This window comes from Baaleninema simplex PCC 7105 (assembly GCF_000332355.1).
In the GTDB taxonomy this organism is placed as follows: Bacteria; Cyanobacteriota; Cyanobacteriia; order Cyanobacteriales; family Geitlerinemataceae; genus Baaleninema; species Baaleninema simplex.
Window position 1 is genome coordinate 3799721 of the sequence record NZ_KB235958.1, and the last position, 57671, is coordinate 3857391.

At 52.0% G+C, this 57671-nt stretch carries 55 protein-coding genes and 1 riboswitch (1 of these 56 cut by a window edge); of the genes, 25 read left to right on the plus strand and 30 right to left on the minus strand.

What is annotated here, in order from left to right:
- The 3 genes from GEI7105_RS37620 to GEI7105_RS31450 all read right to left on the minus strand — a co-directional run.
- The coding region (locus GEI7105_RS37620) for an IS1634 family transposase (RefSeq protein ID WP_144053953.1) at positions 1–555 on the minus strand (555 nt) is incomplete at its 3' end.
- A complete protein-coding gene (locus tag GEI7105_RS31445) occupies positions 539–811 on the minus strand; it encodes a hypothetical protein (RefSeq protein WP_017662068.1) in 273 nt (90 codons plus the stop codon). The genes GEI7105_RS37620 and GEI7105_RS31445, both read right to left, overlap by 17 nt.
- A 2-nt stretch (positions 812–813) precedes the next feature.
- Positions 814–1437: an IS1634 family transposase gene (locus tag GEI7105_RS31450; RefSeq protein ID WP_017662069.1), complete on the minus strand. Its 624-nt coding sequence runs from the start codon at positions 1435–1437 to the stop codon at positions 814–816.
- Positions 1438–1688: 251 nt separating this feature from the next.
- Here GEI7105_RS31450 and GEI7105_RS40040 point away from each other — a divergent pair, with 251 nt between their 5' ends.
- The 4 genes from GEI7105_RS40040 to GEI7105_RS0119300 all read left to right on the plus strand — a co-directional run bounded on the left by GEI7105_RS40040 (position 1689) and on the right by GEI7105_RS0119300 (position 5098).
- Positions 1689–2039 (plus strand): precorrin-6A/cobalt-precorrin-6A reductase, encoded by a 351-nt coding sequence (locus GEI7105_RS40040; protein ID WP_245555435.1) that lies wholly within the window; start codon positions 1689–1691, stop codon positions 2037–2039.
- 442 nt (positions 2040–2481) lie between these two features.
- The gene (locus tag GEI7105_RS0119290) at positions 2482–3390 is read left to right on the plus strand and encodes a helix-turn-helix transcriptional regulator (RefSeq protein WP_017662071.1); all 909 of its coding nucleotides are present in this window, start codon (positions 2482–2484) and stop codon (positions 3388–3390) included.
- 90 nt (positions 3391–3480) lie between these two features.
- The gene (locus GEI7105_RS0119295; protein ID WP_026097789.1) at positions 3481–4197 is read left to right on the plus strand and encodes a dienelactone hydrolase family protein; all 717 of its coding nucleotides are present in this window, start codon (positions 3481–3483) and stop codon (positions 4195–4197) included.
- 172 nt (positions 4198–4369) lie between these two features.
- Positions 4370–5098: a cobalt-precorrin-6A reductase gene (locus tag GEI7105_RS0119300; protein WP_017662073.1), complete on the plus strand. Its 729-nt coding sequence runs from the start codon at positions 4370–4372 to the stop codon at positions 5096–5098.
- Positions 5099–5353: 255 nt separating this feature from the next.
- Here the strand turns inward: GEI7105_RS0119300 and GEI7105_RS0119305 are convergent, their stop codons facing one another.
- Positions 5354–6754: a mCpol domain-containing protein gene (locus GEI7105_RS0119305; protein ID WP_017662074.1), complete on the minus strand. Its 1401-nt coding sequence runs from the start codon at positions 6752–6754 to the stop codon at positions 5354–5356.
- Between the two features lie 220 nt (positions 6755–6974).
- Between GEI7105_RS0119305 and GEI7105_RS38645 the strand changes: the two genes are divergently transcribed.
- Positions 6975–7121 carry a cobalt-precorrin-5B (C(1))-methyltransferase gene (locus GEI7105_RS38645; RefSeq protein ID WP_017662075.1) on the plus strand — a complete coding sequence of 49 codons (147 nt, stop codon included), beginning with the start codon at positions 6975–6977 and terminating at the stop codon, positions 7119–7121.
- Positions 7122–7332: 211 nt separating this feature from the next.
- On the opposite strand, the gene GEI7105_RS0119315 is transcribed toward GEI7105_RS38645, so the two are convergent.
- Positions 7333–7788 carry a hypothetical protein gene (locus GEI7105_RS0119315; protein WP_026097790.1) on the minus strand — a complete coding sequence of 152 codons (456 nt, stop codon included), beginning with the start codon at positions 7786–7788 and terminating at the stop codon, positions 7333–7335.
- Positions 7788–9095 (minus strand): AAA family ATPase, encoded by a 1308-nt coding sequence (locus GEI7105_RS0119320; protein ID WP_017662077.1) that lies wholly within the window; start codon positions 9093–9095, stop codon positions 7788–7790. Before GEI7105_RS0119320 ends, GEI7105_RS0119315 begins: the two co-directional genes overlap by 1 nt.
- Positions 9096–9514: 419 nt before the next feature.
- Between GEI7105_RS0119320 and cbiD the strand changes: the two genes are divergently transcribed.
- Positions 9515–10672: a cobalt-precorrin-5B (C(1))-methyltransferase CbiD gene (gene cbiD, locus GEI7105_RS0119325; protein WP_026097791.1), complete on the plus strand. Its 1158-nt coding sequence runs from the start codon at positions 9515–9517 to the stop codon at positions 10670–10672.
- A gap of 40 nt (positions 10673–10712) precedes the next feature.
- Here the strand turns inward: cbiD and GEI7105_RS0119330 are convergent, their stop codons facing one another.
- From GEI7105_RS0119330 to cbiB, 3 genes are read right to left on the minus strand one after another with little or no spacing between them, the layout of a single operon-like run.
- Positions 10713–11312 carry a precorrin-8X methylmutase gene (locus GEI7105_RS0119330; protein ID WP_017662079.1) on the minus strand — a complete coding sequence of 200 codons (600 nt, stop codon included), beginning with the start codon at positions 11310–11312 and terminating at the stop codon, positions 10713–10715.
- Between the two features lie 15 nt (positions 11313–11327).
- The gene (gene cobD / locus GEI7105_RS31455; RefSeq protein WP_017662080.1) at positions 11328–12449 is read right to left on the minus strand and encodes a threonine-phosphate decarboxylase CobD; all 1122 of its coding nucleotides are present in this window, start codon (positions 12447–12449) and stop codon (positions 11328–11330) included.
- A 21-nt stretch (positions 12450–12470) separates the two neighbouring features.
- Complete coding sequence (gene cbiB / locus GEI7105_RS0119340; RefSeq protein WP_051044162.1) at positions 12471–13472, minus strand: adenosylcobinamide-phosphate synthase CbiB; 1002 nt, start codon at positions 13470–13472, stop codon at positions 12471–12473.
- Positions 13473–13526: 54 nt separating this feature from the next.
- On the opposite strand from cbiB, the gene GEI7105_RS0119345 reads away from it, so the two are divergent.
- The 7 genes from GEI7105_RS0119345 (at position 13527) to ctpC (ending at position 25157) form a co-directional block, all read left to right on the plus strand.
- Positions 13527–15017 carry a cobyric acid synthase gene (locus tag GEI7105_RS0119345; RefSeq protein WP_017662082.1) on the plus strand — a complete coding sequence of 497 codons (1491 nt, stop codon included), beginning with the start codon at positions 13527–13529 and terminating at the stop codon, positions 15015–15017.
- A 7-nt stretch (positions 15018–15024) separates the two neighbouring features.
- Positions 15025–15182: riboswitch (cobalamin riboswitch) on the plus strand.
- 160 nt (positions 15183–15342) lie between these two features.
- Entirely contained in the window at positions 15343–16434 is a 1092-nt protein-coding gene (gene cobW, locus GEI7105_RS0119350; protein WP_017662083.1) for a cobalamin biosynthesis protein CobW, read from the plus strand.
- A gap of 153 nt (positions 16435–16587) precedes the next feature.
- On the plus strand, positions 16588–20463 hold the full coding sequence (gene cobN / locus GEI7105_RS0119355) for a cobaltochelatase subunit CobN (protein ID WP_017662084.1): 3876 nt from the start codon (positions 16588–16590) through the stop codon (positions 20461–20463).
- Positions 20464–20471: 8 nt separating this feature from the next.
- Positions 20472–21098, plus strand: coding sequence for a cob(I)yrinic acid a,c-diamide adenosyltransferase (locus GEI7105_RS0119360; RefSeq protein ID WP_017662085.1), 627 nt, complete (start codon positions 20472–20474; stop codon positions 21096–21098).
- Positions 21099–21255: 157 nt separating this feature from the next.
- Positions 21256–21810, plus strand: coding sequence for a Coq4 family protein (locus GEI7105_RS31460; protein ID WP_017662086.1), 555 nt, complete (start codon positions 21256–21258; stop codon positions 21808–21810).
- 594 nt (positions 21811–22404) lie between these two features.
- Positions 22405–23625: a (E)-4-hydroxy-3-methylbut-2-enyl-diphosphate synthase gene (ispG, locus tag GEI7105_RS0119370; protein ID WP_017662087.1), complete on the plus strand. Its 1221-nt coding sequence runs from the start codon at positions 22405–22407 to the stop codon at positions 23623–23625.
- A 260-nt stretch (positions 23626–23885) separates the two neighbouring features.
- Positions 23886–25157 (plus strand): carboxyl-terminal processing protease CtpC, encoded by a 1272-nt coding sequence (ctpC, locus tag GEI7105_RS0119380; RefSeq protein ID WP_342662846.1) that lies wholly within the window; start codon positions 23886–23888, stop codon positions 25155–25157.
- Between the two features lies 1 nt (position 25158).
- On the opposite strand, the gene GEI7105_RS0119385 is transcribed toward ctpC, so the two are convergent.
- The 4 genes from GEI7105_RS0119385 to GEI7105_RS0119400 form a co-directional block, all read right to left on the minus strand.
- The gene (locus tag GEI7105_RS0119385; protein ID WP_017662090.1) at positions 25159–26214 is read right to left on the minus strand and encodes a hypothetical protein; all 1056 of its coding nucleotides are present in this window, start codon (positions 26212–26214) and stop codon (positions 25159–25161) included.
- 201 nt (positions 26215–26415) lie between these two features.
- Positions 26416–26607, minus strand: a complete 192-nt coding sequence (locus GEI7105_RS0119390) for an NAD(P)H dehydrogenase subunit NdhS (RefSeq protein ID WP_026097792.1) — start codon at positions 26605–26607, stop codon at positions 26416–26418.
- A gap of 272 nt (positions 26608–26879) precedes the next feature.
- Positions 26880–28130 carry a rod shape-determining protein RodA gene (gene rodA / locus GEI7105_RS0119395; protein ID WP_017662092.1) on the minus strand — a complete coding sequence of 417 codons (1251 nt, stop codon included), beginning with the start codon at positions 28128–28130 and terminating at the stop codon, positions 26880–26882.
- A gap of 43 nt (positions 28131–28173) precedes the next feature.
- Positions 28174–29262, minus strand: coding sequence for an Mrp/NBP35 family ATP-binding protein (locus GEI7105_RS0119400; protein WP_017662093.1), 1089 nt, complete (start codon positions 29260–29262; stop codon positions 28174–28176).
- Between the two features lie 247 nt (positions 29263–29509).
- Here GEI7105_RS0119400 and hemF point away from each other — a divergent pair, with 247 nt between their 5' ends.
- From hemF to psb29, 3 genes are all read left to right on the plus strand, one after another.
- Positions 29510–30541: an oxygen-dependent coproporphyrinogen oxidase gene (gene hemF, locus GEI7105_RS0119410; protein ID WP_026097794.1), complete on the plus strand. Its 1032-nt coding sequence runs from the start codon at positions 29510–29512 to the stop codon at positions 30539–30541.
- A 391-nt stretch (positions 30542–30932) separates the two neighbouring features.
- Positions 30933–31301 (plus strand): STAS domain-containing protein, encoded by a 369-nt coding sequence (locus tag GEI7105_RS0119420; RefSeq protein WP_017662097.1) that lies wholly within the window; start codon positions 30933–30935, stop codon positions 31299–31301.
- Between the two features lie 210 nt (positions 31302–31511).
- The gene (gene psb29, locus GEI7105_RS0119425) at positions 31512–32228 is read left to right on the plus strand and encodes a photosystem II biogenesis protein Psp29 (protein WP_026097795.1); all 717 of its coding nucleotides are present in this window, start codon (positions 31512–31514) and stop codon (positions 32226–32228) included.
- Positions 32229–32371: 143 nt separating this feature from the next.
- Here the strand turns inward: psb29 and uppS are convergent, their stop codons facing one another.
- The 4 genes from uppS to lysA all read right to left on the minus strand — a co-directional run bounded on the left by uppS (position 32372) and on the right by lysA (position 37050).
- On the minus strand, positions 32372–33130 hold the full coding sequence (uppS, locus tag GEI7105_RS0119430; RefSeq protein WP_017662099.1) for an undecaprenyl pyrophosphate synthase: 759 nt from the start codon (positions 33128–33130) through the stop codon (positions 32372–32374).
- Positions 33131–33253: 123 nt separating this feature from the next.
- Positions 33254–34378, minus strand: coding sequence for an RNA-guided endonuclease InsQ/TnpB family protein (locus GEI7105_RS0119435; RefSeq protein ID WP_017662100.1), 1125 nt, complete (start codon positions 34376–34378; stop codon positions 33254–33256).
- Between the two features lie 186 nt (positions 34379–34564).
- Positions 34565–35509, minus strand: a complete 945-nt coding sequence (gene cdaA, locus GEI7105_RS0119440) for a diadenylate cyclase CdaA (RefSeq protein WP_017662101.1) — start codon at positions 35507–35509, stop codon at positions 34565–34567.
- Positions 35510–35637: 128 nt separating this feature from the next.
- Positions 35638–37050, minus strand: coding sequence for a diaminopimelate decarboxylase (gene lysA / locus GEI7105_RS0119445; RefSeq protein ID WP_017662102.1), 1413 nt, complete (start codon positions 37048–37050; stop codon positions 35638–35640).
- A gap of 207 nt (positions 37051–37257) precedes the next feature.
- Here lysA and rimI point away from each other — a divergent pair, with 207 nt between their 5' ends.
- From rimI to GEI7105_RS0119460, 3 genes are all read left to right on the plus strand, one after another.
- Positions 37258–37806 (plus strand): ribosomal protein S18-alanine N-acetyltransferase, encoded by a 549-nt coding sequence (gene rimI, locus GEI7105_RS0119450; RefSeq protein WP_017662103.1) that lies wholly within the window; start codon positions 37258–37260, stop codon positions 37804–37806.
- A 499-nt stretch (positions 37807–38305) separates the two neighbouring features.
- The gene (locus GEI7105_RS0119455) at positions 38306–40774 is read left to right on the plus strand and encodes an ATP-dependent Clp protease ATP-binding subunit (protein WP_026097796.1); all 2469 of its coding nucleotides are present in this window, start codon (positions 38306–38308) and stop codon (positions 40772–40774) included.
- Positions 40775–41071: 297 nt separating this feature from the next.
- Positions 41072–41452 (plus strand): GxxExxY protein, encoded by a 381-nt coding sequence (locus GEI7105_RS0119460; RefSeq protein WP_017662105.1) that lies wholly within the window; start codon positions 41072–41074, stop codon positions 41450–41452.
- Positions 41453–41618: 166 nt separating this feature from the next.
- Here GEI7105_RS0119460 and GEI7105_RS0119465 read toward each other — a convergent pair whose 3' ends face one another.
- A complete protein-coding gene (locus GEI7105_RS0119465; protein ID WP_017662106.1) occupies positions 41619–44171 on the minus strand; it encodes an HD family phosphohydrolase in 2553 nt (850 codons plus the stop codon).
- Positions 44172–44216: 45 nt separating this feature from the next.
- Positions 44217–44420, minus strand: a complete 204-nt coding sequence (locus tag GEI7105_RS0119470; RefSeq protein WP_017662107.1) for a hypothetical protein — start codon at positions 44418–44420, stop codon at positions 44217–44219.
- Here GEI7105_RS0119470 and GEI7105_RS0119475 point away from each other — a divergent pair.
- Complete coding sequence (locus tag GEI7105_RS0119475) at positions 44419–44613, plus strand: hypothetical protein (protein ID WP_017662108.1); 195 nt, start codon at positions 44419–44421, stop codon at positions 44611–44613. The two genes, GEI7105_RS0119470 and GEI7105_RS0119475, sit on opposite strands and share 2 nt — an antisense overlap.
- On the opposite strand, the gene GEI7105_RS0119480 is transcribed toward GEI7105_RS0119475, so the two are convergent.
- Positions 44610–46556: a sensor histidine kinase gene (locus GEI7105_RS0119480; protein ID WP_245555436.1), complete on the minus strand. Its 1947-nt coding sequence runs from the start codon at positions 46554–46556 to the stop codon at positions 44610–44612. The two genes, GEI7105_RS0119475 and GEI7105_RS0119480, sit on opposite strands and share 4 nt — an antisense overlap.
- Between GEI7105_RS0119480 and GEI7105_RS39100 the strand changes: the two genes are divergently transcribed.
- Positions 46543–46824: a hypothetical protein gene (locus GEI7105_RS39100; RefSeq protein ID WP_192816703.1), complete on the plus strand. Its 282-nt coding sequence runs from the start codon at positions 46543–46545 to the stop codon at positions 46822–46824. The two genes, GEI7105_RS0119480 and GEI7105_RS39100, sit on opposite strands and share 14 nt — an antisense overlap.
- A 132-nt stretch (positions 46825–46956) precedes the next feature.
- Here the strand turns inward: GEI7105_RS39100 and GEI7105_RS0119490 are convergent, their stop codons facing one another.
- The 7 genes from GEI7105_RS0119490 to GEI7105_RS0119520 all read right to left on the minus strand — a co-directional run bounded on the left by GEI7105_RS0119490 (position 46957) and on the right by GEI7105_RS0119520 (position 53994).
- The gene (locus GEI7105_RS0119490) at positions 46957–47367 is read right to left on the minus strand and encodes a hypothetical protein (RefSeq protein ID WP_017662111.1); all 411 of its coding nucleotides are present in this window, start codon (positions 47365–47367) and stop codon (positions 46957–46959) included.
- A 54-nt stretch (positions 47368–47421) separates the two neighbouring features.
- Positions 47422–48393 (minus strand): protein translocase subunit SecF, encoded by a 972-nt coding sequence (secF, locus tag GEI7105_RS0119495; RefSeq protein WP_026097797.1) that lies wholly within the window; start codon positions 48391–48393, stop codon positions 47422–47424.
- Between the two features lie 152 nt (positions 48394–48545).
- The gene (secD, locus tag GEI7105_RS0119500; protein ID WP_017662113.1) at positions 48546–49952 is read right to left on the minus strand and encodes a protein translocase subunit SecD; all 1407 of its coding nucleotides are present in this window, start codon (positions 49950–49952) and stop codon (positions 48546–48548) included.
- Between the two features lie 50 nt (positions 49953–50002).
- On the minus strand, positions 50003–50986 hold the full coding sequence (locus tag GEI7105_RS0119505) for an alpha-ketoacid dehydrogenase subunit beta (protein WP_017662114.1): 984 nt from the start codon (positions 50984–50986) through the stop codon (positions 50003–50005).
- A gap of 164 nt (positions 50987–51150) precedes the next feature.
- Entirely contained in the window at positions 51151–51909 is a 759-nt protein-coding gene (locus tag GEI7105_RS0119510) for a TIGR03943 family putative permease subunit (RefSeq protein ID WP_017662115.1), read from the minus strand.
- A gap of 57 nt (positions 51910–51966) precedes the next feature.
- On the minus strand, positions 51967–53034 hold the full coding sequence (locus GEI7105_RS0119515; protein ID WP_017662116.1) for a bifunctional riboflavin kinase/FAD synthetase: 1068 nt from the start codon (positions 53032–53034) through the stop codon (positions 51967–51969).
- Positions 53035–53091: 57 nt separating this feature from the next.
- Positions 53092–53994 carry an MBL fold metallo-hydrolase gene (locus tag GEI7105_RS0119520; protein WP_026097798.1) on the minus strand — a complete coding sequence of 301 codons (903 nt, stop codon included), beginning with the start codon at positions 53992–53994 and terminating at the stop codon, positions 53092–53094.
- Between the two features lie 2 nt (positions 53995–53996).
- Between GEI7105_RS0119520 and GEI7105_RS0119525 the strand changes: the two genes are divergently transcribed.
- The gene (locus GEI7105_RS0119525) at positions 53997–54203 is read left to right on the plus strand and encodes a hypothetical protein (RefSeq protein ID WP_017662118.1); all 207 of its coding nucleotides are present in this window, start codon (positions 53997–53999) and stop codon (positions 54201–54203) included.
- Between the two features lie 382 nt (positions 54204–54585).
- Here GEI7105_RS0119525 and GEI7105_RS0119535 read toward each other — a convergent pair whose 3' ends face one another.
- On the minus strand, positions 54586–54972 hold the full coding sequence (locus GEI7105_RS0119535) for an AbrB/MazE/SpoVT family DNA-binding domain-containing protein (RefSeq protein ID WP_017662120.1): 387 nt from the start codon (positions 54970–54972) through the stop codon (positions 54586–54588).
- 326 nt (positions 54973–55298) lie between these two features.
- Here GEI7105_RS0119535 and GEI7105_RS0119540 point away from each other — a divergent pair, with 326 nt between their 5' ends.
- The gene (locus GEI7105_RS0119540) at positions 55299–55742 is read left to right on the plus strand and encodes an Rrf2 family transcriptional regulator (RefSeq protein ID WP_017662121.1); all 444 of its coding nucleotides are present in this window, start codon (positions 55299–55301) and stop codon (positions 55740–55742) included.
- Between the two features lie 28 nt (positions 55743–55770).
- Positions 55771–56325, plus strand: a complete 555-nt coding sequence (gene pyrR, locus GEI7105_RS0119545; protein ID WP_017662122.1) for a bifunctional pyr operon transcriptional regulator/uracil phosphoribosyltransferase PyrR — start codon at positions 55771–55773, stop codon at positions 56323–56325.
- Between the two features lie 123 nt (positions 56326–56448).
- On the opposite strand, the gene GEI7105_RS38650 is transcribed toward pyrR, so the two are convergent.
- Positions 56449–56589, minus strand: coding sequence for a hypothetical protein (locus GEI7105_RS38650; RefSeq protein WP_158413233.1), 141 nt, complete (start codon positions 56587–56589; stop codon positions 56449–56451).
- A 104-nt stretch (positions 56590–56693) separates the two neighbouring features.
- On the opposite strand from GEI7105_RS38650, the gene lspA reads away from it, so the two are divergent.
- Positions 56694–57170, plus strand: coding sequence for a signal peptidase II (gene lspA / locus GEI7105_RS0119550; RefSeq protein ID WP_017662123.1), 477 nt, complete (start codon positions 56694–56696; stop codon positions 57168–57170).
- Positions 57171–57245: 75 nt separating this feature from the next.
- Here the strand turns inward: lspA and rpaB are convergent, their stop codons facing one another.
- Positions 57246–57671 carry the 3' portion of a response regulator transcription factor RpaB gene (gene rpaB / locus GEI7105_RS0119555; protein WP_026097799.1) on the minus strand. 312 nt of this gene lie beyond the right edge of the window, so only the last 426 of its 738 coding nucleotides appear in the window; its start codon lies off the right edge, out of view; the stop codon is at positions 57246–57248.

The following is a 57671-nucleotide window of genomic DNA, read 5'->3' on the forward strand; positions in this document are numbered from 1 at the left end:
CATGAATCCCTTGAAACATTGAAATATCCATCGGAGAGTTGGTCGATCGGTTAGACGACCTAACTGATTTTTGACGCCAGTTTTTAGCCGCTTCAAAGTTTTCCGAATTTGTCGTTGTCCCAGAGTGTAAACCAATAAGCATAAGCCCATAATGAATCCCAAAGCTTCAATCCGGTGAGGAGATTTAAGAAAAACGCTATCCGTTAAAAATAGCGGGTCTTTCAGAAAGCCAAAACCTCGTTCGACTGACTGTTGCTCTTTGTAGTTCGAGAGCATTGAATCAGCGGTTAATTCTTCTGAGTTTAAAACATTCGTCGCCAAGATAAATCGTCCGGCACTTCGTTTTTTTATCTCGACTGAAGCTTCATCAATTGTGACGTTCGCTTTGACTTGATAGACCCCAGAATTTTCCGTAATTTCTAAATCGGTAATTTGGTGATACTTCGACTTTCTTAAAAGGCGAAATGCTGCTTTTTCGGCATCAGCGGCACAAGCAAATTCTCGAACACTTAACTCTCGGAGTTTCTTTTGGGCGGACTCACCATCTTTCTGGATTTTTCTCTAATTTTTTTAAATCTGATTCTTTCCTTTTTTGACTTTCGACTAATAACCATCTTTGCTCAACATCGGCATAGTTTTGTTGAGATTCTTGAAAACGATAACCCGTAAGTTGACTCGCTTTTAACTCGCTTTCCTCTACCGATTCTACTAAATTCTTCGCTGCTTTTACCGTCACGGGAACTCGACTCAACCATTTAACTTCCTTGGCAATTTGTAGATTTTCCTGGGTGTAAAAAGCACTATCAGCCACCGTTAAACTTTCAAACTGAAATTGTTTTTAAACTCAACCATCGATCGACCAAATTGCTTTGAGTCTGAGTCGTTTCCCGAACCCATCTTCATCCAAAGTGGCACATCGCCATCTCCAGTGCAGATTAAATTCATCAGAAATTGCTTTAAATCCGGGCGATGGTCTCTTGAATATCCGTAAGTAATTTCAATCGTTCCCGATTCCCCGGAGTTAGGGTAGTCTCCATGAACGTGAAACGAACTTGAGTCGAGATGGTTGGAATTTACCGTTAATTCATACTTTTTTACCGTGGCTAAGGCAATGGCCACAAAAATTCGATTGAGTCCAAATCGATAAATTTTATCGAGAACCCTGCCCAGTCGATCGTCATTTAAATACTCGGCTTTAATTCCTTCTCCCAGTAGGTTTTCTACCGCCTTACTTTCAAAGAAATTCTTAAAAATATAAAGAGGGGATGACACTAATCCCATGCCATTTAAAATCATGGCTTTAACGACGAGACCCGCGCTAACTTTTTCCGTCTTTTTTTCTCCGAGTAAGTCGTTGACGATTTCGACAATTCCGATTTCGTCAATGATTCCCGCCACTAACCCCAAGTGGTCTAAATTTTTGACCTCTACCGACATAGTCTCTTCCTTTTTCTGATGGCTACATTTTTTGATGATGACAGAGTCTCTTCCTTTTTCTGATGGCTACATTTTTTGATGATGACAGAAAAGCTTGCCGGAAGTCATTCTGCATATCCTACTATTTTTGTCAAGTCAGTTGGCTCTTGAATGTTATTTTCAAGTCAAGGGGTCAGTTGGCTGAGTCGAAATACCTAATTCCTTTCCGATTCAATTTATACTACTTATACACTACATTTGAAGTGCGGAATGTGGGTTCTAATGCAATCCACTTCACTGTTATCGTTCCACTGGGATTTATGATTTGGCTGATTGGCGGAACGAGCGAAAGTCGATCGATCGCCTTGCAGCTCAGTCAGCAGGGGTGCAGTTGGGTGGCAACGGTGGTGACTCCCTCTGCGGTGCGTCTCTATCAGGGGTTGCCGGGACAGATTCATTTTGGGCGGTTGGATGGGATGGCTGCCACGACTCGAGAAACGGGATTCGATCGCACGGTACTTTACGTGATTAGTCCGGCGTTGGAGGCTCGAACTGAGGCGCGATCGCAGCTTTACAGTCCCGGTCACAGTCACCTTTTTCGCCCCTCTTCACCGAAAAGCTAAGGTCTAAACTGAAGTTGTTCAAATTCCAAACTCTACTGTTTCGTTGCGGGGTAGAATTCGACCGTAATCACGAACAAGTTTTATTGCGTTTTTGGGAGTGTATCTCACTTTTGTAAAAACATGAGTCTGTTGGAGTTTGAATAGCTCGATCGCAAAACCCAACCACAGCCAAATCGATTGCAAAAGCTCATGCCTAATGAATTTACAGTTTAAAATCAAGTTCATGGCTCTTCTGAGTTTAGGATGACAGAAAAACTAATTTCATAAGATTTCAAAAAGTTTTAGCTATCGAATCCTAAATCTTGTGCATAAAACCATACATTTTCGACGCAAATTTTGAAAACCCAAGCTTATTCACAACTCAATTGAACCCGCTATAGACATAGAAACTGAAGCCCTCAAAACTGTTGATGTTTATAGTAGAGAAAACTTAAATTCGTGGATGTTGCCCGTGAACTCATCTCCCATCGTACTCGACCACCGCCAGGCCAATCCAACGGAAGGATTGCTGCCTCGACCAACCGTCTTGTCTAGCATTGGGTGGGAAAGCATTCGTCTGGAGTTGTACCAACAGCCGAAGTTCTCTACGGCAGAGCATCAACATACTCTGCACGCGATCGCCCTCAACCTCCCCAATGCTTCGAGTAACGCGACTGGATATCGCTGGCTCGACGGCAAGCGTCATCAGGAAGCGCGTCCGGTCGGGAGCATTGCCGTCATTCCTGCCGGAGTTTCCCACCGTTGTAGCTGGGATTGCGAAGCAGAGTTCGGGGTGCTGGCGTTAGAACCCGATTTGCTCGAACAGGTTGGACGGGGTTGGGTAAATCCCGATCGCATCGAGCTATTACCGCAATTTATGGATGTGGGTGACGAGTTCGTTCGTAGCCTGTTTCTCATGTTGAAGATGGAAGTCGAATCGAGCGGCTTGGGCAGTTCCTTACTTGTAGATAGCCTGAAAACGAGCCTAGCGATTCACCTGCTGCGCCACTATTGCGCCACTAGTCCCCGACTATCGAGTTTTACAGGTGGACTATCTAAAGTCAGACAAGATCGGGTCAAAGCATACATCGATGCCCATCTCAATCAAAACTTAAAGCTGGTGGATTTAGCCGCGATCGCCCAAGTCAGCCCCGCCTACTTTGCCCGCCTATTTAAGCAAAGTGAAGGTATAACGCCCTATCAGTACATCTTGAAACAGCGGGTAGAGAAGGTACGAGCGTTGTTGAAGCACAGCGAACTGAGTTTGACAGACATTGCGGTCAGTGTCGGCTTTTGCGACCAAAGCCATATGACTCGGTGTTTCAAACGCCGAGTTGGTATGACTCCAACCGAGTTTCGTCAAGGTGAATAGCAAGAATATTCTAAGACTGTGCGGTTTTGTTCTAGCCCGTCGTTCGACCGAATTTCTAGACTGACGACAGGTGTTTCTGGGAAAACAACTATGCCTGTCGAACGTGCTGAAGTAACCGTCACTACTCCAGATGGAAAGATGTCTGCCTTTCTGTGCAAACCCGCAGTCAGCGATCGCCTACCCGCCGTTTTGTTACTCATGGAGGGGTTCGGCCTCACTGGTCATATTCGCGACGTGGCCGTTCGCATCGCTGAAGAGGGATACTTGGTGATGACTCCCAATTTGTACTATCGCGAGGGAAACGACACTGTCTTTGGTTACGATCGAGTTGAAGCGGCCATGGCAACGATGTATCGATTGGATTTCGGTGAGCCGATCGAGCGCGATTTAAAAGCGGCGATCGCATTCCTCAAAGCTCGCCCCGATGTAGACCCCGAGCGCATCGGCGTTACCGGATTTTGTCTCGGAGGTGGACTTACCTTTCTCGCCGCCTGTCGCTTTTCTTCGGATATTACCGCTGCTGCCCCCTTCTACGGCATGGTACTGGATGAGTGGCTCGATGCGGCAAAAGATATTACCGTACCGATGATGTTGTTTTTTGGGGGACGAGATCCTTTTATTGGGCGCGATCGCATCGAGCAAATCGAAACCCGCTTACAGACACTTGGCAAAGCTTACACTTTGAAACTTTACCCCGAAGCCAATCACGGATTCTTTTGCCACGAGCGAGAATCTTATCACCCAGTCGCGGCAACTGATGCTTGGCAGGAACTGACTTGTTTTTTTCGCAGTAATTTGCAAGAATAACTCGTCATGAATTGTAATGTTGACGAGCGCAAATTGAAGGGTTGAATCTCCGATTTTAAAAATAGATGTGACTGTTTTTGAGGTGACGTTCGCTCCGAGATTGTAGAAAAATCAGAAGCATAAATCACAACAAAACCTTGTCCTTATTACAGTATAAAGTTACGGCGAAACTATGATTTGGCTGATTGGCGGAACGAGCGAAAGTCGATCGATCGCCCAGCGGCTCAGTCAGCAGGGGTGTAGTTGGGTGGCAACGGTGGTGACTCCCTCTGCGGTGCGTCTTTATCAGGGGTTGCCGGGACAGGTGCAGGTGGGGGCGTTGGATGCGGAGAGCGTTCGAGGGGCGATCGCCAAGTATGGAATCCGTGCGATCGTCGATGCTTCTCATCCCTTTGCCACCGAGATTTCTCATCTGGCGATGTCAACCGGACTTCCCTATTTGCGTTTCGAGCGTGAAGACTATCCCTTAGAACCACCTGCGGAATCTTTACCCGATTTAGAGGCTCTCTTTCAGCCACAGTACCTCGAAAACCGTCGAGTTTTGCTGACGCTGGGAGTCAAAGCCCTGCCCCGATTTCGACCTTGGCAGCAGCGTTCCCGTCTCTGGGCGCGTATTTTACCCACGGCTGAGGCGCAGGCGCTCCAAGCTGGGTTTTCTAAAGAACAGTTGATTTGCGATCGCCCCGGAACGGATATTGCAGCAGAACGGGCGCTCTGGCAACGGTTACAGGTGGATACAGTCGTCACGAAAGCCAGCGGCGCACCGGGAGGAGTTCCCGTCAAGTTAGCCGTCGCGCGAACTTTGGGCGTTCGGCTCTTAGTCGTCGATCGTCCGTCTCTAGCTTATCTGCAGCAAACCCAGGATTTAGATGAGGTTGTAGCGTTCTGTCTTCAACAGTAGTCTTGAGGGGTTTTGCTGAATCTTGAAACCCTATCATTTTTTGCAACCTCTGGGGCGATTTTGGTCAATCTGCTATATCTGGCTTGCTTGTACTGTAATACTTTTCATATTATGCCACATTTTATTGGGTCTTCGGAGTTTGTAACTGAAACCGTATAATCCAATACAAAAAAATCAAAATTCGAGAGCCAAAACCTTTGAAATCTCGTGAAGTTAGTTTTTCTGTCACCCTAAACTCCGAAGAGCCATTTTATTTTATTTTCTTATATTAGTCGATCTGGCTTGTTCCAGTTTCTTCTTTTTCCAGTCTCTCAAAGACAAAAATAAATCTCTAGGATTAAAAGAAGGGAATTTTCCAGTAGAAATTACCTGTAGAACAAAATTAAATAAATACCATAAAAAAGTAACAATATAAATAGTAGGTTCAAGCCAATCCCACCCTCCTTTTTGGTTGACAATCCAGAAACTAAATAAAAATAGACATACTAGTATAAATCCATATGCTAATGACCAAAATTTAGCAAAATTGTTAGATGTTTTATGTTCGAGATTATTGCGTTCATTCTCCAGCATTTGACAATAAGATTGAAGGCGATTGAATTCACTTTCTGAAACTATAGAACTTTCATTTACAACAATTTTGCTTCTGGTATGAAGTGTTTCTGCCAGACAAGTAAATGCATAAGTTTTTCTATAAATCAAGTTATGAATTAAGTCTTTTTCGTCAAAATTAGGTTCCTTAAATATTTCAAGTGAGTGTATACTGCTAATGTTCTTGAATCTTAGAATAGTATATACATCAACCAAATAACCTTTGGCAAATGCAGTTACATCAAATATATATTCAAATGGATTTGAAGAATATATAAGATTGGATATTTCTCGATCTAAAAATTGATAATCTAAAACTTTAGTTTCAAGAGTAAGACCTTTTAATGCCATATATCTTTGGCGATCGGCGGGTTCCATATCGATATCTAATAGAGTTTGTGGATCGTCAATTTTTTTAGAATATTTCCCTTCACTTAGAGCGTCAAGTAGATCGGATATTTTTTTACTTATATTTTTTAATTTATCAGTTTCAGAAAGCCTTTTACCTCTATCTTCCATTATGCCGATCAAAGTAACATGGTTAAGATCCCTATAATTTGCAGCACAATGAGCAATTACATTAATGTAAGGATCTGGATTTTCAGAAGTTGCAAAAATATACAACTTAGTCGGCATCAAGTTATCTTCAATTTCGAGCCTTTTGCTTGTCATGAGAATACCTCCTTTATCCTTATTCTTAATCTTCATCAAATTGAGCAATGCTTGATTCGCGCTATCACCAACTCCACAGCTCATAGACAAGCCAGTAAAGCTATTAAATATAGATAATATTTTTTCTAAAAAAATATATTCATTTTTCATATAATTATACTTTATTAAAATGTCATCTCCTCCAGAAAATATCAACTCTGCACCACTTGTAGACTCAACAAAAATCTCAATTTTAAAAATTGCCAATTTAATACTTTCGGATAAATGAATTGCTTCTTTAACTCTACCACTATTAAGCAGATTTTTTATGGCATTTCCAATATTGTCTCCATCAAAAAAAGCATACCTAATTACTTTTGATTGAGATTCACTAGATTTGTCAAGGATCTGCATTATTTCTGAACTCGATAGCAAGAACTGAGGGAGAAATGGCAGTCGCGCGAACTGTAACAATTTTTCTAGGGCGTGTCATCAATTAAATTCAGATCTCAGTTAGGGAAAGGCATTCAGCGATTTCAGTCTCAGATCGGATTAAAGCCTGAAATTCAGTATTGGCAAGGATTCCACAGCTAATTTATGACAGTCCTTAGAACAATTGTCAAGAGGAAGCAGAATGGCTCGTTCGGGGTACACACTTCCAGTCTTTGCAGTGGCGGCGGCGAAAGCGGCTCTGACTCATCTGCTCGAACAACCGTTGGTCGTGATGAGGAGTAATGCTATTTGGATTCTTCAATCCTTCCGTGGCAAGGATTTTGGCTGAACAGCATCATTAGAGTGCAGCACTACCCAACCGTTTACTCTAGAAACGGCGACGGAAAAACCCGTTCGCGCACCTTCTCCATCTCAACTCAATTTACAAACAACGATCGCCCTAGCTCCCGTAAAGCCTCGTCCTCCATTCAATTTGTCGAAAATCGTAACTTATAATCATATCACAAACAGCGCCTTACACAACAAAATTCACCCAAAAATCAAGGAACATAATCGTATCCTTGCAAATCGCTGTCTAAAGACCATATAAAAACACGATAGTTCGGTGTTTTCCTCCTCATCTTTTCCCATTCCTTGACAATCGAAAGATCGCCCATCCCCGCACCCCGCATAGCTGAATCAGGAAAACGATTCAGCCACTCTCCCACTTCCTCTAAATTCGGAAGTTGCATAACTTGCCAAGGTGCATCTCCAGCGATCGACTTTTTAACTTGTTCGACAAATAATTTAGCGAATCGGCGTCGGTTCCTACCCTCACTGAGTTGAGCGATATGGTTTCCGGTTTCGTAGACAGCTGCCATCGGTAATAGAAGATTTATCTCTTCCTCAATGAACTGTTCTAACGCTTCCATAACTTGAGTGCGATCGCTATTCATCATCGGAATATTGAGAAGATTACAAAATATCGAGGTATCGACAATTGCAACAGCTCTCATTATTCCGACTCTCCCACTACAGAAAGAGAAGCCAACCACTCCTTCGCTTTCCGTTTCTTTTGTTCCGTTCCAGGATGCTGCTTGACAAAACGTTCCAACAGTCCACGAGTCATCAAATGTCCGACAGAACCCTGAGCAATTAACTCGGGATAGTCTGGAATATCCTGCAACCGAATTAACTGACTCGAACCATTTTCTGGACTTCGATAGCAAAATACAGTTTCGGGAACGGCTTCGTCTGGTAAAGCGTCGAGCAGTGCTGGATTGTGACTGCTAATTAAAACCCGCAAATCTCTTTTTTTGGCGATGTTAGAAATCCGCTCCAACAAATCAGCGGCTCGGCTCGGATGTACGCCGTTATCGATTTCTTCAATCACCACCAGGCTTTGTTCCGGTGCAGAAAGCATCGCCGCAGCAATCGAAAGTACGCGCAAGGTTCCATCTGAAAGTATCGAGGCGTCGTAGGTGGTTGATGTCCCCCCAAAGGTTTCAGTTAACTGTAACATCACTTCGTCGCGAGGGGTTTCGATAAAACTAATGTCTTCAATATCTTGTTCGGGGAGACTTTGAACGAAGTCTAATACAGACCTTTTTAACTCTGGATTTTGACATAAATTATAGATGACGCCGGACAGATTTTCGCCATGTTCTTTGAGGACTTTATCGGCTTTATGACCATAGGCACGCATCGAACTCGGCTCGGGTTCGAGAAAGACAATACTACTTAACCAGCGAACATATTTTTCAGCGACTTTGGGAATAATCTGACGACTTTTAGGGTTTTCTTGACGAAAGCGTATTTCACTGAGAAGCTGTGTAAAAATTGCCATGTGGCTGCTACAAACGATGCTCGGTTTTTTGCCGCCTCTGGCGAAATTGTTATAGGTGACAAATACATCGCTTCCTGCTCCTTGAGGTGCACTGGTAATCTCGTAGAGAGGAACAGTTGAGGTGCGACTGGTGATTTTTTCTTTGGCGACGTGGAGAGCGCCATCTTCTCCGAGACTCAAATCAATTGAAAAATCTTTCCATTCTGAATCTGTGGTTACACAAGAAATGCCAAAGGTTTTTGAGTTTCGATATCCCAGGTTCTCGACGCCGCCTCGGAAGATAGTTTCATCGGGTTTATAAATTCCTCCTAAAAAGCTGAGTCTTTCTCCTTCAGCAATTTTTGCGAGGAGACGCAAGGCTTCAATGACGTTGCTTTTTTCCGAGGCATTCGCACCAATCAAAACGGTGAGCCGTCCGAGTTGTAACTTTCCCGATTGATAACTCTTGAAATTTCTTAATTCGATTTGAGTCAGCATTAAAAATACTCCGATCTATCTTTGCCAATTGAATCTAAATTCACCCAGCCCTTGGATGATTTTGTGAAATGCTTAAACGGGTGCATCTGAAAATTGAAAAATAGATAAAAATGCGATTCTTCTTGTCTCGATCGAGGTAAATGTAAAAAGTTTTCTGGTTGTTTTGGACTTAGGGAAATAAACAGAGTTTATGAAAGTCTGAAAGCGTTGGCGTAGGGGCGAACGGCCGTTCGCCCCTACAATGGTCTTGGTATTATAGACAACCCAATTACACCGCAATTCCAAGAGAACCAGTCTTCTTATCTTGTTAATTTTCGTCTTATTCTGTACAAAATCTGAATAGGGATTGAGGGTTGGCAAGTCACAATTTGCGACAACATCTCTACTCTATTTTAAACCAATTGTCAAGAGGAAAACGAATGGCTCGATCGGGGTACACACTTCCAGTCTTTGCGGTGGCGGCGGCGAAAGCGGCTCTGACTCATCTGCTCGAACAACCGCCGACTCTGGAAACGGCGACGGAAAAACCCGTTCGCGCACCTTCTCCATCTCAACTCAATTTACAAACCACGATCGCTCTCGATCCCGGTGAAGCCACGATCGCCATCCAACAAGTCGCCACCCTCGATCGCACCACCGCTCTCGCCATCTGTCTCAGCGATCCTGGCGACAACCTCGATTTAACCCGCAATACCCCAGTTTGGGCTTGGGTTCAACGGGTCGAACGTAATAATATAGATTCAGAAAACAACCTAATTCTCGAAGCCGGTGAAGGGTTAGGACGCACCGCCACTGGAGAACCCGCATTCTACGCCTACGCTCGTCGGTTGTTCGATCGCAACCTGCGTCCGCTGATTCCCCCTCGACATCAAGTCACAGTCCGGGTTATTTTGCCAGAAGGTCGTCGACTGGCTCAACAAACCTCTAACGCCGCGTTCGGAATTCTCGACGGTTTGGCACTTCTGGGAACTAGCGGGATTTCTCAACCGCACTCGGCGACGGAACAGTTAGAAGACTATCGATCGCACCTTCAAACCGCTATCCAAGACACGCCACATTTAGTATTTTGCATCGGACATAACGGACAGCGCACCGCTCGCCGTCTGGGAATTGACGATCGCCACATCGTCCAAACGGGAAACTGGATGGGAGCCATGCTCGTCGAAGCGGGGTTGCGCGGGGCGGAATCTGTGTTATTGCTGGGCTATCAAGGTAAATTGATTAAACTGGCGGGTGGCATTTTCAACACCTCCAGTCACGTCGCAGATGCCAAACTCCCCATTTTGGCGGCGGCGATCGCTCAGGTGGAGGTCAATTCAACGGAGACTGAGGGCGATCGCCTCTCTCTCATCCAAACCGTTCTCAACGCACCCACCGCCGAAGTCGCCCATCAACAGCTCGTTTCCGCCGGTCTTGCCGAACCTGTCTTTACCCGGTTAGCCCGTCAAGTCAGTACTCGCGCCCGAGCTTACATTCAAAAATATGCCACAGTGGATGTCAAGATGGGAACCGTTCTGTGCGATCGCCAAGGAAACGTTATCGCTCAAGATAGATCGTTAGGGAACAGTGAACAGTGAGCAGTGAACAGTGAGCAGTGAGCAGGGAAGAAATTGTCAATTATAAATAAGCTAGAGCGTTGACGATCGCCGAAGCTACCGCCGAACCTCCTTTTCGTCCCCGTACCTGAATTTGAGGAACCTCCACCGCAGCTAACGCCTGTTTCGCCTCTTCCACCGCCACAAACCCAACCGGAACCCCCACCACGAGAGAGGGTCGAACGTTTCCCAAGTGAATCTGTTCGACTAACGCCAGTAACGCCGTGGGTGCGTTCCCGATGACAAAGATTCCTGTGGGATAATGCTGAGTTAAGGTTAACAGTCCGGCGGCGGTGCGAGTGGTTTCCAGGTTGGGAGTCTCGGCGTCTGGGGCATAATCTAAGGCACAAGGGATCTGACTGTATCCCAAGGCTTTCAGCGTACTCGAAATGCCCATTTGCACCATGCGGACATCGACAATTACCGGATTCTGAGCTTGTAACGCCGCCACTCCCGCCGCGATCGCTCCCGAACTGAACTCGAACAAGTCCAGTAACTCGAAATCAGCCGTGGCGTGGATCGCCCGTCGAATGACAGCGTATTCTTGAGGAGGTCGGGTGTGAGTGCCGATTTCTCGATCGATAATATCAAAGCTTTCGGCGGTGATGGGATGGATTTGCATCGGGTGAATCGGGTCTTATTTCTGGAGAATTTGCTCGAGACTGGTGAGGAGTCGCTCGTTTTCGGCGGGAAGGCGAACGGCGATGCGGAAGTAGCGATCGCCTAATTCTGGGAAACTGAGACAGTCTCGGATGAGAACTTGCTGAGATTTCAGTAAATCCCGTTGAAGTTGGGAACTGGGAACCTCTGTTTCGACTAAAATGAAATTCGCCGCACTGGGACGGGGAGTCAATCCCGGTAACGTCTGCAATCCTTCCATTAAAGCCGTTCGGGTGGGAGAAAGCCAGTCCCAAGTTTGTTGTTGAAACCCGCGATCTTGAAGCGCTGCGATCGCCGCCACTTCTGCCAGTATATTGACGGGCCAGGGATCGCGCCACTGTTGCCAGCGTCGGAGATAATCGGGACGAGCGATCGCATACCCCAACCGCAAACCGGGGAGACTGTAAAATTTGGTGAGCGATCGCAACACGACGAGATTGGGAAAGTCTAAAATCAAATCCAACAGGCTTTGCTGGAGATCGAGCGGTAAAAAGTCCATAAAGGCTTCGTCCACCACCACCAACGCAAACTGTTCGAGATAGGGTAACAGCACCTCGCGAGGGGTGAGGGTTCCCGTGGGATTGTGGGGATTGTTCAGCAGCAGTCCGCAGGATTTCCGTGGCGGCGAACTGGGAAATTCGATCGCTCTTTGCGGTGACGGGGTTTTCAAATCCATCGGTTGCGCGACTACCTTGGCGTTAAAAGCAGCGAGCGATCGATGGTAGTCTGCAAAGGCGGGTGTCACCAAATAAACGGTATCGAGTCGAGCTAGTTCTCGTCCGATCCAAGTCAGTAACTCAGCGGCTCCATTTCCCGGTAAAATCCAGTCAGCGGGTAAGTTGTGAAAATCGCTCAGTGCTGCACGCAGGCGATCGTAACTGGGATCGGGATAGGCGGTGAGGCGATCGAGATGGGTAGAAATCGCCGTCAGCACCGATTGAGGCGGTCCCAAAGGATTGATACTCGCCGAAAAGTCTAAAATGTCCTCCGGCTTGCAATTGGCGTATTGCGCGGCCCAATTGCGGTTTCCGCCGTGGGTGGGACGGGATGCGTTGGCGGGAGTGCGATCGCGATCGGGGAATTTGGAAGAAGCAGTCATGCTTTTAAAAGTATCAGATCCTTAAGTCGTCGCAGTTCCCAAAGTCAGAAGTAACACAACACCGACACTCAGCCAAAGCAAAAAACAGATGCGATCGAGCGTCAAAGCCTCCCGAACCACCTCGGGTGTAATCGGACGCAGCGAATCCCCCATCAGCGGCTTAACTTTAACCACTCCCCGATAAACGTTCTTTCCCCCAACCCGAACTCCCAAACTCGCCGCATACGCGCATTCACTCCAACCGGAGTTGGGACTAGGATCGGCGGCGGCGTCTCGCTGACAGAGTTGTATGACTCTGCGAGGATGTCGAGACAGAAGAGCCAGCGTCAACACCGTGAGACGACAGGGAAGCCAAGTCAATCCATCTTCGAGTTTGGCACTACTCCAACCGAGATGAGTATAAGGTGCTTCTCGATAGCCCACCATCGAGTCTAAGGTACTGGCGGCTTTGTACGCCAGCGCCAGAGACGCACTCCCCAACGGTGTCGCCGCTCCGATTAAACCATAGAATAACGGCCCCATAACTCCATCTACTGCATTCTCAGCGACGGTTTCAAACACTGCGCGAAGAACTTCCGATCGCTCCAAATCCTGAGTATCGCGGCCGACATAACGACTGAGGCGATCGCGAGCCTCGGGTAAATCGCCTTGCATCACCGGGACGAGGACATCTTCCGCCGCATCGCGCAAACTGCGTCCGGCCAAACAGGACGCCAGTAAAATCGCGTCCAAACCGACACCCAACCAAGGATCGATCCGACGCGCGAGGGTGACGAGACCCCATCCCAGCGCACCACTTCCCACAACTAGAATAACCGTCAGCAGAACTCCCGCCAATTTCATGGCGATCGCCGACTCGGTGACTGACTTATTCGCCTTAAACACCCAATCCGTATACCGACGAATCAACCAACCCATCCCCTGTACGGGATGCGGCCAGTTCCAAGGATCGCCGACCCAAAAATCGAGTATCGCCGCCACAACAGGAGCGATCGCCGCATATCCGTCAGTCCACTCAGTCATCTCGCCAGGTCAGATAAGATGAAATGTTTTGAGAACAAGGTCAAGATCGACACCATGAAAGCACTCTCGATTTTAGGAACATCTTCCAACGCTGGCAAAAGTTGGCTCGTCACTGCATTCGGGGCCTGGTTGCGTCGCCAAGGGGTTAACGTCGCGCCTTTCAAAGCGCAAAATATGTCCAATAACTCCTATGTCACCCTAGAAGGCGGCGAAATCGGTCGCGCTCAGGCGGTTCAGGCGGCAGCCTGTGGCGTGCGTCCGATCGCACAGCATAACCCCGTTCTACTCAAGCCTTCGGGAAACGGCACATCTCAACTCGTGTTACTCGGAGAACCCCAACAGCATCTGCAAGCGAAAGACTACTATCAACATATCGATCGCATTTGGCAGGTGGTGGCGCAAACCCTCGACGATTGGCGCGATCGCTGCGATGTCTTGTTACTCGAAGGTGCGGGAAGTCCCGTTGAGTTAAATTTAATGCACCGGGACATCGTGAATCTGCGTCCGATTCAATATCTCAACGGACGTTGGCTGCTGGTGGGAGACATCGAACGCGGGGGCGTTTTTGCTCAAATCGTCGGAACTCACACCCTCATCCCCGACGCCGCCAAACCTCTGGGATTGGGATTTATCGTCAATAAATTTCGCGGCGATCTCAGTTTATTTGAAACGGCGGGTCAATATTTCGATCGCCATTTACCTAACTTTCCCTACCTCGGCACGTTGCCCTACCGTCAAACCCTGCAACCGGAAAGTGAAGACAGTTTGTGTCGAGAAGCGGAAGAATCCGGCAGCGGCGCGAAATTTGCTTGGATTCGCTTTCCTCACCTGTCGAATTCTCAAGATAGCCAACCCTGGCAGCTCGATCGCGGCATTCGCACCTGTTGGGTAACGACCCCAGACACCCTCGCCGACGCTCGAGCCATTATTCTGCCAGGTAGTAAAAATACAATTCAAGATCTGAATTGGTTGCGAGAAACAGGCTTAGCCGACGCAATTCACAGCGCAGCGAAGCGAGGCGTTCCTATCGTGGGAATTTGCGGCGGCTATCAGATTTTAGGGCGAAAACTCTCCGATTTAGACGGATATGCGGGAATAGCGGGTGATGTAAAAGGGTTAGATTTGTTACCCATTGCCACGCAATTCGCCCCTCGTAAAGAAGTCCGTCAAGTCAGAGCGATCGCCGATAATGAAACCTGGCAAGCCTACGAGATTCACATGGGACAAACCCAACAACTCGCCTCAAATCCCAACGTTGCAGTCGAACCCCTTCTCAACATCGAAGTGGGAGGAAACAAGCGATCGGAAGGTCTCCAATCTCGCAGCGACGCCAACTCAGGACAGGTGTGGGGAACCTATCTCCACGGTTTGTTTGAATCGACCGCGATGCGTCAAAGGTTAGCACGACTGGCGCGGGTTGAGAAGTACGAACCGGGGGCGATTCCCTGGCCAGTTCACCAAGCCTCCCTGTACGATCGCATGGCGGATGTTCTCGAGGAGTATTGTGACTTAGACCCGATTCGCGCTTGGATCGGACTGAGCTAAAGTGTGGTAGCATTTTGAGAATTATGGCTCTGATGGAGGTCAGCCATCAGACGTAAGGGGGAAAGATCGGTGAAAATCCGGCACTGTCCCGCAGCTGTGAAGGAGTCAAACCGCTGTTACGGCGTTTCTCCCAGTCAGAACGCCCGCCATAATGTGGGGAGCGATCGAGTTCCAAAATTGACGATAGACAACGGACAATTTATCAAAAGTTGACAATCAAAAAAAACTGCAATTTCTTCACAAAAAAGCAGTTTCAAAAAAACAAAAATTGTCAATCATAAACTGTCCATTAACAACTTATCTGCGAGGTACAGATAACGCGATTATGCATAAAATTCCCGTTACGATTATTACTGGGTTTCTCGGTTCTGGGAAAACCACCCTGATTCGGCATTTACTCCGCAACAATGAGGGACGACGAATCGCCGTCCTCGTCAACGAATTTGGCGAAGTAGGCATTGATGGCGATTTGCTAAAAACTTGTCAAATTTGCGACGACGTTACTGAGGAAAACGTCAGCAATTCAGACGCAAACAAAACAGAAAATTCCGAACTGAATTCCACCATTTTAGAACTCACCAACGGCTGTTTGTGCTGCACAGTGCAAGAAGAATTTTTGCCCACGATGCAAGAACTCCTCAAACGCCGCGATCGCATCGATAGTATCGTCATTGAAACGTCGGGATTGGCATTGCCAAAACCCCTGGTTCAAGCCTTTCGCTGGCCCGAAATTCGCACCGGAGCCACCGTCGATGGCGTCATTACCGTTGTAGACGGCGCAGCCCTCGCAGAAGGGCAATTAGTCGGAGATATCGACGCGCTCAATTCCCAGCGACAAGCCGACCCCAATTTAGACCACGAAACCCCCATCGAAGAGTTGTTTGAAGACCAACTCGCCTGTGCCGATTTAGTATTACTCAGTAAATCCGATTGTATCTCCGAAGAAAACTTACCCAAAGTTCAAACTTGGCTGCGGGAAAACTTGCCCGATCGCGTCAAAGTCGTGTCGTGCGATCGCGGACAAATGAGTATTGACGTACTCCTCGGATTTAACGCGGCGGTAGAAGACAATTTAGACAGTCGCCCCAGCCATCACGACCATGAAGAAGAACACGAACACGACGACAACATCAACGCCGTACAAATTAAAGCAGCGCAAGAATTTGCACCCAAGGCTCTAATCTCACAATTACAGGAATTACTGGAAACCCAAGAAATTTATCGAATTAAGGGATTTGTCGCCGTTCCCGGTAAAGCCATGCGTTTGGTATTACAAGGAGTCGGTCGTCGTTTCGATTACTTCTACGATCGCCCCTGGAATCCCGACGAACCCCGCGAAACTCAACTGGTGTTCATCGGCGAGAATCTCGATCGATCGGCGATCGAAACAGCCCTTCTGTCTCCAACTTTAGTGTAATCGAAGCCCTTAAAGGCAACAGGGAATCGAGCAGGTGTTAGGTGGAGCTTCTGACCCCTCGGGAGATCGAGAAAACGAACAGGAAACTTACCCAAACCCCTAACTCTCGACCGTTCCCCGTTCCCCGTTCCCCGTTCCCTCAATCGTTTCACCATGCACCGCATCGCCGCCACACCGGGGGGATGGAGTCCAGACACCGAAGGGGTGATTATTCTGGAACAAACCCCCGCACCCCTCATCGTTCTCACCGCCGCCGACACAGAAATCCAAACCCTGGCGTCCAGCCTGTCTCTGTTACCCCCAGACTTTCCAGAGTTTCGAGTAGCGAACCTGCTGCAACTCCAGCAGGAACTGAGTATCGATTGCTATGTCGATTCCGTCTTACAGCACGCGAAAGTCGTCGTCGTGCGGCTGTTGGGAGGGCGCAGTTACTGGAGTTACGGGATCGATCGCCTGCAAGAAATCGCCGAATTTCAAGGTGTTACCCTAATCGTATTACCTGGGGACGATCGCCCCGATCCCACCCTGATGAGTCTCAGTACCGTTCCCTTGTCCGTCGCCGATCGCCTCTGGCATTATTTTGTTGAAGGAGGAGCGGAAAACCTGAGTTACGGCCTGCAATATCTGGCTCGAACCTGTCTCGACAAACCTTACAATCCGCCGTTTCCGAAACCGATTCCCCAATGGGGAGACTATCCGCGCAAGTTTCCAAACTCCGAGAATCGACCCACTGTCGCCATCCTCTTTTACCGCGCCCACTTCCTTTCCGGCAACACCCGCGTCATCGATGCCCTCTGCGACGCCTTAGAATCCCGCAATCTCGCGCCTCGTCCCCTGTTCGTTCCCTCCCTGCGCGATACCGAGATTCAAAAACAGCTTTTAGCGTATTTCGAGAAACAGTCGATCGATCTTCTCCTCAACACCACCGGATTCTCCCTCGCCAAACTGAACGCAGACTCGCCGCAAGTGGACTTTTGGCAACGGTTAGACGTTCCCATCCTACAAGCGATCCTCAGCGGTGGAAGCGAAGCACAATGGCGGGAACAGTGGCGGGGACTTGCGCCGCGAGATATTGCGATGAACGTGGCGTTACCGGAAGTTGACGGACGCATTATCACTCGTGCAGTGTCCTTCAAAGCCGAACAAATCCAACATCCGCAACTGGAAACGACGGTGATGGCTTACGAACCCAAAAGCGATCGCGTGGCGTTTGTCGCCGAACTCGCCGCGAACTGGGTCAAACTGCGGCGATCGCATCCCCAAGATCGCAAAATCGCCCTCATCCTCGCCAACTACCCCAATAAAGACGGTCGCCTCGCCAACGGTGTCGGATTGGATACCCCCGCCAGTTGTCTGGCAATTTTACAGGCGTTACAGGCGGCGGGATATACCCTAACTCTCGATCCCCCATCCAACGCGGAAGCCTTACCCGCAACCCCTGCCGAACTGATGGACTGGCTCACGCAGGGCATCACCAACGATCCGGAAGGACAAGACTTGCGCCCAGTTTATCAAACTCTTTCGGGAAAGGATTATCAAGCGTATTTTCAGCAGCTTCCGACTTCCGTACAACAAGGGATTCGCGATCGCTGGGGAGACGTCGATCCTGACACAGACATTCCCATTTCTGGGGTGCAAGTGGGTAACATCTTTGTCGGGATTCAGCCATCGCGGGGTTACGATCGCGATCCGTCTTTGAACTACCACGCCCCAGATTTAGAACCCACTCACGATTATTTAGCTTTCTATACCTGGTTGCGTCACCACTGGGAAGCGCAGGCGATCGTCCACGTGGGGAAACACGGAAATTTAGAATGGTTGCCCGGTAAAAGTTTAGCCCTCTCCGATCGCTGTTATCCCGAAGTGGCACTCGGGCCGATGCCCCATTTTTACCCCTTTATTGTCAACGATCCGGGGGAAGGGGCGCAGGCGAAACGTCGCGCACAAGCCACGATTCTCGATCACCTGACGCCACCGTTAACGCGGGCCGAACTGTACGGGGCGTTGCATCAGTTAGAAGCCCTCATCGATGAATATTACGACGCCCAAACCCTCGATCCGAAGCGATTGCCCGTGATTCGCGATCGCATCTGTGCCATTGTCGCCCAGGAAAACCTGAATCGAGACCTCAGTTTGCTGCCGGGATTATCTCCGATTTTGCCTCAACTCGAGATTTCATCGAGCGATCGCCTTCTCAATCGATCGAACGATAGCAATGTCTTCAGTGAATTTATCACACAGACGGACGGCTATCTCTGTGAACTCAAAGAAGCCCAAATTCGCGACGGTTTGCATATTTTGGGGCAATGTCCCCAAGGGCAACAATTGCGCGATACGATCGCCGCGATCGCACGCCAACCGAGTGCGGGACGTCAGGGGTTAACGCGGGCGATCGCCGAAGATTGGGGCTGGAATTTCGACCCTCTCACCGCAGATTTAGGGGAAGCGATCGCAAACTTGGAGATTCCCGAAACGGCGACACCGAAGTTACCCAAACGTCAATTACATACCGTTGGCGATGCAGTTGAAGTATTGGAACATCAAGCGGCATACTGGATCGATCGCTTAATCCAAGCAGAACAGACGGGGGAAACTGGGGGCGATCGTACCCATTCCCCAAAAATCGGTTTCCACGCCGCCACCGAACTCACCTGGATTCAACAGTGGCTTTTACCGAGACTCAACCAAACCACCCAGGAAATTACACATTTACTCCACGGCTTAGACGGCGGTTACGTCCCCAGCGGGGCTTCCGGCGCACCGACACGGGGACGCACTGACGTACTCCCAACCGGGCGCAATTTCTACAGTGTGGACATTCGCCGACTTCCCACCGAAAGCGCCTGGGACGTAGGGCGCAAAGCCGCCGAAACCCTCATCGAGCGCTACACTCAAGAAGAAGGCGAGTATCCCAAAACCCTAGGACTGTCCATGTGGGGAACCGCCACCATGCGAACCGGCGGCGACGACATGGCGCAAGCCTTAGCACTGTTGGGAGTGCGCCCCCTGTGGGACGGAGTGGGGCGTCGGGTGTTAGATTTCGAGATTTTACCCCTTTCCGTTTTGAAACGTCCCCGCGTCGATGTCACCCTGCGGATTTCGGGTTTTTTTCGAGATGCCTTCCCCAACCTCATCGATTTGTTCAATGCAGCAGTGGACGCCGTAGCCGCCTTAGACGAACCCCCCGATATGAATCCCCTCGCCGATCTCGTTCGGGAGGATACGCGACATTGGCAAGAGACGGGATTTACGACAGAAGACGCAGAAACCCGCGCCCGTTACCGCGTTTTTGGCTCGAAACCCGGTGCGTATGGGGCGGGACTCCAGGGGTTAATCGAGGCGCAAAATTGGGCGAGCGATCGCGATTTAGCCCAAGCTTATATTAATTGGAGTTGCTACGCTTACGGGCGATCGTCTGCTGGGAACTCTTCAACCGGAAAACTGCGATCGACCTCCGTTCCCGACGTATTTCAACAACGACTCGAACAACTGCAAATCGTCTTACACAATCAAGATAACCGAGAACACGACCTACTCGACTCTGACGATTATTACCAGTTTCAGGGTGGTTTAGTCGCCGCCGTTCGCGCCACCCAGGGAAAAAATCCCAAAGCCTATTTTGGGGATAATTCTCGTCCGCAACAGCCGCGAATTCGCGCGTTAGAAGAAGAAATTAGCCGCGTTTACCGTTCCCGCGTTATCAACCCAAAATGGATTGCTGGGGTAATGCGTCACGGCTACAAAGGCGCGTTTGAAATGGCGGCGACAGTAGATTACCTGTTTGCTTACGACGCGACAACTCACAGCGTCGCCGATTTTATGTATGCTGGCGTTGCCCAAGCCTATATCTTAGACGATGAGGTTCGAGAATTTATCCAAACGCATAATCCTTGGGCGTTGCGGGATATGTCAGAACGCCTGTTAGAAGCGCACCAACGGGGACTGTGGCAGCAGGTTTCCCCCAATATGTTAGAACAGCTTAGGGCGATCGTTTTAGATGCAGAAGCAGATATTGAAGGAAAAATCTAAGGAAAATCATGACCAATTCTATTACACCTCCAGAAGAGTTAGCTCGGTTGCAAAAGATTAAAGCCGCTAAAGATCGATCTCGCATGGATCGCCAAGGGAACGAAAAAGGCTTGTACGTTCTCTTTACGGGATTGGGAAAGGGAAAAACCAGCGGGGCGATGAATCTGGTGTATCGCCATCTCGCCCACGATTTACGAGTGGCGGTGGTTCAATTTATTAAAAATGACAGTGCGTTTCCCGACGGCGATCGCATCATGTTAGAAAAACTCAACGCGGCAGGATTTCCAGTCAGTATCGATACCCTCGGCGGCGGGTTTACCTGGGAAACCCAAGACCCCGATCGCGATCGCTTGATGGCAGAACAAGCTTGGGAAAAAGCCCTAGAATTTATTGCCGATCCTGAGATTTCTCTTGTAGTTTTAGACGAGTTACATATCGCCCTCAAAAAAGCTCGTTTAGACCTCGCTCCGATTCTCGCGGGCATTCAATCTCGTCCGCCCCATTGTCACGTCGTCAGCACCGGACGTTATGCGCCCCAGGAATTAATCGACGCCGCCGATTTGGTTACAGAAATGACTCGTATCAAACACCCAATTAGTGCGGGAATTCCCGCTCAAATTGGCATTGAATACTAGAGAGTTTAGAGTGTATTTCGGTGTCGATTTTGAAATTTAAAAAATATTTAAAATCACCGAAATACACCATTTAAAATTTAAAATATACAGAGATATGATATCTCAAATTCACAAAAACATCCTTCTACGTTCCCCATTGACTTAGGCTTGTTATATAATGTTCTTCAAAATCGAACCGATTAGCTTAGGAGCCAAACCTAGCTTATTAACTCAGCTACGAGAACTCGCCAGCGATTATCCAATTATCGATCTCGAAGCACTCAGCCACCTTCCCAAAGGTACGTTAGGTTACGAATATGCTCGATATATGCTGGAGAATAAAATTCAGCCCCTTGAAATTAGTCCCAAATTACAGGCGATCGCCGAGCAAAAACCCTTTGCATTTCGATTTACCATAACTCACGATCTTTTCCATGTATTGCTAGGATTTGATACCAGTCATGCTGGCGAAATTGGTGTTTTTGCTTTTACAGTCGCTCAAAACTACAGCATATGTATGAGTGCATTTCATCCGTTGGTTCGATTTATCTACCCGTTTGCTTTATTAAAACAAAAAAAAGCCATTTGGGAAAATTCACGTCGAGGATATACTTTAGGTAAACAAGCTGACTGTTTGCTACTGTATCAGTTTGAAAAAGATTGGACTTGCTCGATCGATAAAATCCGTGATAAATTAGGTTTGGTGTTACCAGAAGAGTGTAAAGAAGGGTAAAGTGTGTGCTGGTATCGATCTTTTTATTTTAAAAACAGTGCGTTACGTGAGAAATTCTCAACTTGACTTTCGTTGGTTTTTGTTATCTGCTAACCAAAGCATTTTATGTTTTATAAAATCAAGACGCTACAAAAAAGTAAATATGTCAACATAGCAGTCTCAAATAAATTGTCAAAAATTAAAACACTAGAGAAAATCAGATTTACCGTTTCCCATTCTCCGTTCCCGATTCTCTTTTTGTCTCAATTGTGTTACACAACTGATTTAGAGTTGCTATATTCTTTAAGCTTTTTTAAGACATGAAAACCTGCCACTTTTCAGATAAGAAAGAAGGACAGGCTTTAAGACTCCGGTACCCGGTACGTCGCTCAGGGCGATCGCCTGTGTCTTCACCCGAACCGATCGCACTTGCATCTAATTCATCTCCAAAAATTCTACAAGTTCGAGTCGTTGGGTTCCCACCACGAGCAATGCGATCGATTCCGATCGCCGGTCAAGCCACCTTGAACTCACAGGTTTGCATCCCAAAGCGTCCCCATCTATGGCAACCTGAAAAATAACGTCTCGTTGCGATCGACGAACTTCACAGGATCTATGCAAACACTGCCAACTCCTACCCAAAGCCCCGAAACCCCCGCCGCGTTCGACACTACCATCCATCGCCGCAAAACCCGTCCCGTTCGGGTGGGTAACGTCACCATCGGCGGCGGACACCCCGTCGTCGTGCAATCGATGATTAACGAAGACACGATGGACCTCGAAGGATCGGTGGCCGCCATTCGCCGCCTTCACGAAATCGGGTGTGAAATCGTGCGCGTCACCGTTCCCAGCATGGCGCACGCCAAAGCCTTAGCCGACATCAAACAAAAACTTCGCGACACCTATCAAGACGTTCCCCTCGTCGCCGACGTTCACCACAACGGCCACAAAATCGCCCTCGAAGTCGCCAAGCACGTGGATAAAGTTCGCATCAATCCCGGCTTATACGTTTTCGAGAAACCCAAATCCGATCGCACGGAATACACGAAAGCCGAATTTGAGGAAATCGGCAGCAAAATCCGCGAAACCCTCGAACCCTTGGTGGTATCTCTGCGAGACCAAGGAAAAGCCATGCGAATCGGCGTCAACCACGGTTCTCTGGCCGAACGGATGCTGTTTACCTATGGCGACACCCCCGAGGGAATGGTGGAATCGGCCTTAGAATTTCTCCACATTTGCGAGTCCCTCGACTATTACAACCTCGTCATCTCCCTCAAAGCCTCTCGCGTCCCCGTTATGCTGGCTGCCTACCGCCTCATGGTTCGACGCATGGACGAGTTAGGTATGGACTATCCCCTTCACCTCGGCGTCACGGAAGCCGGAGATGGGGAATACGGACGCATCAAATCCACCGCAGGTATTGGAACCCTCCTGGCTGAAGGAATCGGCGACACGATTCGCGTGTCTCTCACGGAAGCCCCAGAAAAAGAAATTCCCGTCTGTTACAGCATTCTCCAAGCGTTGGGATTGCGAAAAACGATGGTCGAGTACGTCGCTTGTCCCTCTTGCGGTCGGACGCTCTTTAATTTAGAAGAGGTTCTCCACAAAGTTCGCGAAGCCACGAAACATTTGACGGGATTGGATATTGCCGTGATGGGTTGTATCGTCAACGGTCCGGGCGAAATGGCCGATGCCGATTACGGGTACGTCGGCAAACAACCCGGATTTATTTCGCTCTATCGCGGTCGCGAAGAAATCAAGAAAGTTCCTGAAGATCGGGGTGTTGAAGAGTTGATCGATCTCATTAAAGCTGACGGCCGTTGGGTCGATCCTTAACCGAGACCTTCCACAACCCATCCGTTTTCAGATCGATGGTGGAGACGCGCCTTCATCTTTCTCGGGTCTAGCCGCTATAGGACGCTCTAGGACGCTCTGCCATCGACCCTTGTGTTAGCGATTTTGCTTAAGATTCATTGTCAAACGGGGTTTTTAACGGGATGCGATCGCTGTGAAAACCGCTCCAACTCGATCGATTCGAGTGTGTTAGAGTAGGCATAACTTATCCAACACGTTTCTGAACTCTGAAGCTAAGGCATATCGACATGACAACTCGTGGGCTGGTCGTTGGCGCAACGGTCGTAATGCTGAGTACCGTAACGATTATCGGTGCGGGCATTCACATGAAAGGTCAAGCGTTCTTTCAGGATAGCCCGAAAGAACTCATAGATGAAGTTTGGCAAATTATTAATAAGAATTATGTCGATGCGACCTTCAATCAAGTCGATTGGCGAGCAGTTCGTAACGACTATCTAAATCGTTCCTATACATCTCAAGAAGAAGCTTACGATGCCATTCGCGAGATGCTCGAACAACTCGAGGATCCCTACACGCGCTTCATGGATCCGGACGAGTTTCGCAGTATGCAAATCGATACCTCCGGGGAGTTAACGGGGGTCGGCATTCAACTAGCCCAAGACGAAGAAACCAACAAACTCGTGGTGGTTTCTCCCATTGAAGACACGCCAGCCTTTGAAGCGGGAATTCAATCTCAAGATATCATTGCCGAAATCGACGGTCGCAGCACTGAAGGCATGGATATCAACGAAGCCGTTAACTTAATTCGCGGTCCGGTTGGCTCGGAGGTGGTGCTGACAGTTCTTCGCAACGATCGCGAAATCGAATTTCCCATTACTCGCGCCCGCATCGAAATCCATCCGGTTCGGTACAGCTACCGAGAAGATTTACCCGGTGGGGTGGGATACATCCGCTTAACCCAGTTCAGCCAACTGGCCACCGAAGAAATGCGCGACGCGATTCGGGAGTTGGAAGATCGGGGCGTCGAAGCTTACGTTCTCGACTTGCGAGCCAATCCCGGTGGGTTATTGCAAGCAAGTATTGAAATCGCGCGGATGTGGCTTGACGAAGGTAAGATCGTGTCTACGGTAGACCGTCAGGGGATTTCGGAAGTGCAACGAGCGAACGGTCGCGCTCTTACTGACAAACCGTTGGTGGTCTTGGTAGACGGCGGTTCGGCTAGTGCCAGCGAGATCCTATCCGGGGCGTTGCAAGATAACGATCGCGCGGTCTTGGTCGGAACCCAAACCTTCGGTAAAGGGTTGGTACAGTCGGTGCGTCCGGTGGGGAACGGTTCCGGTTTGGCGGTGACGATCGCCAAATACTTTACGCCCAACGGTCGCGATATCAATCAAGAAGGAATTCCGCCCGATATCGAGTCGGAGTTAAGCGAAGAGTCTCGCGAAGCCCTGAGAACCGATCGCACCCTCATCGGCACCCTGCAAGACCCGCAGTATTCCCAAGCCATTGAAGTGCTGCAAAGTGCTAGCATCGCCACACAATCCCCGGAGTGAATTAATTGAAAATTGCGCCGATCGCGCGATCGGCGTTCAGTCGGACGACCAATTGTCGGCGGGAGCGATCGCCGATTAACGGTTCGACGAATAAATCCGGGTGCAAGGCGTTCCAAAAATATTCCACAAAGGCGAAAATCTCGTCGTCCGACATCCCGTCTTTTCCTCGGGCGATCGCGTCGCGTTCGGCTTGCAATCGCCACTGTTGGCTGAGACGGTAATCGACGGGGTACAAGACCATCAGGCGATCGAGCCGTTCCCACAGCGGTAGATAGTCCCGCAAACGGGCGTTACAATCTCGAGCGAAGGTTTTATCCACCTCCGTCGCGATCGGAGGTGGAGCGTTGTCGAACAGGGCAGGATCGACAGGTTCGACACCGACAAACCACCCTTCAAACAAAACAATATCCGCGCGATCGACCCGTTCGGACGCCGTGCGATCGCCGTCTCCACCGTAAGCCGACTTATCGAAACGCGGCACCTCAACCGGGATTTGCCCCCGACGCAGGCGATCGAGAACTTCAATTCCTAACGGTACGTCGTGAGTTCCCGGCGGTCCGCGACGCACCAATCGCGGATCTTCTGCCTTGAGTTGCTGGCGTTCCCAATGCGTTTTATACAAATCGTCGATGGACAAACTGACCACCGCGTACCCCAACTCGTCCAGAATCTCCGTCAGGGCCGCAGCGAGGGTGGTTTTGCCCGTTCCCTGTCCCCCGAGAATCCCTTGAACGAGAGGGCGATCGATCGAACGGCGAATCTCTGCCAGTTGTTGCGATAGCGGCAGCCACAAGGTCCATAGCGTGGCGAAAAACGGGGCGTCCGGTTGCGAAGACAGCGGCAGGCGATCGAGCCTCGTTTGGGCGATTTGGCGCAACAGTTGCCACCGTCGCGCGATCGCCTCTCGAGCGTTCTCTACCGAAATTCCGAACGCCTGCGATCGCCGGGAATCTTCTAACTCCCAATCTACCAGCCACGCCAACGCCGATTCGTCGAGCGATCGCGATCGCGTCGCCGCTCCTAGAACCTCTTCTAACTGCGCTGTTCGATCGTCCATAATTCAGTCAAGGGAGCAGGGGAGAGGGGGAGCCGGGGAGAGGGGGAGTGGGGAAGTGATTACGCAAAAGGTTCGGTAATCACTTCAAGGGAGAGGGGGAGCCGGGGAGAGGGGGAGAGGGGGAGCAAGGGAGAAACTGTCAACGGTCTCCACTGTTGACTGCTCACTGTAAAAGGCTGGTGACTGTAAAAAGTCCCGTTATCACTTCTTACGTCCGGCTTTCGCATCCACTAATTCCAACTCCGACAGTAAGAACGTGACCGAGTGGTCCCAGTTTCCGCCTTCAAACAGAACCGCCGCTTTGCCGTCGCTAACGCGCTGCACCGATCCTTGAAACTCGTAATACGTATCGTCGGGGTTTACGACTCGTACAGCCGATCCCGGAAGAATCATCGTCATGGGTACTCAGTAACTCAGTGTTAAATTTACGTAGGCTCGAGTTCGGATTTTAACCCGGTAGGACTTACGCAGTTCAACCAAAACTACACTAAATGGGGAAGTCGGTGGGCATTGCCCACCCTACAAATGGTGTAGATGCGTAACTCCCGTCCGGTCTGTGGCGCAAATAGCTCGCGCCCACCGACCGCCAATTGTCAAAGGTATTGTACTATTTTGTTCTCTCGGCGACTCGAACCTTGGAAATTTCCAAGAGGAACGACTCAGCCTCAGAATTTCAAACGCTGTCGGTAGTTGGCAACCGATTCCACCAGTCCGAAGGCGATAAAATTCGTCAACAGCGCCGATCGCCCGTAACTCAGCCAAGGCAGTGGAATTCCCGTGACCGGCGCTAAGCCGATGGTCATGCTGATATTGACGATCGCCTGAAAAACGATCGTCGATAACACGCCCACGCACAACAGCGACCCGAAATTATCCTTGGCATTTTGTGCCAGAATCACCAAACGCAGGCAAATCAACCAAAACACCAAGACTACCGATATCGCGCCGACAAAGCCCAATTCCTCACCCACCGCCGAGAAAATAAAGTCCGTGTGCTGTTCTGGGATAAAGCCGCCTTGAGTTTGCGTGCCGTTGCCCCAACCGCGCCCCCAAAATTCACCCGCACCGATGGCAATACGGGATTGAATCAAGTGATAGCCCCCACCGAGGGGATCGCGATCGGGGTCGAGAAACAGAATAATTCGGTCTTTTTGATAGGGTTTGAGAAGGTTCCAAAATACCTCGCCCAACTTCCCCGACAGTAAATTAATTCCCAAGGCGATCGCGGCTCCAATCCAACGTCCGGGGATAGTCAGCCAAGCCAACACGCCCATTCCCGCCACCCACACGAACCAGGCCGGTAACAGCGTCCCGAACAAAATCGCCGACACCAGAGGCGATACTAACAAGACCAACCAACCGGGGTTGGCGTTCGCCCAATACAGCATCCCGATCGTAATAGCCCCGAAGACGAGGGAGGTTCCTAAATCCGGTTGTAAAAACACCAATCCCCACGGAACCGCTGTAACGGCTAGAGTTTGTAGCACTACCGGAAAACTAGCAGCCGTGCGCGATTCCAATACGGCCGCCAGGGTGACGATCAACCCTAACTTGGCGAATTCCGACGGTTGCACGTGAAAGCCGCCGATGGAAATCCACCGCTGCGCCCCCAAAGCCGTCGTTCCGACAAAAATAACGGCCAGCAGAGAGAGGTTCGTAATGCCATATACGATCCACTTCCACTGCACCAGTACGTCGTAACGCCAACGGGCGATCGCCAGTGCGATCGCCAGGCCGATACCTCCAGTTAACCAATGTTGCCACCAGTCGGTATAGTCGGCGTTGAGTTGAGTACTGCGAATCATCAAACCGCCGAACACTGTCAGACCGACGACCGAGATGGCTAAAAACCAATCTAACGACTTCCAAGGCTGTACAAGCTTTTGCAGGCTGAAACGAGGGAGAGATTTTTGCATGAGACGCTGAAACGGTGAGACGAGGCGGCGAGTTTGACGGGGCTTATTTCGACAACGCTGCGACTGAGACTTTTGCCGCAATCTGTTTGGCAACCATCGTCAGCTCTTTGGCCGAAGCGGACTCGGGACGGGAAACGACAATGGGAACACCTTCGTCGCTGCCTTCCCGCAGGGGAATTTCCAACGGAATCCGACCGAGGAGGGAAACGCCGAGTTCCTCGGAGGTCTTTTCGCCGCCCCCCGATCCGAAAATATCGTACTGGCGATCGGGAAGGTCGGGGGGAACGAAGTAGCTCATGTTCTCGATGATGCCGAGGACGGGAACCCCCAACTGCTCGAACATTTTCAGCCCTTTACGAGAGTCGAGAAGAGCGACGCGCTGCGGCGTGGTGACGATGGCGACGCCGGCCATGGGAACCGCTTGCGCTAGGGTGAGTTGAGCGTCTCCGGTTCCGGGGGGCATATCGACAATGAGATAGTCGAGTTCGCCCCACTGCACTTGGTAGAGGAACTGACGGATGACGCCGTTGAGCATAGGACCGCGCCAAATGACGGGTTGGTCTTTGTCGATGAGGAAAGCCATCGACACCAATTTGACGCCGTGGTTGAAGGCGGGTTCGAGGACTTCTTTTCCGTCGGGAGCTTGCCGAACCATGACTTTAGCATCGGCCAGACCCAACATATTCGGACCGTTGGGGCCGTAGATGTCGGCGTCGAGAAGTCCCACTTTTGCCCCGGTTTGGGCGAGGGCGACGGCCACGTTGACGGCGACGCTGCTTTTACCGACCCCACCTTTCCCGCTGGAGATGGCGATGATGTTTTTCACGCCGTCGATGCCTTGGCGATCGGGAAGGGAGGCTTGTTTGGGGGTTTCGGCCGTTACGTCTACTTCCACGGCTTCGACGCCGGGGAGGGTGCGAACGGCTTTTTCGCAGTCTTCGACGATGAACTCCCGCAGCGGACAGGCGGGGGTGGTCAAGACGAGGGTAAATTTGACCGTTCCCCCCTCGATCTCCACGTTGCGGATCATGTTCAATTCCACCAAACTTTTTTGAAGTTCGGGGTCTTGCACCGGGCGCAAGACGTTTAAGACGGATTCGGGGGTCAGGTCTTTCGAGACGGTCGGTTCCACTAAAACCTCCTGATGTTAAACGTTTCGGCTGTGAGTTTCGCGAGCGAACGCAGACGAAAATGTATCTTTTTGTTGTGAAAAATGTACGTTCTTAAACAGTATTCTAAATTGTCCGCAACATTCCTTATGATATTTAAGGCCGCGAACTCTGTGGGAAACGCAGTCGCCCCGAGGAAGACCAGATGCGCCAGCAAGCCCATATACTAAGTCTTCCGAGCTTACGATCGTTTTGTGATATCACTCCGTTATGAATGTAACTTCGAGTCCTTCTACGTCCTCTACGCCCGCCCGTCCCCCGGAAGATTCGCGATCGCGGATCGGCCAGTTCATGAAAGAATTACAGGATGAAATTTGCCAAGGATTAGAGCAGATCGATGGCCGGGAACGGTTTCGGGAAGATTCGTGGGAGCGTCCTGAAGGCGGCGGCGGGCGATCGCGCGTGATTCGCGAAGGTGATATTTTCGAGCAAGGGGGCGTCAACTTTTCGGAAGTGTTCGGTCCGCAGCTTCCCCCGTCGATTTTGAAGCAGCGACCCGAAGCAGAAGGTCACGGGTTTTACGCCACGGGAACCTCAATGGTGCTGCACCCTCGCAATCCCTACATTCCCACGGTTCACTTAAATTACCGCTATTTCGAGGCCGGGCCGGTGTGGTGGTTCGGCGGCGGGGTGGATTTGACACCGTACTATCCTTTTGAAGAAGACGCTGCTGGCTTCCATCAAACCATTAAAGCAGCTTGCGATCGCCACCACTCGGAGTATTATCCCGTTTTCAAACGTTGGTGCGACGAATACTTCTATTTGAAACACCGCCAAGAAACGCGGGGCGTCGGCGGGATTTTCTTCGATTACCAAGACGGCCGGGGCGAACTCTATCGCGGCCCCGACCCGGACGGGCCGGCCGCGACTTACAGTAAAGAACTCGGCGCACTCGAACCTCGGGATTGGGAATCGCTGTTTGCTTTCGCGAGAGATTGCGGAAAGTCCTTCCTTCCGGCTTACGAACCCATCGTTCGACGGCGTCGGGGCATGGAATACGGCGATCGCGAACGCAATTTCCAACTGTACCGACGCGGCCGCTACGTGGAATTTAATTTAGTCTACGATCGCGGGACGATCTTCGGCCTGCAAACGAACGGCCGTACTGAGTCGATTTTGATGTCTTTACCGCCGCTCGTGCGCTGGGAATACTGCTACGAACCGGAACCGGGAACCCCAGAAGCCAAGCTGTACGAGACCTTCCTCAAACCGCAAGACTGGGCGAACTGGACGACGGCGTAACCGGAACGACGGTCGTTCGGGCGCGATCGTATCTTCCCTCGAGGGGTCTTCGCTTTTCCGTCTGTCAAAGGCGGAAGAAGAGATGTTTGGTATCCTAGATCCGAGACGGTAACGCGCTGAAGATTTCTCGGGTAAGGGCGTGAGTTCGCACCCGAATCGCTCTCCCACAGAGCAAGTCCGAACGGACAACACGGGCCAATCCCCGAGCGCGTTTGAAAAGGCCGACGGAAATCGCGATCGAGTTCAAGCGGGAGATCTCGCCCTCGATCGGGTACAATTGCTCGCTGAAACGGTTTGCTAGAGCGTTCTGCTTGGAGGCAGACCGAGTCGAGCGAGAAGTTCCGGAGCGCTAACCGGAACGTGTCGAGTTTGTAAGTGCGAGGAAGGGTCTGTGATCCACATCGAGCAGAAAACACATACTACCCAAGACGGGACGACTGTAATCGTTCTGGCACCTGCAGGTCGTCTTGATATTACGACGGCTTGGCAGTTTCGCCTCAAACTTCAGGAATGCATCTCTAAACTGAGCCGCCACGTGGTCGTAAACCTCGGACAGGTAAATTTCATCGATAGTTCTGGTTTGACATCTTTAGTTGCTGGAATGCGAGACGCCGATAAAGTTAAAGGCAGTTTTCGTATCTGTAACGTGCATCCAGAGGCCAAACTGGTGTTCGAGGTCACCATGATGGATTCCGTGTTTGAAATTTTCGAGACGGAGGAAGAAGCCCTCGAAGGCGTTCCCCGAAACGTGGCCAGCTAATCCGAAACGTCGGTTCTGCGTCCTCCCAATTTGGGAGATCCCCCCGCTTCCGATGCGCTCGGAAACGGGGAACGCGCTACCGTTGCGACTGTCTCGACCGTGACGGGAACGAGACCGCAGTAGGAACGCCCCTAACGCACGCCGTGCTCGGCCCAACGCCAGATCGCGCCCGAGACCTTATTAAGTCCTTCAACCCCCAGTAAACCTCCTGTGGATAACGTCCGTACTGTTTCCGATACTAAACGAGCTTTTTATCGCCTCCACATGCGACCGGTCAATTCGATCTATCGCCGGGTCGTGGAAGAGTTGATGGTCGAGATGCACCTGCTCTCAGTTAACGTAGATTTTAAATACGATCCCATTTATGCCCTCGGGGTGGTGACGGCGTTCGATCGCTTGATGCGGGGGTATCAGCCGGAGCGCGATCGCACGTCGATTTTTGAAGCCCTCTGTCGCGCCATCGACGACGATCCCGATCGCTATCGTCAGGATGCTGCGGCGGCGATCGCTGCCGTCGAACCCCTCTCGACCGAAGAGTTAACGGCAATTCTGGCACAGCCGGAAAGTCGCGAAGCTGACAATCCCGTCGCACAGCAACTTCAGGCGATCGCCAGTCGAGATAACTTTAAATACAGCCGTTTGTTCGCGATCGGCTTGTTTTCGGTTATCGAACGGGTCGACGGAGAATTAGTGAAAGACAAGAAAAAACTGTCCTCGCTTTTGGAAAAAGCCAGCGCAGCCCTACAGTTGTCGGATGACAAACTCCAAAAAGATCTCGAACTCTACCGCAGCAACCTCGAGAAAATGGAGCAGGCTCAAAGCGTGATGGCCGACATTCTCGCCGCCGAACGTAAAAAACGCAGCGAGCGAGAGAACGCCAAACAAACCACAACTGACAAACCCGCACCCGAATCTCAATCGTCATAGCGTCAGAAACGGACATCGAGACTTACACTCTGGGGGCGGACGAGGATTCGCCCCCAGTCGGTTGTTGGAGAAAATCTCAGGCTCGATCGGGCCGAGTACGACCAGATGTAGCTTAACCCGCATTCCACCTAGCCATTGCGAACCTATCGAGATGCCACTTTACCAAACCGGCGATCGCGCTGCTGGTAAGATAACAACGCCTGGCGGAACGCCTCGCGATCGAACTCCGGCCAAAGCGTATCCGTCACGTACAGTTCCGCATAGGCCACCTGCCACAACAAAAAATTACTAATTCGCATCTCGCCACTGGTGCGAATCAGCAAATCGGGATCGTCCAACTCCACCGTGTACAGATGACGGGCGAACAACTCGCGATCGATCGCCGCTGGGTCGAGTTCTCCCCGCTTGACTTGCTCGGCAATGGCGCGACAGGCTTCGACGATTTCTTGTCGTCCGCCATAATTCGTCGCCACCGTAAACTGAATGCCTGTGTTGTGAACCGTTTCCTCCATCGCGCGATCGATTTCGGCCCGCAGCGACGGCGGTAGCGTCTCTAAATTCCCGACAAAGCGAATGCGGACGTTTTCTTCCATCATTTCCCGTAACTGCTGCCGCAACACCCGCTCGAACAACGTCATCAGAAAATCTACTTCTTCTAACGGGCGACCCCAATTTTCCGTCGAAAACGCATAGGCCGTTAGCGCCTCGATGCCCCAATCGTCGCAGCATCGCAACAAATCCTTGAGAGCGTCTACCCCCCGTTGGTGGCCGACGATCCGGGGTAAGCCCCGACCTTGCGCCCAGCGGCCGTTGCCGTCCATAATGACCGCCACGTGTTTCGGCAAGCGAGCGGGATCGAGATCGACAGGTAACGTTCGTAAGAGAGTTTGCTTGGCACTCATACCGGATTCCTCAGTGTTCCACCAGACTGCTCGATCGACTACGCACTGACTCGCTTGCGTTCCCGACGTTAACCCCTGCATTTTGACACACTCCCCGCGAGTCACGCGACGGGGATTCTGGGTTCAAACAGCAAAAGCAGGCTGAGCCTGACTGACTTCACCTAACCCACAGGTCGATGCCCCAACCTGTTTGATATTGATGGCGGCGTTTTCGTCACGCTCGTTTTCTTTCCTACAGGACGGACAGCGCCACCGCCTGACGCTTAAATCTAGCTCGTCCAAAATATGTCCGCAGCAGGAACAAGTTTTACTGGATGGAAACCAGCGGTCGATATAGGCAACGACTTTCTCTTTCTTCTGGGCGACCCATTCCAAGATTTGCAGGAACGACCGAAATCCCAAATCGGATACTTTGCGTCCCCAAAGCCGCTGCATGGCTTTTAGGTTCAACGTCTCGAAATAGAGAACGTCAAACCGATCGGTCAGCCAGTGAGCCAGTTTCCAGAACCAGTCCTCTCGCCTGTGGGCGATATCCTCGTGGCGGCGAGCTAGATTCTTCCGGGCGCGTTCTCGGTTGTTCGACCCCTTCTGCTTGCGGGACAGCTCTCGGTTCGCCTTCTGGATCTCGCGGAGAGATTGCTTGAAAAACAGTGGTGCGTCAATGCTGAAGCCTTCAGAGGTCGTGAGAAATTGCTTCAGTCCGAAATCAAAGCCAGCGCTTTTACCCGTCTCGACTTTGAAGATCGGCTCGGAGGGGGGATCTACCGTGACGAACATAAACATCTCCCCCAAGGGAGTTCGTTTAATCGTCACAGTTTTAACCTTTCCCTCAATTTCTCTAGACTTCCAGAACTGATACACCCGACCGCAGATCTTAATTCGGTTTCCACCGAGAAACTTGTAGCCGTTTTGCTTGAGGGTAAACGACTTGTAATTTTTGACTTTCTTAAACCCAGGAGGGCGAACCCCTTTCTCCTTATGTTTGAAAAACGACTGATACGCCTTCTCGATGCGTTGGCAGATGTCTTGTGCCGCCTGTGCGTTAACGGACTTCCAGAAGGGGTTCCGTTTCCGCAGTTTGGCAATATGCTTCTGAAGTTTGGCGCAGTTCAAGTGCTTGCCCCACATCCGGTAGTACCGACGGTGTAGGGCGATACAGTGGTTGTAAATCCCCCCCGAAGCGTTCACCATGCGTTTCAGGTGACGGTTCCGCTCGTGGTTGTAAAGCTTGAACTTCAGTGTTTTCATGAGAACGATTCTACCAAACCCACGGCGTCCTTATGCCGTGCGAGTCGCTTTTCCACCCCGCGCTGAAGCACCAGGAGATCGAGAGATATCCCGAGCATTTTCGTATACGGTCGTCCCGCGCCAGACGAGACAACGGCGGGGTAATTCCGCCGCCGTTGCCCGAACTGCTGCCATCAATGAGAGTCGTTACTTCTTATCGCTCGAGGCCGAGGACGATCGCCGGAAAAACCGCGCGATCGCCGCCCCACCACGCGAACTCAAGCGACGGCCGAGACTACGCCAGTTCGGAGCGACCACTTCTCCGTCTACCGTACTCGAAAACCGCGCTTCCAACAGTTCCTTTAACTTACTGCTCGTCAACGGACGGTTGAGCGACCCCCGTTCCGCCAGGGAAATCGACCCGGTTTCCTCCGACACCACCACGCACAAACAAGTTTTGACCCGTTCGGTAATCCCCATCGCCGCACGATGTCGCGTTCCCAACTGGCGAGACGCTGTGCGTTCCGACAACGGCAAAATAATCCCCGCCGACACGATGCGCGATGCCCGAATCAACACCGCCCCGTCGTGCAGCAGCGTACTGGTTTGAAAGATCGTCTGCAACAACTCTTTCGACACTTCTGCATTGAGTTTGACGCCGGGGACTGAAAAATCTCGTTCGTCGATGGGTTGTTTCGTCTCCAACACCAGCAAAGCACCCGTGCGGTTTTGCGAAAGTTCCTTGATCGCATCGACGACTTCGTCCACGACACTGTCGGCCTTGGGCAGACTTTCTCTCGAGGACTGAAACAACCCGCCAATATCGCCGCGACCGAGTTGTTCGAGAAACTGGCGGAATTCCGACTGCAACGTCACCGCCATAGCCACGGCCGAGACGATGGTAATTTTATCGAGGACGAAGTGCAGTAATTTGAGATTTAACGTACTGCTGAGACCGGCGGCCAGCACCAACACGACTAGCCCCTGCACCATCCACAGCGTGCGGCGTTCTCCGATCGCCACCAAGATCGTATAGGTCAGAACGAAGACCAATCCGAGATCGATCGCCACCCAGAACTGCTGGATCGATCGCAACAGCGAGGACGGATTCCCGCTGGAGTTCGCTAGCCATTGCTGCCACAGAGATTCCATCGAACTCTGGATTCTCCTCGTACTGCTGTGTTATCCAAAAAACGTCTCGAACGATATCCCAAACGATAAAAGAACGCTGCCTCAACCCGAGCTTGGCTCGACGAAGCGATCGATCTCCCTCGTCATCGTTAGCGATCTTCCATCGACACCAACCGCTCGGGCAAGCGGTCTTGCCGAAGTAAATCGGCGTCAGTTTCTCGCTGTAGGACGATATTGGCTTCTCCGTTGCCAACTAAAACGGCCGCCGGACGCGGTAACCGATTGTAATTCGAGGACATACTGTAATTGTAGGCTCCCGTCCCCATCACGACGAGAACGTCTCCAGCCTGGGTTTTCGGAAGTCGCACGTTCGAGACCAACACGTCTCCGGACTCGCAGTGTTTGCCCGCCACCGTCACCGTTTCAGTCGCCGGGGCGCTCATGCGGTCGGCCACGACCGTTCGATACACCGATTGATAGGTGATCGGACGGGGATTGTCGGACATTCCACCGTCTACCGTAATGTAAGTTCGGATTCCCGGCACGGTTTTCTCTGCGCCGATGGTGTAAGCCGTCACGCAAGCCGACCCCACCAGCGATCGCCCCGGTTCGCAGAGCAAACGAGGTAACGGCATCCCCGCCTCGCGACAGGCTGCGGTGACGTTCTCACAGACGGTTTTCACCCACTCGTCGATGCTAGGGGGATCGTCGGCTTCCGTGTAACGAATGCCCAAACCGCCCCCCACGTTCAGTTCGGTAACGGGGAGACCGTAGGCTTTCGCCCGTTGCCACCAGGACACCATGACTTTCGGTAAGTCGCAGTGGGGCTGTAACTCGAAAATTTGCGATCCGATGTGGGCGTGCAAGCCGATACAGGACAAACTCGGATGTTGGCTGACGAACTCTAACACGGCGTCGAGGGAGTCGGGGTCGAAGCCGAACTTGCTATCGAGATGTCCCGTTTGGATATATTCGTGGGTGTGGCATTCGATACCGGGAGTCAACCGCAACATCAACCGTACGGGGGTCGGACGATGTTCGCTCAGCGATACCAGAATGTTTAAATCGTTCCAGTTGTCGGCGACGATAGTGATACCGGCCTCGATCGCCCGTTGCAGTTCCCGGCGGGATTTGTTGTTGCCGTGGAGGTAAATGCGATCGGGCGATACCCCAGCTTTTAGCGCCGTGTACAGTTCGCCGCCGCTGACGACGTCAGTTCCCAACCCTTCACTGGCGACGATGGCACAGACAGCCAGACAACTCCAGGCTTTCGAGGCAAACAACACGAGACTGTCGCCGTCGTAATAGCGTTGAAAGGCGTCGCGATACTGGCGACAGGCTTCTCGCAGCGTGGCTTCGTCGAGGATGTAGAGGGGGGTTCCGAAGCGGCGAGTTAGGGTGGTGACGTCGCAACCGCCGATTTCTAAGGTGTCGTTGTCGTTGACTCTGGCGGTGAGAGGAAACAGTTCCTGATTGGGGGAACGGGTGTCGGTAGAACCCTCGTTTGAGGGCAGGTAGGACAAACCAGACGTCGGGGATTCAACAGGAGGAGTCGATACCATGATTTGAGATAAATACGCGATCGCGAGTCGAGCAACATCTTCGGCGGGCTACCTGCACGGCAACCGCGCCGACAGGTTTCAAACCGTTTTCAAGGAGACGTTCGAGGAAGGTCGAGCCGAAGTCCAGTAACTCGAACTTACATCTACTAAATCTCTAGTGTACAATCTAGGGCTGCTGATTCCGAACGCTTTCGATCGATTCTTCCCGTGACCCATCTTCATCTCAAACCGCTGTCCGTCGAGGACTTGCCCTCTATTGTCGAACTCGATCGCACCTGTTTCGGCCGACTGTGGACGGAAGCGGGATATCGACGGGAACTCGAAAGTCCCAACAGCGACTTGCCGGGTCTGTTCGCCACGGACGAGAACGGAGTTTCTCTCGTGGGTTTGGGCTGTCTTTGGGCGATTCTCGACGAAGCCCACCTCACCCTTTTGGCCGTTTTGCCTCCATACCGACGGCACGGGTTGGGGCGGTTGTTGTTGCAGGCGCTGTTGCGATCGGCCCGACAGCGGGGTTTAGAGCGAGCTACCTTAGAAGTTAGTACTGCTAATCACGCTGCACGATCGCTCTACGAACAATTTGGCTTTCGAGAAGCGGGACGACGACAGGCATATTATCCCAATGGAGAGGATGCGTCGATTTTGTGGTTAAGTGGGATACAAAATGCCGGTTTTTTACAAAAATTAGAAGATTGGGATCGTCAACTTCTACATCGCCTCGATCGCCAAGGTTGGAAAATCTTAAAAACTTGTTAAATCTCGAGATTTTTACGACGAGAAGGGCGATCGCGTACTGCGAGACTCGCCGCCGTAGCAAGACCCAAGCGAGGTTTGCTATGCTAATTCCTACAAAACAAAAGCGATCGCCGCCGTGACTCTACGCGGCTCGAGCTTGCCTACGAAACGCGACGGGTCGATGTGATTCTCAACTCCACTTTTGACGTTAAGTCCCTTTAGAAACCGCTAACAGGATTGTTTTTGCTAAAATCAACCTACGAGAAGCCAGTCTGGGATCGTTTCAGTCAAGGGTTTTATTCCCGTTCTGAAACGAAAGGCGCGGGGAAGTTCCCCATCTCCCGAGCGCGGTCGGTCAGAAGGTCGAAGCACTTCCCAAGCACCGAACGAGTGCGACAGAGTGCCAGGAGCGCGAGAATCCCCCGCCCCCCGAAATTCCCCTGTCCGGGGAGCGTCCGAGACGTTTTCCCCCTTTGCCTGGGAACCCGCCTTCAACACTGTTCGGTATCGGAAGTACGCCATGTTTGAACGATTTACAGAAAAAGCCATCAAAGTAATTATGCTCGCCCAGGAGGAAGCTCGCCGCTTGGGACATAACTTCGTCGGCACGGAGCAAATTCTCCTGGGTTTGATCGGTGAAGGCACCGGCGTCGCGGCCAAAGTTCTCAAATCGATGGGGGTCAACCTCAAAGACGCGCGCATCGAAGTCGAAAAAATTATCGGTCGCGGCTCTGGATTCGTAGCCGTGGAAATTCCCTTCACCCCCCGAGCCAAGCGCGTCTTGGAACTGTCCCTCGAAGAAGCTCGCCAACTGGGACACAATTATATCGGCACGGAACACCTGTTGTTAGGCTTGATTCGCGAAGGGGAAGGCGTGGCCGCCCGCGTGTTGGAAAATCTCGGCGTCGATCTCTCGAAAGTCCGAACGCAAGTGATTCGGATGTTGGGCGAAACGGCAGAGGTGGCCGCCGGCCCCGGTGGCGGACGCACCAAAACGCCGACCCTCGACGAATTTGGCTCCAACCTCACCCAAATGGCGGTTGAAGGCAAACTCGATCCGGTGGTGGGACGCCAAACGGAAATCGAGCGGGTCATTCAAATTCTCGGACGCCGGACTAAAAACAACCCGGTGTTGATCGGCGAACCGGGGGTGGGTAAAACGGCCATCGCCGAAGGTCTGGCGCAACGCATCGCCAACGGCGACATTCCCGACATTTTAGAAGACAAACGGGTCGTTACCCTCGATATCGGCTTGTTGGTGGCAGGGACGAAATATCGCGGCGAATTCGAGGAACGCCTCAAGAAAATCATGGACGAAATCCGTCAGGCGTCCAACGTGATTTTGGTCATCGACGAGGTTCACACCCTCATCGGAGCAGGGGCCGCCGAAGGTGCGATCGATGCGGCGAACATCCTCAAACCGGCGTTGGCACGGGGCGAGTTGCAGTGCATCGGGGCGACGACTCTCGACGAATACCGCAAGCACATCGAACGAGACGCCGCTCTCGAACGTCGCTTCCAACCGGTAATGGTGGGCGAACCCAGCGTGGAGGAAACGATTCAGATCCTCTTCGGACTGCGGGAGCGCTACGAACAACACCACAAGCTGAAAATTTCCGACGAAGCCCTCGATGCGGCGGCGAAACTCTCCGATCGCTATATTAGCGATCGCTACCTGCCCGACAAAGCCATCGACCTCATCGACGAAGCTGGCTCTCGCGTGCGTTTGCTGGAATCGCAACTGCCTCCGGCAGCCAAAGAACTCGATAAAGAACTGCGGAACGTCCTGAAGGAGAAAGACGACGCCGTGCGATCGCAAGATTTCGATCGCGCTGGGGTGCTACGCGATCGCGAAATGGAAATCAAAGCTGAAATCAAAGCGATCGCCCAAAGCAAAAAAGGCGACACCAGCAACAGCGAAGACTCTCCCGTCGTCAACGAAGAGGACATCGCCCACATCGTCGCCAGTTGGACGGGAGTTCCGGTGAACAAACTCACCGAATCCGAATCCGAGAAGCTGCTGCACATGGAAGACACCCTGCACCAGCGCCTCATCGGACAAGACGAAGCCGTTCGCGCCGTCTCCCGCGCCATCCGCCGCGCTCGCGTTGGCTTGAAGAACCCCAACCGCCCCATCGCCAGCTTCATCTTCTCCGGTCCCACGGGGGTCGGTAAAACCGAACTCACCAAAGCCCTGGCGACCTACTTCTTCGGATCTGAAGAAGCCATGATTCGCCTGGATATGTCCGAGTACATGGAACGTCACACCGTTTCCAAACTCATCGGTTCGCCGCCGGGATACGTCGGATACAACGAAGGCGGACAACTCACCGAAGCGGTGCGTCGCCGTCCTTATACCGTGGTGCTGTTCGACGAAATCGAAAAAGCCCACCCCGACGTCTTCAATATGCTGCTGCAAATCCTTGAAGACGGTCGCCTCACCGATGCCAAAGGACGCACGGTAGACTTCAAAAACACCCTGCTCATCCTCACCTCGAACATCGGGTCTAAGGTCATCGAAAAAGGTGGCGGAAGTCTCGGATTCGAGTTCGCCGACGACCAAACCGAAGCCCAGTACAACCGCATTCGCAACTTGGTCAACGAAGAACTCAAACAGTACTTCCGTCCCGAGTTCCTCAACCGTCTCGATGAGATTATCGTCTTCCGTCAACTCACGAAAGACGAAGTTAAGGAAATCGGCGATATCTTACTCGAGGAAGTGTTCGGCCGCTTGACGGAACAGGGTATCAAGCTCGAAGTCACCGAGAAGTTTAAAGATCGTTTGGTCGAGGAAGGATACAACCCCAGTTACGGGGCGCGTCCGTTACGTCGGGCGATTATGCGCCTCCTCGAAGACAGCCTCGCCGAAGAGATTCTCTCGGGACGCGTTCAAGACGGAGATACCGCCTTGGTGGATGTGGACGATGAAGGGAAGGTGACGATTAATTTGAAAGAGCGTTCTGAAGAAATGCTCGTAGCAACCGAGTAGGTTGAAGGTTGAAAAGCGATCGGAGTGGGATAAGTTCCACTCCGATTTTTTTTGTCTTCACCACAGAGACACAGAGGACACAGAGAGGGCTTGGGGTTCGCGATTATAAGTTGGGTGGGATTCACCACAGAGACACAGAGGACACAGAGAGGGCTTGGGGTTCGCGATTATAAGTTGGGTGGGATTCACCACAGAGACACAGAGGACTTCACCACAGAGACACAGAGGACACAGAGAGGGCTTGGGGTTCGCGATTATAGTTTTGTGATACTTTAGACGCTACAGAGATATGGAAAAATGGGAGAGATTAGTAATATTTCGGGACAGGTGATTGGAGCGGCAATTGAAGTACATCGAGAGTTAGGACCGGGTTTGTTAGAATCGACTTATGAGGCGTGCTTGGCTCGTGAATTAGAGCAGAAAGGCGTACAGGTCGAGCGTCAAGTCGAACAACCTGTGATTTACAAGGGACTGCATTTAGAGTGTGGATACCGTTTGGATTTGCTTGTCGAAAAACAAGTTATCGTAGAACTAAAGTCCGTCGAAACCCTTCTTCCCATTCACGAAGCGCAGCTTTTAACCTATCTCAAACTTCGCAATCTACGACTCGGACTCCTCATCAACTTTAACGTCCCAGTCCTAAAAAAAGGCATAAAACGTCTGATAAACGGCTACTAAATCCCTCTGTGTCCTCTGTGTCTCTGTGGTGAACAAAATCCGAGCGAGTCTCATCAAAAAAGACTAAACCTCTCTGTGTCCTCTGTGTCTCTGTGGTGAACAAAATCTGAGCGAGTTTCATCAAAAAAGACTAAACCTCTCTGTGTCTCTGTGGTGAATCCCACCATCATTTATTTGATAAAACCGCTTTCGGATATGCAATGCGCTTGTGATTGAACTGTTGCCAAACCTGGACGAAAATCTCGGCAATTTTGCTCATATCCGATCGCGTCAATCCCGAATCCACGAGTTGATTGTCCTGCCATCGCGCCCGAAGAATTTTGTTCACCATCGAAAAGGCTTCATCTGGAGTGGCATCTTTCAACGACCGCAGTGCTGCTTCGCAAGAGTCCGCTAACATGACAATTCCCGTTTCTCGAGATTGGGGAATCGGCCCCTCATAGCGGAAATCCGGTTCGCAAACGTCGCGATCGCTGCGATGTTTGGCTTGATAGAAAAAATAAGCGATGAGCATCGTCCCTTGGTGTTCGGGAATAAACGCCTGAATCGCTTTAGGAAGGCGACTTTTTCTCGCCATCACCAACCCTTCGCTCACGTGCTTTTTAATAATCGAGGCACTTTTCCACGGATCGTTAATGCGATCGTGTTTGTTCGGGCCGCCCATTTGGTTTTCCACAAAACTCAACGGATCGTGCATTTTCCCGATATCGTGATAGAGCGTTCCCGCCCGCACCAACTCCACATTACAGCCCAACGCCTTCGCCGCCGACTCGGCCAAAGTGGCCACGAACAACGTATGTTGGAACGTTCCGGGAGCTTCGGCTGCCAAGCGTTTGAGCAGCGGACGGTTGGGGTTCGACAGTTCTGAGAGACGAACCGGCGTGACCAGGTCGAACAGATGTTCGAGATAGGGACTGACGCCTAAAACAACGATACTCCAGGCAACGCCCCACAGACCTTGTAAGAGCGCTCCTTTCAGGGGAAGCGACCACACCGGCCCGAGAGTGCCGTAGAGGAGCAGTTCGGTCGCGGTGACGAGGAGATAGGCGATCGCCTGGGATACCCCGACACCCACACCTAACAGGGCGAGTTCTTCGCGCGATCGCAAGCGTCCGGCGACGATGCCCCCCAATGCACCACTGACGACGCCAGCGATCAGATAGCCGAACTCGATTTCTAACCCCAAGGGCATGAGGATACCGAGGATCGAAACGACGGTTACGCCCATTAACGATCCGTAAAAGCTGCCCACAGCTAAGCCGATCGCGGGAAGACTCGTCGTCGGAACGCCAAACATCACGAGAATCGGAGCGCTCAGGCTCAGTATCAACACTAACAGGCGATCGCGCTGGCGAATTTTCGGATGGACTCGTTTTTCGATCGCGCAATACAGAGACGTTCCCACCCAGACGACCCCTCCGAAGGCAATCCAGCCCAACCCGTTGACGGGGTCGCGCCGTACGAGGTTAAAGTGATCGAGGAGCGCGAATTGAGACGGCGTGATGGTGTCCCCGGCTTCAACGATGATATCGCCGCGATCGACGCTCACAAAAACCACATCCTGGGCGGCGGCCGCTTGTTCGGCGCGTTCGCGGGTTTTCTCCTTATCCACCGTTAAGTTGGGTTCCAAGGCGCTCGTTAGCAGTACCGTCGCGAAGGCGTTGCTGCGGGCGTTCGGTTGCAGGGCCGACAGCTGCATGGACACGGAAGCTTCGATCGATTCGGGCAGTACCCCTTGCGAGATACCTTGGGCTAACATCTGCTTGGCCACCTGTAAGACGTTTTTTTGCGTTTGCTGCCATTGGGCGTCGGACAAGTCGAACAGGGTGCTGGTATAAATCAATTGCGAGTCGACATAGGGAACCTCCGACAAACTGGCGATCGCGATGGTGTACCGTTGTCGAACGGTCTCGATTTGACGAACGAGTTTGTCGAACTCTTCGTCTGAGGCGCGATCTCGATAAGCGCGAAGTTGCTGTGTCGCTTGACGGGTCAGGCTGTTGGGCGTTTGGAGCAAGTTCGACAATCCTTGAGACACGCCGTTGAGAGCGCCGAGGCGAGTGGCTTGCAATAACTCGTCGTCGGCGTTCTCGAGGCGATCGCCGCTATCTTCGGAGGGGCGATCGAAAGGACTCGAGACTTCAGAATTTTCGGGCGGTTCGATCGCCCATTGAATCGCTTGCCATTCCCACACCGAACATTCTCGCAAGTACCGTTGAATGTCAGTCGACAGAATGCCCGTCGCCACGTAAGGAAATTCGCCAACGAGATCCCGTAGGGCGTTTCCCTGTTCCAAATAGCCTTCGATGGTGTTGAGGACGCGGGTGTTGACGACCGGATCTCCCACGAGAACGGGCGTTGCTCCGACGCGGGCGTTGCGGCGGTTTTCCTCGGTACTTTGAGTGTCTCTGACCTTCGCCGATTCGGGGGCGACAATCGTTTTCGACGCCTGACTTCCCACCCCGAGTTCCGGTTGATTGTAGAAGCGCTGACCCAGCGTTCCCGTCAGACAGAACACAGCGACGGCGATCGACACGGGACTGGAAGTCGTCCGCTTCCGGGAGGATTTTACCCCGAGTTCTGGGCGGTGCCGTCTGTTCGACGACGCCACGACCGCAGGGGAACCGGCCGCACCGCTTTCGCGGCGGTGCGTCGCATTTTCGCGCCACCGATGCCATTGGCGGCCGAGCTGCTGTGTCAGAGTTTGCAGGGCTTTCATACGCGAAACCACGCTCGGTGAGAAGACAGAACCTCACAGGCTATATTATAAAGTCGCCTTGTGGGGATGCAGCACTGGACGACGATCGCCCGACCGATCGCCCAACTGTCTGTCGTCTTCCGTGACAGATCGGGTTGTGGAACCTTCGGGGCGATCGCACGCCACAAAGTCCAGTTGAATAAAAGCGTCGTAAGAATTCCCTCGACCGTCGCGCGATGCGGTCGATAACTCCCGAGGTGACCTGTCCATGTTCTCTGCATCTGTCGTTCCCTTAGCTCTCGGCTCGATCGCTGCAATTCTCTGTGCCGGGGCTGACGAAGAAATTGAATCCGTTCTCGCAGGCGCGATCGCCATCGTCTGTTTCGTCGTCGCGTTGTGCTTGGCGCCGACCGCCGTGCAACTGCTGTTCTTAATCCTGTGTTTGTTGTGGCAGCGTCGCTAACAGTTGGCGCGATCGCCGACGTCTGCCGTAGAACTCGAAGGGGCGCGCTGGGCTAATGGAATCGTTAACGTCACGGTCGCTCCCCGTCCGACCCCTTCACTGTACAGGGAAATCGAGCCGCGCATCATCTCCATCAAGTTTCGAGAAATTGCCAATCCCAAGCCCGTTCCACCAAATCGCCGCGTTCGCGACCCGTCAATCGTAACGAAAGGCTCGAACAGTTTGTCGAAATCTGCTGGCTCGACACCGATACCCGTATCGCTGATTTCGACGACAGCTCGTCGGTCTACGGCATTTTCCGACTCGGGTTCGTCGAGTTCGATGCGGGTTGAAATTGAAATTTTGCCAGTGTCTGTAAACTTAACGGCGTTACTTAAAGCGTTGAGGCAGACTTGTTTGAGCTTGCCCGCATCGGCCCGAACCCACAGCGATCGCTCGTCGTCCGATCTCCCACACAAATTTAACTCTAACCCTTTTTCTCGGATCGCTGCCGCATATAAATCGATGGCTTCTTGGAGGATCTCGTGCAAATCGACTGTTTCGACGGCTACTGTCAGCGTTCCCGCCTCGATTTTAGAAATATCCAAAATATCGTTGATAATCCCGAGCAGGTGAACGGCAGCGTCGTCTGCTCGCTGTAGAAAGTCTCGTTCTTCGTCTTTATTATCGCAAAAGCCGTCCCGCACGAGACGAACGCTGCCGATAATGCCGTTGAGGGGCGTTCGCAGTTCGTGAGAAATTGTCGTGAGAAATTCGCTTTTGAGCTGGTTGGCAGTTTTGGCTTCTTTCCAAGCCGCTTCGAGTTCTTGCGCCCAAGATTTCAACCGTTCGATGGTGCGGTTGAGGGCGGTGGCCAGTTGGTTGAATTCGTGAATGAAAAAACTCTCGGGAATCGGTTCGGAGGCGGTGTTACATTCGACGTTTCGGGCGTATTCGCCGAGCTGTTCGACCGGACGGGCTAAATCTCGGGCTAGATACAACGTCGCGATGAGGTTGGCAGCCAGTAAGCCCAAGACGAGATTGAACATGACTTGACGAATGGGTTCGAGTCCGGCGAGCGCGTCGTCGAGATCCGTGACGGCCAGGATTACCCAGCGATCGCCTTCTTTTCCCGTCGTCAAGGGAGACGGCATGGCGGTATAACCTGCCAACAGTTCTACGGTATCGGATTCAAAGGCAAAGAGATGCAGGAAGTTCTGATTTCCAGCGAGGGCGCTTCCGATGAGGTCGCGCAGACGTTGGCTGTTGGCCGTGGCGTCCACGCTCAAGCCCACCTGGGACGGAATGGGATGTTCCAAGAAGATACCGTTAGAATCGATCGCCACGGTCGAACCGGTGAGCGACCCGGGCCGGTTTTCCGGTTCGTTGGGTTGATACAAGATCGATCGCAAGGTCAGAGCATAACGGAGCGCGTCCGTTCCGTCGTCGGCTCGCACGTAAACGGGAGCGCTAAAGTTGAGATAGGTTTCGCCTCGGGGATTGTCGGTCTCGTCGTCGATATCGGCTGCGATCGGGTCGGGAACGCGGGCGCTCACGTAAATGGCATTGTTATGAAACGGTGACGCCGTCACTCGAGACGCCCAATAGTCCGAAGCGGACGCCTCGAAGATCGGGCGATCGCAAGTACTGGCGATGGGACGTTCGGCCTGCAAGTCCGCCACTTCAACGCAGCGCACGGTCGGAGGAAGAGACTTGACAAAACGATCTAAAAATGCTTGTGCTTCGCTCGGAGATCCCGATTTAATAGCAGCGGCTTCGCTGGCTGCACTGACGCTGACCTTTAAAGCGTTGACGCTCTCGTAAATACTATTGCTCTTACGAACGGCGCTTTCGGTCAAGTTTTGGCGGGCGGTTTCGAGTAAGCTAGAACGAGCTTTGCGATAAGTCACGTACTGTCCGATCGCCAACACCGGAACGCTGAGCAGCAAGATGCGCGATAGCAAAATACGACGAAAGGAAGTCGGGCCGAACATAGGCAAAAGCTTCAAAGGCTGGAACCATCCCGAACGCACAAAATCTCGTCAGCCGAGATCGCCACTCATCTCTACGACAGCGAGGGAGCTAGGGAGCTTCAGTGCGATCGCCCACTGCCGCGACTGCCGAGCGAAAACGCCCAGTGCGATGCAAGCGACATCTGACGGAAGGTTAGGGACAGCGATCGACGAGGACGCCACGCCGTTCTCTGGCGCGATCGCCCGTAAAAGTTACTAGGGGGAAATCCCGAGAATCCGTTGCATTTCACATCCGACAAAGACCGCTATAAAGGGGAGTTGCCAGTTAGGATACAACGTTTATTTGTTCATTGTAGAGGTTTCTGGTTCGAGACGGCGGTAAAGCGAGGGTCTACTCTCCTTTAGAGAGGCTTTCCGATGTTGGAGAAACGACCCATTTCCACAGGGGATGGGACGGCCCGGTACGATGAATGCGGTACAGTTGACGTTCTAAGCGTCGGCGTTCGATCTCCGGCAATCCCCACAGAAGGTTGCGGCTTTGCCACAGGAGGACAGCCAGGGTGTTTCCCGTACATAGCCCTAACCCGATCGCCGCCCAAATACGATGGCGAAATCCATACCACACGGCGACCCAAGTAAAATACTCGACCCACAACGCGATCTCGTGGCGCAACCGCCACAGACTCCAGATCCCGACGCTCGACCACAGTAAACCGACCACGATCCAACGGGCAACGACGGTCAGGCGATGCAGCCGTTGGAGTTGCCGCTTGAAGTTCGGGAGGGTGGGGTCGTCGTGCATGAAGTCGTCGTCGGGACGAACGGGATGCTACCTGGAAAGTTTGTCAGCGAGCGATTACGATCGCTCTTCCTTTGAGGTCGGCGTCTCGGAAACGGTAACGGCTTCGACCGGTTGGGGACGAGACGATCGCCACAAGGCCAGCGCCGCACTCGCGATGAAAATACTCGAATATGCCCCCAGCGCAAACCCGATCGAGAGCGCCAGGGCAAAATACTTCAGCGTTTCGCCGCCGAAGATAAAAATTGCCACCAGGGGCAACAACGTCGTGGCTGTGGTGTTGATCGATCGCGTCAAGGTTTGGTTGACCGCTTCGTCTACGACCTCGTTAATCTCCCACTCAGGTTTGAGTTTGAGGATTTCGCGGACGCGATCGTAGATGACCACGGTATCGTTAACAGAAAATCCGATAATTGTCAAGAGCGCGACCACGAACAAACTATCCGCCTCGAAACTCGAGACGAGTCCAAGCAGCGAAAACAGTCCGACGGTAATCCAAACGTCGTGCAACAGGGCAACGATGGCAAAAACGGCATAATCGAATTGGAAACGAAGACTCAAATACAAGACGATACCCACGCTGGCCGCCACCAGCGACGCCAACCCCGCCCGCAGCAACCGCCGTCCGATGGTGGGGCCGACCGTATCGATTTGCAGTTTCTCGGGATCGAACTGGCCGATTTCCGTTTCTAACGCGTCTTGCAAGCGCGATCGCTGCTCGACCCCCAAATCTCCCGTCCGCACCAACAATCCCTGTTGATTTTCACCGATGACCTGTACGTTATTCCCCAAGCCCTGGGATGTCATCACCTCTCGCGCCACTGAGACATCGATGGGCGCGGCGCAGTTATCGGGAATCGAACAGTCCCGTTCCAACTGCAAGCGCGTACCTCCGGCAAAATCTAAGCCGAGGGGAATCGGGGCCCCAAACTGGCCGAACGATATAGCCATCGCGATCGTTCCGATCGCCGCCAGTGCGATCGACAGCGACCACCAAAAATTTCGTTGTTGGGTAACGCTCAGTTTCATCAGTTTGGGATGGGGAACGGGGAACAGGGAACGGGGAACGGGGCGGGGGTTCCCCAAAACTTGAAAATCTAACTGGGTCGGTTTTCGGGTTGACTCGAAACGCTGTCCCGAAAACCCTTCACTTTAAGATAAACGGGGGGGTTGGGTTGAAATTAGTTGTTCGCCAAATTCGGACAGAACAGTTCCGGTTTTTTGAGGTCGGGCAGAGTCAACACGTAAAACAGCAGCGTTCGGCTACAGGTAATCGCAGTAAACATACTGACGCCGACACCAATGGCTAAAGTGACAGCAAAGCCTTTGACCAATCCCGCGCCGAACCAGAACAGCGCCAAACACGCGATCAGCGTCGTCACGTTACTATCCAAAATACTGGAAAACGCCCGGTAAAATCCCGACTCGACCGATCGATACAAGGTCTTGCCCGATCGCAGTTCTTCCCGCGTGCGCTCGAAAATCAAGACGTTCGCATCGACCGCCATACCGATACTGAGAATAAATCCAGCAATTCCCGGTAAGGTCAGCGTGACGCCCAGCAACGCATAACAGGAAAGCGTCAATACAGCATAAATGGCCAGAGACACGTCGGCAATGATACCGGGTAGGCGATAGTAGACCACCATAAACCCTAACACCAACACCAAGCCTCCGAGACCGGCGTAGATGCTGCTGCGGATGCTGTCTCGGCCGAGGGTCGCTCCGACCGTTCGGTTTTCGACGATTTCGATGGGAACGGGTAACGCCCCAGCCCGCAGTTGAGTCGCCAGCGTGTTCGCTCGCTCTAGAGTAAACTGTCCGTCGATGCGAGCGCCACCTCCCGTAATCCCGGTTTCGGCGTATTCAGCCCCGACACCGGGGTCGCTAATCAGTTCGCCGTCGAGAAAAATCCCCAACCGCCGACCGGTTCCCGCAATCCGTTTCGTCAGTTCGGCAAACTTGTCGCCCCCTTCGCGATCGAAATCGATGGTGACGCTCCAAATTCCTTCGAGTGGAGTCGAGGCCACGTTGGCGTCTTCGAGGTTTTTACCGGTCAAACCCACCTTTTCGTACAGACGAGCGTTGAGTTCCCGAATTTGCTCTTCTTTGGCAGCGATCGCCTGGCGAATTTCCCGCTGCTGTTCGGAAGTTCCCTCGAGTTCGAGCTGTTCTTGCTTCTGCAACAGTTCGAGTAACTCTTCCTGTCGGACTCTCAACTGCGCCCGAACTTCGGGATTTTTCGTTTCCTCTCGAAACTCCAGTTGCGCCGTTCCTCCCAGCACCCGTTCGGCTTGTTCGGGATTGTTGACGCCGGGAAGCTGCACTGAAATTCGGTCTTCTCCCACCGTTTGAACTTGAGGTTCGCTCACCCCCAGTCCGTCGACGCGGTTGCGAATCACGGTCAGTACCGCCTCCATCTCGCGGGAGGTAATCGTCTGGATTTCTTCAGTCGGTTGCACCTGAATGGTAAGTTGCGACCCACCTTCGAGGTCTAATCCCAAGCGAATCGGGACTTGAACCAAAACCACGATCGCAGCTAAGAGCAAGACGGCGATGAGAACGAGTAGAGACTGCTGTTTTCGCATAACGACGACTGGGAGGGGAACCTGCTTTGAGAGTATCAGAAACGAGACGGCTACACTTTTAACGCCACCATGTTCTGAACCGCTTCGACGATTTGATGCGGTTGCACGATCGTCAGCCGTTCGAGCATTCCGTTATAGGGCGTCGGAATGTCTTGTGAAGACAAACGAATCACGGGGGCGTCGAGTTCGTCGAAGAAATGGTCGTTAATGGTGGCGATCAGTTCGGCTCCGACACCGCCAGTTTTCATACATTCTTCGACGACGATAACGCGGTGAGTTTTGCGAATCGAATTTCCGATGGTTTCGAGGTCGTAGGGCTTGAGGGAAATCAAGTCGATAATTTCGGGATCGAACCCCTCTTTTTCTAAGGTTTTTGCCGCTTGCGTGCAGTGGTGGCGCATCCGCGAGTAGGTCAAAATCGTCACGTCTTTTCCGTCTCGCACCACTTCGGCTTTATCGAGGGGAACGACGTATTCGCCCTCGGGTAAGTTTTCTTTGAGGTTGTAGAGCAGCACGTGTTCGAAGAACAACACTGGGTTGTTGTCACGAATAGCGGCTTTGAGCAAACCTTTCGCGTTGTATGGGGTCGAACAAGCGACGATTTTCAACCCCGGAACGGCTTGAAAGTACGCTTCGAGCCGTTGGGAGTGTTCGGCACCGAGTTGGCGTCCGACACCACCCGGACCGCGAATCACCATAGGAATTTTGAAGTTTCCGCCGGAGGTGTAGCGCAACATCCCGGCATTATTGGCGATTTGGTTGAAGGCCAGGAGCAGAAACCCCATGTTCATGCCTTCGATGATGGGTCGCAACCCTGTAATCGCCGCACCTACGGCCATCCCCGTGAAACTGTTTTCGGCGATGGGCGTATCGAGCAGGCGCAGTTCGCCGTATTTTTGATAGAGGTCTTTGGTAACTTTGTAGGAACCGCCGTAGTGACCGACATCCTCTCCGAGGACGAAGACGGTCTCGTCTCGCGCCATTTCTTCGTCGATGGCTTCTCTTAAAGCGTTGAAAAATAAGGTTTCTGCCATTGCAACGGGCTGTGAACAGGGTTATTGATTTTAGTCGATCCAAGTTATTCTACCTGAAACCGCGTCGTTGTTTGGGACTCGAACCAGTCACCAGTCGCCAGTCACCAGTCACCAGTGAAGACAGCGAACAGATCGCAGTGTCTCCTTATCTCCTTATCTCCTCGTCAATAACTGTAGGGATTTTCGGGTTCGGGAACGGATTCGATCGCCTCGGCTAAAATTGCCACCTGTCGTCGGTCTTGTAAGACTGCTGAGAGGATTTTGCCGCGCACGCGCACCCAAGTATCGGGAGGGTAGGCTTGGCGTTCGTCCGTCAGTTTGACCGGTAAACCGACGGGATAGGCATCGGCCGCGCAACAGGTGATGGTGAATCGCGCCACGATAAAGTAATTTTCGGGGAGGTCGGGGGCGTGAATGACGAAACCCACGACATCGACGGGGTCTCCGGCGTAGGCGTCGGGTTCGGGGTACACGCTCAGGGTACGCGTCCAGTCGATAATCGATCGATCTTCTGGATTGAGGTTGGCTCGGAAACTCTGGGGTTCGACGCGAGTAATGGCTAAGGCATCGGTAACGCCGCGTTCGAGGGCGACTTGGCTGGTAAAGGGACGGGGCGTTATGACCAATCCCGCGAAAGCGGCGAGTAGGAGTAAGGCGGAACTCCAACCGGGGGGAAACAGGCTGATGTGTTGTTGGGGAACGATCGGAAGGCGACGACGTTTCCACAGTTGCAGGCTTTTCCAGGTGGCGACGAGGAGAAAGCCGATCGCGGCGGCGACACACAGCCAGGTATAGGCGGGGTGGATGAGAATCCGCAGTTTCCCGTTCAGCCAGTATTTCAGGATCAGAACTCCCCAAGCGGCGATCGCCAGGTTGTCGAGCCACAGAAGCCATTTCGGGTCGGATTTTGGGGCAGTTTGCATCTGTTACTGGGGCTTATCGGGATAACGGACGGTGAGAAGGTGACTGGCGCGAAACAGTCAACTGTACTCACTGCTTGGGGTTCGTCGATCGCGGTCTGCGGCGAACGTCGTCTGTGCGAGTTGTTCGCGAGCGGATTCACAGTCCTGTTGAATTTGGGTTTTCAAGCTGTCGATCGAGTCGAATTTATGTTCGGGACGCAAGAAACCCGTTAAATGTAACGTCACGGTGCGATCGTATAAATCTCCCTGCCAGTCGAGCAGGTGAACTTCGACGGTGGGGCGATCGCCGGCTACTGTGGGACGACAGCCGAAGTTCGCGACGCCGGGAACGACCGTCTCGCAGTTGTCGATTTCGACCCAAGTACTGTAAACGCCCCAACGGGGTAAAAACTTATCGGGAGGCAGTTGTAAGTTGGCGGTGGGGAAACCCAACTGACGCCCGAGTTGTTGACCTTTCACCACCGTTCCGATGAGGCGGTAGGGTCGTCCTAACAGTCGGTTCGCTTGGGCGAGATTGCCCAGTTCTAAGGCATGACGCACGATGGAACTGCTAATGCGATCGTCTTCTAAACAGCGAAGACCGACGATGCTAGTCCGAATTCCGTAGGCGGCGGCCAAGTCTTGCAAATCGACGACGCTACCGGAACGGTTTCGTCCGAATCGGAAGTTTTCGCCGACGCTGACGTGCTTCGCCTCGAGATGGCGCACCAAAATTTTTTCGACGAAGGCTTCGGGGGTCAAATTCACTAATTCGCGATCGAACGGAAGTAAGACCACCTGATCGACGCCGAGGGTTTTGAGATAGTCGACTTTTTCCCGTACGGGTGTCAGTAACAACCGCTTGCGACCGCTGAAAAACTCCTGGGGATGGGGGTTAAAGGTTACGACTGTGGTGTAAGTCCGACCTCCACCCCGCACCTTCGAGTCCTTCGAGTTGAGGTCGACGGAACGAGGGCGATCGAGGTTCGCGCCACTCGGATCGCGGAGCGAGACGTCTGCATCTGGTGTGGTGTCGTGCAGGACTTCCCGAATCACTTGCTGGTGTCCGAGGTGGACGCCGTCGAAATTTCCGAGTGCGACTTTTGCTGGTTTTAAAACTGTGGTTAAAGAAGAAGTCACCCACACAGGCTTGATGGGATAAATAAGGCTTGCAATCTCGAACCCACGACGTGCGTGCGGCCTCTAGACTGAAACTTTAGCATCTTCTGAGGAATCGGGCATCAATACAGCCAGGGGCGAGGCAATTTGTAGCGTCATCCCCTCGCGAGCCATCACGCTGTTCGGAAAAGCTGCTTTGACTTGTTTACCGACGTTGTCGAGAAAGTCGTCGTTGTGAAGAGGGTCGTGATGAAAAATGACGAGTTGTTTGACCTTGGCGGCTTTGGCGACTTTTACGGCTTCTTGCCACGTCGAATGTCCCCAACCTTTTTTACTCGTGGTGGGAGAATGGTACTCTTCATCGGTGTAGGTGGCGTCGTAAATAATCGCGTCGGCGTTGCGAGCTAGATTGAGGACGTTGGGATCGAGGCGGTCTCGGTAGTGTTCGGTATCGGTAATGTAGGCGACGGCGTGGCCGTTCCAGTTGACGCGATAGCCGACGGCTTCGCCGGGATGGTTGAGTAAGGCGGTTTCGACGGTAACGGAGTCGAGGGAGACCGTCTGACCGATTTCGAGGTCGTTAAATTCTAACTGCGCTCCCATAATCTGCAAGGGAACTGGGAAGTTTGGGTGGAGCATTTGGTCGTTGAGTCGCTGTTCGATCGTGGCGCCGTTGGGTGCGACTGCTCCGTAAATCCGAAATTTGTTTCCTTTGACGAAGGCGGGAACGAAGAACGGAAAGCCTTGAATGTGATCCCAATGGGAATGGGTGAAGAACATATAGGCTTCGACGGGCATTTGCGAGAGTAGGTGCTGACCTAGCACCCGTAGTCCCGTTCCTCCGTCGAAGATGAGGCGCTTTCTCCCCACGCGCATTTCAACGCAAGGTGTATTTCCACCGTATCGAACTGTTTCGGAGCCAGGACAGGCAATGCTACCTCTAACGCCCCAGAAATGAACCGTGAATTGGTCTTGCATGCTAGACATGGGTGTTTTTCGCTTCGATTGGCGATAGCGGTTCGGAAGTTAGGTCGGATTTAGGGTTTGGGATTTTTGCGAACGCGCTGACGGAAAAGGGCGCTCTCGCTCCGTCGGCTTGCTGGGTCGATGCGTCGGCTGTCCTCGCCAGCGAACAGCTCGGCTTTTTCATCCTGACGGGGAATGTTTCGAGCTGGCAGTCGGGAAACTGCCGTTGAAGGACGACCTCGTTTCTTTCACTAGCCTAACCTCGATCGCGACTTTTTTGGCAAGTTCGCCTGTCCTTCAGTACGATCTCGCAGCCGAGCGATCGCCGCCGACCTCGAGATGGAAATCGTCGAGGTCGAACGAGATGACTCAATTCGTTTAGCTTAGCAGTTGAAGTTCGCAACTGTCTTCTCGTCAACGGTCGCCCCCCTCAAGGTCAGAAGGTCAGATCGTTTGAAACGAGGTTCGCCGTCTTCGACTCTGACGCGCGATCGAGTCGGGCGAACGTCTGGGGTCTCGATTTCAAACGCAAGCTGACCCGCATTTATGACAACAGACGGGGGTTGGGGTAGCCGAAATTTTACGGGCGATCGCGTTGCTGGCGATCCGACCTTACTCTTCGTCTTCTTCTGCGCCGACTTGTTTCAAATGGATGTGTTTGCGACCTAAAGAGATCTCGAATTCGTCGCCGGGTTGAAGACCCATTTGTTTGGTGTAAGCCGCGCCGATCAGTAAGTTTCCGTTCGACTGCACGCTGATGCGATAGCTGGCACTCCGTCCGCCCCGTCCGTTCGAGGGTTGTTTGCTGTCGAGCTGAATCCCCTCTGCATCGATCAGTGCGTTGAGGAACTTCATCATGTTGACTCGTTCGACGTTATTTTTTGTGACGGTGTAATAGCCACATTGTCGAGCCTTTTCCTCTTTCGGGAGGTTTCCCAGCTCTTTGACTTTTTCTAGCAAAGCTTGACCAGTCAACGGTTCGTTACTCGGGTTACTCATTAACTTCTCTCTAAAACGATAGACAACCTGTCGATACTATTGTATCTTAACTGAAGTTTCATTGAAATAAAATTCTTAATTTCGTATCAACTTATTTTGCAAACTTAGATCGGATCGCCAACGGCAAATCCTCCAACATCCCTCGACGATTGAAACTCCATCTTTACCTGGGGGCGATAGAATCGGGAGAGGCGATCTCAGAGGTTTCGAGAGTCGGGGGACTCTCGAGGTCGGTGCTGAGATGCAAATCGGCTTGAAATCTTTCCCCAAACTCCCAACAAACCGGTAGTGGAGAGTGAGGAACCGATAAAAATTAGGAGAGGTCGATGAAGTTAACCACCCGAGGCCACTATAGCGTCAAAGCTCTCTTAGATTTATGTGCCAACGCCCGCGATCGCCCGACTTCTGTTAAAGCGATCGCCGAACGGCAAGGTTTACCTGCGCCTTATTTAGAAAAGCTATCCATTGCCTTACGTCAAGCGGGATTAGTCACATCTGTACGGGGCGCGCAAGGAGGATATCAACTGGCTCGAAGCCCCGATCGAATTTCCCTCGGACAAATTCTCGAAGCGGTCGGTGAAACGCTCGATCCCTTACCTCATCATACTCCTGACGCGGAGAGGGCTGAAGATTGGGTCACGTTCGTCTTGTGGAACCAACTGCACCGAAAGCTTAAAGAAGCACTTTACAGTATCTCTTTAGAAGATCTCTACCACGACGCTCGCAGTTGGCAAGCGGCGCAGGGAGAACAGACGAGTTTTGTCGTTTAGCCGATGTCGATTACTGGCCAGTCGTGTTATGAAAATTGTGGAAATTCTTTCTGAGGAAGAAATCCGTCGAACCCTGACCCGCATTGCATCTCAAGTCATCGAAAAGTCAGGACAGCCCGATCGATTAGTCCTGTTGGGGATTCATACTCGAGGTGTCCCCCTAGCCCAAATGTTAGCCAGCCAAATCGAAGCGCTGGAAAACGTTTCAGTTCCTGTCGGCGCTCTCGATATTACCTTTTACCGAGACGACCTCGATCGCATTGGCGTGCGAACGCCAGAAAAAACGGATATTCCGTTCGATCTAACGGATAAAATCGTCATCTTAGTCGATGATGTCATTTACACCGGTCGCACGATTCGCGCCGCCCTCAACGCCGTTCAAGAATACGGTCGTCCCGAGGCGATCGCGCTGGCGGTTTTAGTCGATCGCGGACACCGACAGCTACCGATCCATCCCGATTTTACGGGAAAAGTTTTACCGACGGCGAAAGAGGAACAAGTTAAAGTCTACCTGAAAAATTGGGACGGTCGCGACACCGTCGAACTCCTCAAGCCGCTCGACGAAGAGGACGTCGTCACCTAAAGCGTTGGTCTGCGCGATCGATTCGTCCCTCCGTTACGAACTGCGGCGAATCCGGGCGCGCTCCGAGCTACATTTTCGGACGTTTTTAAACGATATACCGGCATTTCTTCTGACGGTTCGTTGTCATTCTACAGGAGTCTTCTCGTGCGTCTTGTCCAATCCGTTATCGAAAGTCGGAATCGAACGTTCGCTATCCCGCGTGTTGACGACGCCTTCTAGATAGTTGAAGTCCGGCGCGATCGGTGTCGGTCGTGCTGACTTCAACTGTATTGTGGTACTGGCGTTTCTCTCGTCCCCAATGTTTGATACAGTGAGGAGCGGTTTTCCCAAGAGTCTTAATTCCTTACCCGACTGGGTAAAATTGTTGAATGTCCAAGCGACGATATAAAAACGCTTTGTTTTGGATCGCGGCGGTGGTGAGTACGATCGCCGATCGACTCGCGAAAATTTGGGTCGTCCAAACCTTCGAGCTGTTTCAATCGATTCCCATCGTTCCCGGCGTTTTCCACTTTACTTACGTCACCAACACAGGGGCGGCGTTCAGCTTGTTTTCGGGGAGCGAATGGTTGAAGTGGCTGTCGCTGTTGGTGAGCTTGGGGCTGATCGCCCTGGCTCTGTGGGGACCTCGTATTAATTTTTGGGAGCAGTTCGGGTACGGATGTATTCTCGGCGGTGCGGTGGGAAACGGGATCGATCGCTTCGTTCGGGGAGAAGTCATCGATTTTCTCGATTTTCGCTGGATTGACTTTCCCGTGTTCAACTTAGCCGACGTTTCGATTAACATCGGGATGTTTTGCTTGATTCTCGTGGCACTGCGATCGCCGAGCGATCGCGAGAGTCGCTAATGTGATGATGGGATGACCTGATGATGGAACGATATCGATTTCTCTCCTCGTCACCTCATCTCTAATGCAGTCGCGTTAAAACGAAATGGGTTCGCGATACTGCGTCAACCGTTGCGCGACGTAACCAAAGCCACGAATCGTCAAAATGAGTTCTGGATTTTTCGGATCGTCTTCAATTTTGGCTCGCAATCGCGCCACATAAACGTCGATCGCTCGTAAGTCCGATTGGCGATTTGGCGGATACCCCCACAACTTTTCTAAAATCTCGGCGCGAGAGACGGGTTCTCCAGCACGCTCGAACAGCAGCTCGAGAAGTTTGAATTCAGTATAGGTCAGCCAAACGCGTTGACTGTTTTTGTAAACCTGTTGGCGATTGGTGTCGATCCGCAAAGAACCGATTTCGAGGGTACCTGGGGGAGTCTCGCGGGCGGGAGACACATCTCGCAACCGCCGTAGGATCGTTGCGATACGGGCTTCGAGTTCTCTGGGACTGAAGGGTTT

What these genes read in the sequence shown, in the direction of transcription:
- GEI7105_RS31450 (WP_017662069.1), bottom strand. Translation starts at nt 1,437, where the DNA reads ATGTCGGTAGAGGTCAAAAATTTAGACCACTTGGGGTTAGTGGCGGGA.
- GEI7105_RS0119290 (WP_017662071.1), top strand. Translation starts at nt 2,482, where the DNA reads ATGTTGCCCGTGAACTCATCTCCCATCGTACTCGACCACCGCCAGGCC.
- GEI7105_RS0119295 (WP_026097789.1), top strand. Translation starts at nt 3,481, where the DNA reads ATGCCTGTCGAACGTGCTGAAGTAACCGTCACTACTCCAGATGGAAAG.
- GEI7105_RS0119300 (WP_017662073.1), top strand. Translation starts at nt 4,370, where the DNA reads ATGATTTGGCTGATTGGCGGAACGAGCGAAAGTCGATCGATCGCCCAG.
- GEI7105_RS0119305 (WP_017662074.1), bottom strand. Translation starts at nt 6,754, where the DNA reads ATGCAGATCCTTGACAAATCTAGTGAATCTCAATCAAAAGTAATTAGG.
- GEI7105_RS38645 (WP_017662075.1), top strand. Translation starts at nt 6,975, where the DNA reads ATGGCTCGTTCGGGGTACACACTTCCAGTCTTTGCAGTGGCGGCGGCG.
- GEI7105_RS0119315 (WP_026097790.1), bottom strand. Translation starts at nt 7,788, where the DNA reads ATGAGAGCTGTTGCAATTGTCGATACCTCGATATTTTGTAATCTTCTC.
- GEI7105_RS0119320 (WP_017662077.1), bottom strand. Translation starts at nt 9,095, where the DNA reads ATGCTGACTCAAATCGAATTAAGAAATTTCAAGAGTTATCAATCGGGA.
- cbiD (WP_026097791.1), top strand. Translation starts at nt 9,515, where the DNA reads ATGGCTCGATCGGGGTACACACTTCCAGTCTTTGCGGTGGCGGCGGCG.
- GEI7105_RS0119330 (WP_017662079.1), bottom strand. Translation starts at nt 11,312, where the DNA reads ATGCAAATCCATCCCATCACCGCCGAAAGCTTTGATATTATCGATCGA.
- cobD (WP_017662080.1), bottom strand. Translation starts at nt 12,449, where the DNA reads ATGACTGCTTCTTCCAAATTCCCCGATCGCGATCGCACTCCCGCCAAC.
- cbiB (WP_051044162.1), bottom strand. Translation starts at nt 13,472, where the DNA reads ATGACTGAGTGGACTGACGGATATGCGGCGATCGCTCCTGTTGTGGCG.
- GEI7105_RS0119345 (WP_017662082.1), top strand. Translation starts at nt 13,527, where the DNA reads ATGAAAGCACTCTCGATTTTAGGAACATCTTCCAACGCTGGCAAAAGT.
- cobW (WP_017662083.1), top strand. Translation starts at nt 15,343, where the DNA reads ATGCATAAAATTCCCGTTACGATTATTACTGGGTTTCTCGGTTCTGGG.
- cobN (WP_017662084.1), top strand. Translation starts at nt 16,588, where the DNA reads ATGCACCGCATCGCCGCCACACCGGGGGGATGGAGTCCAGACACCGAA.
- GEI7105_RS0119360 (WP_017662085.1), top strand. Translation starts at nt 20,472, where the DNA reads ATGACCAATTCTATTACACCTCCAGAAGAGTTAGCTCGGTTGCAAAAG.
- GEI7105_RS31460 (WP_017662086.1), top strand. Translation starts at nt 21,256, where the DNA reads ATGTTCTTCAAAATCGAACCGATTAGCTTAGGAGCCAAACCTAGCTTA.
- ispG (WP_017662087.1), top strand. Translation starts at nt 22,405, where the DNA reads ATGCAAACACTGCCAACTCCTACCCAAAGCCCCGAAACCCCCGCCGCG.
- GEI7105_RS0119385 (WP_017662090.1), bottom strand. Translation starts at nt 26,214, where the DNA reads ATGGACGATCGAACAGCGCAGTTAGAAGAGGTTCTAGGAGCGGCGACG.
- GEI7105_RS0119390 (WP_026097792.1), bottom strand. Translation starts at nt 26,607, where the DNA reads ATGATTCTTCCGGGATCGGCTGTACGAGTCGTAAACCCCGACGATACG.
- rodA (WP_017662092.1), bottom strand. Translation starts at nt 28,130, where the DNA reads ATGCAAAAATCTCTCCCTCGTTTCAGCCTGCAAAAGCTTGTACAGCCT.
- hemF (WP_026097794.1), top strand. Translation starts at nt 29,510, where the DNA reads ATGAATGTAACTTCGAGTCCTTCTACGTCCTCTACGCCCGCCCGTCCC.
- uppS (WP_017662099.1), bottom strand. Translation starts at nt 33,130, where the DNA reads ATGAGTGCCAAGCAAACTCTCTTACGAACGTTACCTGTCGATCTCGAT.
- GEI7105_RS0119435 (WP_017662100.1), bottom strand. Translation starts at nt 34,378, where the DNA reads ATGAAAACACTGAAGTTCAAGCTTTACAACCACGAGCGGAACCGTCAC.
- cdaA (WP_017662101.1), bottom strand. Translation starts at nt 35,509, where the DNA reads ATGGAATCTCTGTGGCAGCAATGGCTAGCGAACTCCAGCGGGAATCCG.
- lysA (WP_017662102.1), bottom strand. Translation starts at nt 37,050, where the DNA reads ATGGTATCGACTCCTCCTGTTGAATCCCCGACGTCTGGTTTGTCCTAC.
- GEI7105_RS0119455 (WP_026097796.1), top strand. Translation starts at nt 38,306, where the DNA reads ATGTTTGAACGATTTACAGAAAAAGCCATCAAAGTAATTATGCTCGCC.
- GEI7105_RS0119460 (WP_017662105.1), top strand. Translation starts at nt 41,072, where the DNA reads ATGGGAGAGATTAGTAATATTTCGGGACAGGTGATTGGAGCGGCAATT.
- GEI7105_RS0119465 (WP_017662106.1), bottom strand. Translation starts at nt 44,171, where the DNA reads ATGAAAGCCCTGCAAACTCTGACACAGCAGCTCGGCCGCCAATGGCAT.
- GEI7105_RS0119475 (WP_017662108.1), top strand. Translation starts at nt 44,419, where the DNA reads ATGTTCTCTGCATCTGTCGTTCCCTTAGCTCTCGGCTCGATCGCTGCA.
- GEI7105_RS0119470 (WP_017662107.1), bottom strand. Translation starts at nt 44,420, where the DNA reads ATGGACAGGTCACCTCGGGAGTTATCGACCGCATCGCGCGACGGTCGA.
- GEI7105_RS39100 (WP_192816703.1), top strand. Translation starts at nt 46,543, where the DNA reads ATGCGCGATAGCAAAATACGACGAAAGGAAGTCGGGCCGAACATAGGC.
- GEI7105_RS0119490 (WP_017662111.1), bottom strand. Translation starts at nt 47,367, where the DNA reads ATGCACGACGACCCCACCCTCCCGAACTTCAAGCGGCAACTCCAACGG.
- secF (WP_026097797.1), bottom strand. Translation starts at nt 48,393, where the DNA reads ATGAAACTGAGCGTTACCCAACAACGAAATTTTTGGTGGTCGCTGTCG.
- secD (WP_017662113.1), bottom strand. Translation starts at nt 49,952, where the DNA reads ATGCGAAAACAGCAGTCTCTACTCGTTCTCATCGCCGTCTTGCTCTTA.
- GEI7105_RS0119505 (WP_017662114.1), bottom strand. Translation starts at nt 50,986, where the DNA reads ATGGCAGAAACCTTATTTTTCAACGCTTTAAGAGAAGCCATCGACGAA.
- GEI7105_RS0119510 (WP_017662115.1), bottom strand. Translation starts at nt 51,909, where the DNA reads ATGCAAACTGCCCCAAAATCCGACCCGAAATGGCTTCTGTGGCTCGAC.
- GEI7105_RS0119520 (WP_026097798.1), bottom strand. Translation starts at nt 53,994, where the DNA reads ATGTCTAGCATGCAAGACCAATTCACGGTTCATTTCTGGGGCGTTAGA.
- GEI7105_RS0119535 (WP_017662120.1), bottom strand. Translation starts at nt 54,972, where the DNA reads ATGAGTAACCCGAGTAACGAACCGTTGACTGGTCAAGCTTTGCTAGAA.
- GEI7105_RS0119540 (WP_017662121.1), top strand. Translation starts at nt 55,299, where the DNA reads ATGAAGTTAACCACCCGAGGCCACTATAGCGTCAAAGCTCTCTTAGAT.
- pyrR (WP_017662122.1), top strand. Translation starts at nt 55,771, where the DNA reads ATGAAAATTGTGGAAATTCTTTCTGAGGAAGAAATCCGTCGAACCCTG.
- lspA (WP_017662123.1), top strand. Translation starts at nt 56,694, where the DNA reads ATGTCCAAGCGACGATATAAAAACGCTTTGTTTTGGATCGCGGCGGTG.